The organism is Rhizobium sp. TH135, assembly GCF_002855515.1.
Taxonomy (GTDB): Bacteria; Pseudomonadota; Alphaproteobacteria; order Rhizobiales; family Rhizobiaceae; genus Allorhizobium.
Map to the genome: position 1 here is coordinate 277,663 of NZ_PKRP01000001.1, position 57,671 is coordinate 335,333.

49 protein-coding genes and 1 pseudogene (2 of these 50 only partly in view) are annotated in these 57,671 nt (G+C 61.9%); 26 read left to right on the forward strand and 24 right to left on the reverse strand.

What is annotated here, in order from left to right; all coding sequences use genetic code 11:
• Both C0V73_RS01395 and C0V73_RS01400 read left to right on the forward strand, forming a co-directional pair.
• Nucleotides 1–1,358, forward strand: partial view of an AMP-binding protein gene (locus C0V73_RS01395; RefSeq protein ID WP_102018208.1) — the 3' portion only. The gene continues 379 nt to the left of window position 1, outside the view; only the last 1,358 of its 1,737 coding nucleotides appear in the window; its start codon lies off the left edge, out of view; the stop codon is at nt 1,356–1,358.
• 16 nt (nt 1,359–1,374) lie between these two features.
• A complete protein-coding gene (locus C0V73_RS01400; protein WP_102018209.1) occupies nt 1,375–2,274 on the forward strand; it encodes a bile acid:sodium symporter in 900 nt (299 codons plus the stop codon).
• 252 nt (nt 2,275–2,526) lie between these two features.
• On the opposite strand, the gene C0V73_RS01405 is transcribed toward C0V73_RS01400, so the two are convergent.
• Nucleotides 2,527–7,662 (reverse strand): hypothetical protein, encoded by a 5,136-nt coding sequence (locus C0V73_RS01405; protein WP_102018210.1) that lies wholly within the window; start codon nt 7,660–7,662, stop codon nt 2,527–2,529.
• Nucleotides 7,663–8,260: 598 nt separating this feature from the next.
• Between C0V73_RS01405 and C0V73_RS01410 the strand changes: the two genes are divergently transcribed.
• The 3 genes from C0V73_RS01410 to galE all read left to right on the forward strand — a co-directional run bounded on the left by C0V73_RS01410 (nt 8,261) and on the right by galE (nt 12,618).
• Nucleotides 8,261–10,306: a glycosyl transferase gene (locus C0V73_RS01410; RefSeq protein WP_102018889.1), complete on the forward strand. Its 2,046-nt coding sequence runs from the start codon at nt 8,261–8,263 to the stop codon at nt 10,304–10,306.
• Between the two features lie 151 nt (nt 10,307–10,457).
• Nucleotides 10,458–11,615 carry a UDP-galactopyranose mutase gene (glf, locus tag C0V73_RS01415; RefSeq protein ID WP_102018211.1) on the forward strand — a complete coding sequence of 386 codons (1,158 nt, stop codon included), beginning with the start codon at nt 10,458–10,460 and terminating at the stop codon, nt 11,613–11,615.
• 13 nt (nt 11,616–11,628) lie between these two features.
• The gene (gene galE, locus C0V73_RS01420; RefSeq protein ID WP_102018212.1) at nt 11,629–12,618 is read left to right on the forward strand and encodes a UDP-glucose 4-epimerase GalE; all 990 of its coding nucleotides are present in this window, start codon (nt 11,629–11,631) and stop codon (nt 12,616–12,618) included.
• Between the two features lie 82 nt (nt 12,619–12,700).
• Here galE and C0V73_RS01425 read toward each other — a convergent pair whose 3' ends face one another.
• A complete protein-coding gene (locus tag C0V73_RS01425) occupies nt 12,701–14,323 on the reverse strand; it encodes an ABC-F family ATP-binding cassette domain-containing protein (RefSeq protein WP_102018213.1) in 1,623 nt (540 codons plus the stop codon).
• A gap of 169 nt (nt 14,324–14,492) precedes the next feature.
• Here C0V73_RS01425 and C0V73_RS01430 point away from each other — a divergent pair, with 169 nt between their 5' ends.
• On the forward strand, nt 14,493–14,882 hold the full coding sequence (locus C0V73_RS01430; RefSeq protein ID WP_102018214.1) for a globin: 390 nt from the start codon (nt 14,493–14,495) through the stop codon (nt 14,880–14,882).
• A gap of 5 nt (nt 14,883–14,887) precedes the next feature.
• Nucleotides 14,888–15,253: a DUF423 domain-containing protein gene (locus tag C0V73_RS01435; RefSeq protein WP_102018215.1), complete on the forward strand. Its 366-nt coding sequence runs from the start codon at nt 14,888–14,890 to the stop codon at nt 15,251–15,253.
• Between the two features lie 46 nt (nt 15,254–15,299).
• Here C0V73_RS01435 and C0V73_RS01440 read toward each other — a convergent pair whose 3' ends face one another.
• Both C0V73_RS01440 and C0V73_RS01450 read right to left on the reverse strand, forming a co-directional pair.
• On the reverse strand, nt 15,300–15,686 hold the full coding sequence (locus C0V73_RS01440) for a glyoxalase (RefSeq protein ID WP_102018216.1): 387 nt from the start codon (nt 15,684–15,686) through the stop codon (nt 15,300–15,302).
• Nucleotides 15,687–15,995: 309 nt separating this feature from the next.
• Entirely contained in the window at nt 15,996–16,391 is a 396-nt protein-coding gene (locus C0V73_RS01450) for a DUF2325 domain-containing protein (protein ID WP_102018890.1), read from the reverse strand.
• Nucleotides 16,392–16,683: 292 nt separating this feature from the next.
• On the opposite strand from C0V73_RS01450, the gene C0V73_RS01455 reads away from it, so the two are divergent.
• From C0V73_RS01455 to C0V73_RS01465, 3 genes are all read left to right on the forward strand, one after another.
• Complete coding sequence (locus C0V73_RS01455) at nt 16,684–18,045, forward strand: NAD(P)-dependent oxidoreductase (protein ID WP_102018218.1); 1,362 nt, start codon at nt 16,684–16,686, stop codon at nt 18,043–18,045.
• Between the two features lie 27 nt (nt 18,046–18,072).
• Nucleotides 18,073–19,386, forward strand: coding sequence for an NAD-dependent dihydropyrimidine dehydrogenase subunit PreA (gene preA, locus C0V73_RS01460; RefSeq protein ID WP_102018219.1), 1,314 nt, complete (start codon nt 18,073–18,075; stop codon nt 19,384–19,386).
• A gap of 225 nt (nt 19,387–19,611) precedes the next feature.
• On the forward strand, nt 19,612–22,227 hold the full coding sequence (locus C0V73_RS01465) for an EAL domain-containing protein (RefSeq protein WP_245407846.1): 2,616 nt from the start codon (nt 19,612–19,614) through the stop codon (nt 22,225–22,227).
• A 6-nt stretch (nt 22,228–22,233) separates the two neighbouring features.
• Here C0V73_RS01465 and C0V73_RS01470 read toward each other — a convergent pair whose 3' ends face one another.
• Nucleotides 22,234–22,866, reverse strand: a complete 633-nt coding sequence (locus tag C0V73_RS01470) for an exopolysaccharide biosynthesis protein (protein ID WP_102018221.1) — start codon at nt 22,864–22,866, stop codon at nt 22,234–22,236.
• Between the two features lie 148 nt (nt 22,867–23,014).
• Between C0V73_RS01470 and C0V73_RS01475 the strand changes: the two genes are divergently transcribed.
• On the forward strand, nt 23,015–23,956 hold the full coding sequence (locus tag C0V73_RS01475) for a DMT family transporter (protein WP_102018222.1): 942 nt from the start codon (nt 23,015–23,017) through the stop codon (nt 23,954–23,956).
• On the opposite strand, the gene C0V73_RS01480 is transcribed toward C0V73_RS01475, so the two are convergent.
• Nucleotides 23,946–24,611 carry a TetR family transcriptional regulator C-terminal domain-containing protein gene (locus C0V73_RS01480; RefSeq protein WP_102018223.1) on the reverse strand — a complete coding sequence of 222 codons (666 nt, stop codon included), beginning with the start codon at nt 24,609–24,611 and terminating at the stop codon, nt 23,946–23,948. The genes C0V73_RS01475 and C0V73_RS01480 overlap by 11 nt on opposite strands.
• A gap of 288 nt (nt 24,612–24,899) precedes the next feature.
• Here C0V73_RS01480 and C0V73_RS01485 point away from each other — a divergent pair, with 288 nt between their 5' ends.
• The 4 genes from C0V73_RS01485 to C0V73_RS01505 all read left to right on the forward strand — a co-directional run bounded on the left by C0V73_RS01485 (nt 24,900) and on the right by C0V73_RS01505 (nt 29,023).
• The gene (locus C0V73_RS01485) at nt 24,900–26,153 is read left to right on the forward strand and encodes a Zn-dependent hydrolase (protein WP_102018224.1); all 1,254 of its coding nucleotides are present in this window, start codon (nt 24,900–24,902) and stop codon (nt 26,151–26,153) included.
• Nucleotides 26,150–26,788 (forward strand): DUF559 domain-containing protein, encoded by a 639-nt coding sequence (locus C0V73_RS01490; RefSeq protein WP_245407847.1) that lies wholly within the window; start codon nt 26,150–26,152, stop codon nt 26,786–26,788. The genes C0V73_RS01485 and C0V73_RS01490 overlap by 4 nt, the downstream gene beginning before the upstream one ends.
• Before the next feature lie 310 nt (nt 26,789–27,098).
• On the forward strand, nt 27,099–28,556 hold the full coding sequence (gene hydA / locus C0V73_RS01500; RefSeq protein ID WP_102018227.1) for a dihydropyrimidinase: 1,458 nt from the start codon (nt 27,099–27,101) through the stop codon (nt 28,554–28,556).
• A 2-nt stretch (nt 28,557–28,558) separates the two neighbouring features.
• Entirely contained in the window at nt 28,559–29,023 is a 465-nt protein-coding gene (locus C0V73_RS01505) for a hypothetical protein (protein WP_102018228.1), read from the forward strand.
• 8 nt (nt 29,024–29,031) lie between these two features.
• On the opposite strand, the gene C0V73_RS01510 is transcribed toward C0V73_RS01505, so the two are convergent.
• Entirely contained in the window at nt 29,032–29,445 is a 414-nt protein-coding gene (locus C0V73_RS01510; RefSeq protein ID WP_102018229.1) for a cupin domain-containing protein, read from the reverse strand.
• A 124-nt stretch (nt 29,446–29,569) separates the two neighbouring features.
• Between C0V73_RS01510 and C0V73_RS01515 the strand changes: the two genes are divergently transcribed.
• The 9 genes and pseudogenes from C0V73_RS01515 (at nt 29,570) to C0V73_RS01555 (ending at nt 40,224) form a co-directional block, all read left to right on the forward strand.
• Nucleotides 29,570–30,358 carry an ABC transporter ATP-binding protein gene (locus C0V73_RS01515; protein WP_102018230.1) on the forward strand — a complete coding sequence of 263 codons (789 nt, stop codon included), beginning with the start codon at nt 29,570–29,572 and terminating at the stop codon, nt 30,356–30,358.
• Nucleotides 30,359–30,382: 24 nt separating this feature from the next.
• A complete protein-coding gene (locus tag C0V73_RS01520) occupies nt 30,383–30,718 on the forward strand; it encodes a hypothetical protein (protein ID WP_102018231.1) in 336 nt (111 codons plus the stop codon).
• Complete coding sequence (locus C0V73_RS01525) at nt 30,718–31,605, forward strand: ABC transporter permease (protein ID WP_102018232.1); 888 nt, start codon at nt 30,718–30,720, stop codon at nt 31,603–31,605. The genes C0V73_RS01520 and C0V73_RS01525 overlap by 1 nt, the downstream gene beginning before the upstream one ends.
• Nucleotides 31,602–32,468: an ABC transporter permease gene (locus C0V73_RS01530; RefSeq protein ID WP_102018233.1), complete on the forward strand. Its 867-nt coding sequence runs from the start codon at nt 31,602–31,604 to the stop codon at nt 32,466–32,468. Before C0V73_RS01525 ends, C0V73_RS01530 begins: the two co-directional genes overlap by 4 nt.
• Nucleotides 32,469–32,498: 30 nt before the next feature.
• Entirely contained in the window at nt 32,499–33,491 is a 993-nt protein-coding gene (locus C0V73_RS01535) for an ABC transporter substrate-binding protein (protein WP_102018234.1), read from the forward strand.
• Between the two features lie 319 nt (nt 33,492–33,810).
• Nucleotides 33,811–34,995 (forward strand): efflux RND transporter periplasmic adaptor subunit, encoded by a 1,185-nt coding sequence (locus C0V73_RS01540; RefSeq protein ID WP_102018235.1) that lies wholly within the window; start codon nt 33,811–33,813, stop codon nt 34,993–34,995.
• A 14-nt stretch (nt 34,996–35,009) separates the two neighbouring features.
• A pseudogene (locus tag C0V73_RS01545) lies at nt 35,010–38,375 on the forward strand (efflux RND transporter permease subunit); the annotation flags it as partial.
• Nucleotides 38,376–38,579: 204 nt separating this feature from the next.
• A complete protein-coding gene (locus tag C0V73_RS01550; protein ID WP_245407848.1) occupies nt 38,580–39,242 on the forward strand; it encodes an outer membrane protein in 663 nt (220 codons plus the stop codon).
• 259 nt (nt 39,243–39,501) lie between these two features.
• On the forward strand, nt 39,502–40,224 hold the full coding sequence (locus C0V73_RS01555; RefSeq protein ID WP_102018238.1) for a Crp/Fnr family transcriptional regulator: 723 nt from the start codon (nt 39,502–39,504) through the stop codon (nt 40,222–40,224).
• A gap of 36 nt (nt 40,225–40,260) precedes the next feature.
• Here the strand turns inward: C0V73_RS01555 and ureG are convergent, their stop codons facing one another.
• The 17 genes from ureG to urtA all read right to left on the reverse strand — a co-directional run bounded on the left by ureG (nt 40,261) and on the right by urtA (nt 54,973).
• Nucleotides 40,261–40,872, reverse strand: coding sequence for an urease accessory protein UreG (gene ureG / locus C0V73_RS01560; protein ID WP_102018239.1), 612 nt, complete (start codon nt 40,870–40,872; stop codon nt 40,261–40,263).
• A 28-nt stretch (nt 40,873–40,900) separates the two neighbouring features.
• Nucleotides 40,901–41,578, reverse strand: a complete 678-nt coding sequence (locus C0V73_RS01565; protein ID WP_172450038.1) for an urease accessory UreF family protein — start codon at nt 41,576–41,578, stop codon at nt 40,901–40,903.
• A gap of 1 nt (nt 41,579) precedes the next feature.
• Nucleotides 41,580–42,056, reverse strand: a complete 477-nt coding sequence (gene ureE / locus C0V73_RS01570) for an urease accessory protein UreE (protein ID WP_102018891.1) — start codon at nt 42,054–42,056, stop codon at nt 41,580–41,582.
• A gap of 66 nt (nt 42,057–42,122) precedes the next feature.
• Nucleotides 42,123–43,004: a GGDEF domain-containing protein gene (locus C0V73_RS01575; protein WP_245407849.1), complete on the reverse strand. Its 882-nt coding sequence runs from the start codon at nt 43,002–43,004 to the stop codon at nt 42,123–42,125.
• A gap of 155 nt (nt 43,005–43,159) precedes the next feature.
• Nucleotides 43,160–43,843, reverse strand: coding sequence for a TIGR02117 family protein (locus tag C0V73_RS01580; RefSeq protein WP_102018241.1), 684 nt, complete (start codon nt 43,841–43,843; stop codon nt 43,160–43,162).
• Nucleotides 43,843–45,555 (reverse strand): urease subunit alpha, encoded by a 1,713-nt coding sequence (gene ureC, locus C0V73_RS01585; protein ID WP_102018242.1) that lies wholly within the window; start codon nt 45,553–45,555, stop codon nt 43,843–43,845. Before ureC ends, C0V73_RS01580 begins: the two co-directional genes overlap by 1 nt.
• A 120-nt stretch (nt 45,556–45,675) precedes the next feature.
• Entirely contained in the window at nt 45,676–46,110 is a 435-nt protein-coding gene (locus tag C0V73_RS01590) for a lysozyme inhibitor LprI family protein (protein ID WP_102018243.1), read from the reverse strand.
• A 24-nt stretch (nt 46,111–46,134) separates the two neighbouring features.
• Complete coding sequence (locus C0V73_RS01595) at nt 46,135–46,440, reverse strand: urease subunit beta (RefSeq protein ID WP_102018244.1); 306 nt, start codon at nt 46,438–46,440, stop codon at nt 46,135–46,137.
• Between the two features lie 20 nt (nt 46,441–46,460).
• Nucleotides 46,461–46,715 (reverse strand): DUF1272 domain-containing protein, encoded by a 255-nt coding sequence (locus tag C0V73_RS01600; RefSeq protein WP_102018245.1) that lies wholly within the window; start codon nt 46,713–46,715, stop codon nt 46,461–46,463.
• 10 nt (nt 46,716–46,725) lie between these two features.
• Nucleotides 46,726–47,028 carry an urease subunit gamma gene (locus C0V73_RS01605; protein WP_054148370.1) on the reverse strand — a complete coding sequence of 101 codons (303 nt, stop codon included), beginning with the start codon at nt 47,026–47,028 and terminating at the stop codon, nt 46,726–46,728.
• Between the two features lie 22 nt (nt 47,029–47,050).
• A complete protein-coding gene (locus C0V73_RS01610; RefSeq protein ID WP_102018246.1) occupies nt 47,051–47,869 on the reverse strand; it encodes an urease accessory protein UreD in 819 nt (272 codons plus the stop codon).
• The gene (locus C0V73_RS01615; RefSeq protein ID WP_102018247.1) at nt 47,812–48,939 is read right to left on the reverse strand and encodes a PHB depolymerase family esterase; all 1,128 of its coding nucleotides are present in this window, start codon (nt 48,937–48,939) and stop codon (nt 47,812–47,814) included. The genes C0V73_RS01610 and C0V73_RS01615 overlap by 58 nt, the downstream gene beginning before the upstream one ends.
• 97 nt (nt 48,940–49,036) lie before the next feature.
• Complete coding sequence (urtE, locus tag C0V73_RS01620; protein ID WP_102018248.1) at nt 49,037–49,732, reverse strand: urea ABC transporter ATP-binding subunit UrtE; 696 nt, start codon at nt 49,730–49,732, stop codon at nt 49,037–49,039.
• Between the two features lie 184 nt (nt 49,733–49,916).
• Entirely contained in the window at nt 49,917–50,672 is a 756-nt protein-coding gene (gene urtD, locus C0V73_RS01625; protein ID WP_102018249.1) for an urea ABC transporter ATP-binding protein UrtD, read from the reverse strand.
• A gap of 4 nt (nt 50,673–50,676) precedes the next feature.
• A complete protein-coding gene (gene urtC, locus C0V73_RS01630; RefSeq protein ID WP_102018250.1) occupies nt 50,677–51,846 on the reverse strand; it encodes an urea ABC transporter permease subunit UrtC in 1,170 nt (389 codons plus the stop codon).
• Entirely contained in the window at nt 51,843–53,447 is a 1,605-nt protein-coding gene (gene urtB / locus C0V73_RS01635) for an urea ABC transporter permease subunit UrtB (RefSeq protein ID WP_102018251.1), read from the reverse strand. The genes urtC and urtB overlap by 4 nt, the downstream gene beginning before the upstream one ends.
• A 236-nt stretch (nt 53,448–53,683) precedes the next feature.
• Nucleotides 53,684–54,973 (reverse strand): urea ABC transporter substrate-binding protein, encoded by a 1,290-nt coding sequence (gene urtA / locus C0V73_RS01640; RefSeq protein ID WP_102018252.1) that lies wholly within the window; start codon nt 54,971–54,973, stop codon nt 53,684–53,686.
• A gap of 246 nt (nt 54,974–55,219) precedes the next feature.
• Here urtA and C0V73_RS01645 point away from each other — a divergent pair, with 246 nt between their 5' ends.
• Both C0V73_RS01645 and C0V73_RS01650 read left to right on the forward strand, forming a co-directional pair.
• The gene (locus C0V73_RS01645; protein WP_102018253.1) at nt 55,220–55,795 is read left to right on the forward strand and encodes a biliverdin-producing heme oxygenase; all 576 of its coding nucleotides are present in this window, start codon (nt 55,220–55,222) and stop codon (nt 55,793–55,795) included.
• Nucleotides 55,764–57,671 carry the 5' portion of an HWE histidine kinase domain-containing protein gene (locus C0V73_RS01650; RefSeq protein ID WP_102018254.1) on the forward strand. It continues 648 nt past the right edge of the window, so 1,908 of the gene's 2,556 nt are visible here — the first part of the coding sequence; it begins with the start codon at nt 55,764–55,766; the stop codon falls past the right edge of the window. Before C0V73_RS01645 ends, C0V73_RS01650 begins: the two co-directional genes overlap by 32 nt.

Here is a 57,671-nt window from a genome sequence, read left to right on the forward strand (position 1 = left end):
AGTTCAACGATTCCGGCGCCAAGGCGCTCGTGATCGTCGACATGTTCGCCGACAAGCTGGCCGAGGTCGTGCCGAAGACCGGCATCCAGACCGTGGTGCTGGCAGGCGTGCCTGAATTCTTCCCCAAGCTGCCGGAAGTGATCATCAGAGGCGTCCAGAAGCTCTGGAGCAAGGTTCTGCCGCCTATCCCATCGCTGGGCGTTCCCGTGCTTCGGATCAAGGAAGCGCTTGCCAAGGGCCGCGCGCATGGCGCGGATGTGAAGGCGATGTGGGCAGCATCCGGTCCCGATGACCTCGCGCTGCTGCAATACACGGGCGGAACGACCGGCGTCGCCAAGGGCGCCATGCTGACCCATGGCAATATCCTCACCAATCTCGACCAGGTGCGCGCCGTATCAGGAGGCGTCATGGCCTGTGAGGATCAGGTGCTGACGGCGCTGCCGCTCTACCACATCTTCGCCTTCACGGCGAACCTGATGACCTTCTTCGAACTCGGCGCGCGCAACATTCTGATCCCCTCGCCGCGCCCCGTGCAAAATCTGCAGCGTGCGATCGAGAACTATCCGATCACCTGGATTACCGGGGTCAACACGCTGTTCAACGGGCTGATGAACGAGGAATGGTTCGCGGCCTATCCGCCCAGGAAGTTGCGCGCAGCGATCGCCGGCGGCACGGCCCTGCATGAGGCGGTCGCCACACGCTGGCGGGTGATGACGGGAACGCCGATCGCCGAAGGGTATGGCCTCAGCGAAACATCCCCGCTCGTCAGCTTCAATCCACTCGACGACAGGGCAAAGGCCGGCAGCATCGGCATTCCGGTGCCCGGCTGTGACGTCATCCTGGTGGACGGCGACGGCAAACAGGTCGCCTCAGGCGAACCGGGCGAACTCCTGGTCCGCGGCCGCCAGGTCATGCTCGGCTACTGGCAACGCCCCGAGGAGAGCGCAACCGCCTTGCAGAACGGCTGGTTCGCGACAGGCGACATCGCCGTGATGGACGATCAAGGCTTCCTCAAGATCGTCGACCGCAAGAAGGACCTCGTCCTGGTCTCAGGCTTCAACGTCTATCCCAACGAAGTGGAAGACGCGCTCGCCAAGATGGACGCAGTGCTGGAAGCAGCTGTTGTCGCCATCCCCGACGCCAAGACCGGTGAAGCGGTGCGCGCCTATGTGGTGAAGAACCCTGACCACGAAGGAGACCTGACCGAAGAGGCGATCCGCGCCCACTGCCGGACTGTTCTCAGCGACTACAAGGTTCCCAAATCCATCGTCTTCCGAGACGCCCTGCCGAAGACGCCTATCGGCAAGATCCTGCGCAAGGATCTGAAGGCCGAAGTGCTGGTCGAATTCAAGAAGTGAGCGAGGGCAAAACCACATGTTGACGGAACTTGAAACCACCCTGCTCGGCATCATGATGATGGTGATCATGCTCGGCATGGGCGCCTCGATGACCTGGCGCGACTTCTTCATCGCCTTCCGCAAGCCGAAGGGCATTCTGGTTGGCCTTTTGAGCCAGTACATGATCATGCCATTTCTCGGCTATGCCCTGGCGGTCATCCTCGGCCTTCCCGCTGGAATGGCGGCCGGCCTGATCCTGATCGCCTGCATGCCGGGAGGCACAACCAGCAACATCTTCGCCTATTTCTCCAAGGGCGTGCTGGCGCTGTCGATCATGATGACGACGGTCTCGACCCTGGTTGCCGTCGTCACGGTGCCCTTCCTCCTCAGCTTTTACAGCGGACTGGCAGGCCTTGGCGGCGACTATGTGATCCCGGCCGGCAATGTCGCGCAAGTTCTGGTGGTCCTGCTCGTACCGACCGTGCTCGGCATGTTCCTGCGCAAGATGAATGCAAATGTCGGAGCCACGATCGAGATGATCGGATCGCTGCTCGGCGTTGTCGTCATCCTGTTCCTGATCGGCTCCTGGGTGCCGCGCAATTATCAGATGCTGCTCGACACCCCCTTCCCCGTCTATGTCGCCGCGATCGGGATCGGCCTGACCGGCATGCTGCTCGGCTACTGGCTTGCCCGCGGCCTGCGCCAGGACAGCAACCGCGCCCGCACCATTAGCCTCGAAACCGGCATCCAGAACGGGCCGCTGGCCGCCCTGATCGTGACGCTCTCATTCACCGGCATTCAGCAGCAGGAAGTGCTGTTCATTCCGATCCTCTACAGCCTCTTCATCGTCATCACCTCCTCGATCATCACCGTCTGGTATCGACGTACCGCGACAGAAGAGGCCCTGGCACGAGATGCGGCGAAGGTTCGCGCCTGAAGCAAGGATAGTCCGCAACAGCAATCCAGCGACGCAATTGAAGACGCCGACCCAAGATCTGGGTCGGCGTTTTCTTGTTGCAGCATAGCTCTGCATTGCGAGTGCTACCTCAGCATTGCAAACCTCATGGACGGCGGCTGGCATGGCCCGGAAGCACATCGTTGCAAGCTTAGCTCAAACGAAAAGCCCCGCCGGCAAGGGCGGGGCTCTTCAGCGTGCCTGTGGTTGGGGCGCGAGGCGCGCCCCTTCCTATCAGATCGACTGGTAGGCAGCGACGATGGCCGCAACCTGGTCGGTGTTCATCGCCTGGACCTGAGCCGTGGTAACAGCCTGCAACTGGGCAGTGGTCAGGTTGCCGATGTCGTCGGTCGAGAGACCGGCGATGGCAGAGGTCTTGATCGCTGCGATGTCGTCCGTCGAGAACAGAGCCAGATCCGCGCTTTCCAGGGCGCTGATCGCTGCCGAGCTCAGGGCTGCGACCTGCGTCGAGCTGAGAGCTTCGATCTGACCCGTGGTCATGGCCACCAGCTGATCGGTCGACAGCGAGCCGACAACCTTAGAGCTCAGCGCCGCTACCTGTTCGGTCGAGAAGGACACCAGGCCAGCGGTCGAAAGGCTCGCCGCCTGGGCAGTCGTCAGGGCCGCGATCTGGGTCGTCGAGAGACCGTCGATCTGCGTCGATGTCAGACCACCGATCTGGCTCGAGGTAAGACCTGCGACCTGGCCCGGGGTCAAGCCTGCAAGCTGCGTCGAGGTGAGTTGGGCGAAGTTGCCGGTCGAAAGTGCGGCAATCGTCTTCGTGTTCAGCAAACCGAGTTCAGTCGACGTGAAGGTCGCCATGTCCTCGGTCTCAAGACCGGCAATCGCTGCCGAGCTCAAGGCTGTCAGCTGACCGCTCGAGAGAGCCTCGACCTGAGCGGACGTCAGTGCCGTCACCTGGGCCGAGTTCAAGCTGGACAGGACGCGGGTACCGATCGCTCCAATCTGGCTGGTCGAGAAGGTTGCCAGGTTCTGTGTCGACAGTGCCCCGAGCTGCGCGCTGGTCATGGCGCCAATTTGGCCGGGGGTCAGGCCGCCGATATCATCGGTGGACAGGACCGCGATCTGGGCCGTTGTCAGTGCGGCCATCTGGCTTGTGGTCATGCCGGCGAGCTGTGCAGACCCGAGAGCCGCAAAGTTCGTGGTCGACATGGCGGCCAGAGCCTTCGGGCTGAGGGCTGCGAGATCCGTCGGAGCGAAGGTCGCAATGTCCTCAGTCGTCAGACCGGCGATACCGGCGGAGCTGATCGCTCCGAGCTGAGCCGTCGAGAGATAGTCGAACTGGGCGGATGTCAGTGCCGCGATCTTGTCCGAAGACAGGCTTGCAATACCGCTCGTTGCCAATCCAGGCAGCTGGGCCGAAGTCAGAGCCGCGAGACTGTCGGTCGACAGGGCCGCGATCTGGTTGGACTTCAGGGCAGCGATCTGGGTCGAGTTCAGACCTGCGATCGTTCCGCTGTTGAGCGTCGCAAGCTGGGCAGTCGTCAGCGCGGCCACCTGGCCGGTCGTCAGGCCACTCAGCTGTGCAGAGCCCAGAGTTGCGAACTTGTCGGAGCTGAGAGCCGCAATCGTGCGGGTCTGCAGGACTGCAAGTTCAGCGGAGTCGAGCGTTGCAAGGTCTCCAGTCTCGATGCCGGCCACTGCTGCCGAGCTCAGCTGCGAGAGCTGGGCGGTAGAGAGGGCGGCAAACTGGGCGGTCGTGAGTGCACCGACCTGCGCCGAGGTCAGCGAGCCAAGAGCGCGGCTCGAGATGGCAGCAACCTGACCAGTTCCCAGTCCGGCAATGGCATCCGTCGACAAGCCGCTGATCGCCGCAGAGGAGATCACTGCGATTTCGTCGGTGGTGAATGTCGCGATGTCAGCGGAGGAGAGCGCTGCCAGATCGGCAGAGCTCAGGGCTGCAATCTGACCAGACACCAGCGCTGCCACCTGTGCCGTGCTCAGTGCATCGAGCTGGCCAGAGGAGAGTGCGCCAACCGCCCGGGAATTCAGGGCCGCAACCTGCTCGGTGGAGAGCGAGGCGATGTTGTCGGTGGACAGGGCCTGGATCTGTACAGAGCTGAGGACTGCGACCTGTGTCGATGTCAGTCCGTCGATCTGAGCGGAGCCGAGGGCCGCGAGCTGAGCCGTGGTCAGAGAAGCAACCTGCGCCGTCGTCAGACCGCTCAGCTGCGTGCTGTCCAGCGAAGCGATGTTCTGCGTCGAGAGGGCAGCGATGGCTCGGGAGTTCATGACTGCGAGATCCGCCGAGTCCAGACCGTCGAGGTCTTCGCTCGTCAAACCGGCGACCGCAGCGCTGGTCAGCGATGCCAGCTGCCCAGTGGTGAGAACACCGATCTGGGTAGAGCTGAGGGCAGCCACTGCGTCAGAGCCGAGGGCAGCGATTGCGCGGGTGTTCACCGCAGCGATCTGTTCGGTGGACAGCGAGGCCAGAGCATCGGTCGTCAGTGCCCGGATCTGCGAGCTCGACAGCATGGCCACGATGGCCGTCGTCAATCCGTCGATCTGGGTGCTGACCAGGGTCGCGACCTGGGCAGTGGTCATTGCAGACATCTGGCCGGTGGTCAGGCCCGCAAGCTGCGTCGAGTCGAGTGAAGCGATGTTCGTCGTCGACAGGGCTGCAAGAGCTCTGGAGTTCAGAGCAGCAAGGTCGCTGGAAGCGAAGGTATCGAGGTCGTCGGTGCCGAGGCCGGCAACGGCAGCACTCGAGAGCGCAGCGATCTGGTTCGTCGTGAGTGCGGCGATCTGGCCGGTGGTCATTGCAGCAATCTGGGCAGAGCTCAGAGCACCGAATGCGCGGCTGCTGATGGCAGCGACCTGATCGGTCGAGAGCGAGGCCACTGCGTCAGTCGTCAGAACGCTGACCTGAGCGCTGGACATCAGGCCGACGAGACCGCTGGCAAGACCATCCAGCTGATCGCTATCGAGAATGCCAACCTGAGCGGTCGTCAGCGCCGTAACCTGTGCAGAGGTGAGACCAGAGATCTGTGCCGAGTCGAGCAGGGCAACGTTCTGGGTCGACAGGGCGGCAATTGCGCGGCTGCTCAGGACTGCGATCTCGGAAGAGGTAAGAGTTCCGACTGCAGAGGAGTCAAGGCCGCGGATGGCCGTGGAAGTCAGCTGTGACAGCTGTCCGGTGGAAAGAGCATCGAACTGGGCGGAAGTGAGCGCACCAAGCTGATCGGACTTCAGCGCACTGATGGCACGCGTGGTGATTGCGGCCAGCTGAGCGGTGTCGAGAGAGGCGATTGCAGCGGTCGTCAGTGCAGCGAGCTGGACCGAGGACAGAGAAGCAATCTGGCTGGTGGTGAAGCCGTCGAGCTGAGTGCTGTCGAGCGTACCGATGATGGCTGTCGACAGGGCCGCGATCTGGCCGGAGGTCAGGCCCACGAGCTGGGTCGACGTCAGCGTTGCGAACTTGTCGGTGGTGAGTGCTGCGAGCGAACGAGACTGCAGGGCAGCGATGTCGGCCGAGTCGAAGGTCGCGAGATCTGCAGTTTCGAGTGCGCGGACTGCAGCGGAGCTCAAGGCGCCGATCTGGCTGGTGCTCAATGCAGCGACCTGAGCGGACGTCAGCGCGACAACCTGGCTGCTTTCCAGAGCGGCCACAGCCTTGGAGTTGAGGGCAGCGATTCGGTCGGTCGTCAGGCTGCCGATGACTGCGGAGGTGATGCCGCGGATGGCAGCGGAGCTCAGGCTCGCAAACTCGGCGGTCGTGAAGGTGTTCAGATCGTCGGACGAGAGAGCAGCGAGGTCACTGGAGGACAGAGCTGCGATCTGGGCAGAGCTGAGGGCCTCGATCTGGCCAGTTGTCATGGCATCGAGCTGAGCCGTCGTCAGCGCGCCGACAGCGCGGCTGCTCAACGCAGCTACCTGCCCGGTCGACAGGGATGCCACATTGGCGGTTCCGAGCGCTATCACCTGTGCAGAGCTCAGAGCGGCAACCTGGTTTGTGCTGAGGCCGGTCAGCTGCGCGCTACCGAGAGCGGCAACCTGCTGCGTGGTCAGCGAAGCAACCTGTCCGCTGGACAGAGCGGTCAGCTGACCCGAGGTGAGAACTGCAATGTTGTCAGTCGAGAGTGCAGCAAGGGCACGGGAGTTAAGTGCTGCAAGCTCGGTCGATGTGAAGGTCGCGATATCAGCGGTTTCCAGACCGCGGATCGCGGTGGAGCTGAGGGCAGCAAGCTGCAAGGTCGAGAGACCATCAATCTGAGCGCTGCTGAGTGCGGCGACCTTGGCAGAGGTCAGCGAACCGATAACGCGGCTGCTGAGGCCTGCGATCTGATCGGTCGTCAGCGACGCCAGCGTATCGGAGGACATGGCGCTCATCTGAGCGCTGGTGAGGCCGGCTAACTGGGTCGACGTCAGGCCATCAGCCTGCGCGGAGGTCAGCAAAGCAATCTGCGTGGTGGTCAGAGTGCCGACCTTTGCAGAGGTCAATGCAGCCAGCTGGGTCGAGTCGAGAGAAGCAAATGCGTCGGTCGACAGAGCAGCGAGGCTTTTCGATGCGAGAGCCGCGATCTTGTCGGAGGACAGGCTGTCGATATCGTCGGCGCCGAGGCCTCGGACGGCCGAAGAGGTGAGGACAGCGAGCTGGCTCGTGGTCAGAACACCAACCTGGGTGCTGGAGAGAGCAGAAACCTGTGCGGAAGAGAGAGCTGCAACAGCGCGGCTGTTCAGCGCAACGACCTGTTCCGTGGAGAAGGTCGCAAGATTGTCAGACGACAGAGCCGAAATCTGGCGCGAGGTGAGCGCCGAGATCTGGGTCGAGGTCAGGCCGTCAATCTGCGTGGAGGTCAGATTGGCGATGACGGCTGTCGAGAGAGAGGCGATCTGACCGCTGGTCAGCCCGGAGAGCTGGCCGCTTGTGAGGGCTGCAAAGCTGCCGGTCGAGAGGCCAGCCAGTGCGCGCGTGCTGAGGACCGAGAGTTCAGCGGAGGTCAGCGTCGCGATGTCATCGGTCTGGAGGCCGGCCAGACCCAGGCTGCTGATGGCGTTGAGCTGCGAGGTGGAGAGCGCTTCGAACTGGTCAGAGGTCAGTGCAGCGACCTGCGTGGACGTCAGTGCTCCGAGCTGGCGGCTGTTGAGGCCGGACATCTTGGCGCTATCGATGACTGCGAGCTGGTCAACTGTGAGTCCACGAGCAGCGACGCTCGAGATCGCACCGAGCTGGCTGGAGCTGAGGCCGTCGAAGTCGTCGGTCTGCAACGCGCCGATCTGAGTCGAGGAAAGAGCCGCAACCTGAGCTGTGCTCAGTGCGGCAATGTCGGAGCTCGTGAAGTTGGCGATCGTCGCGGTAGACAGCGTTTTGATCTGGTTGATGCTCAAAGAAGAGATAATCGAAGTCATGTGACGCGCGCCTTCAACGTTTGCGGTTGGCCGTTGCATTCCTTGCCACCGATCGGGGGAGCACAGCCTGTGCATCACCGTCTCGACCCCGGGAGCATAATGCGCCCTAAGTGGCTGATATCCGTCTTCAAGCGTTTGTCTGTTGACGCCCTACAACGGTGTCCTCACGGACGAAAGTCTTTGGAAAACATGGCTCGACCGAGCCTGGCGTTGGAGAGGGCATCATGCAGCAGAGCTGATCTCTGCTTCCCACACCACCTAGGTCCGCATCCCGATCCGGACACGCACCTTGCCTCACCGATTCGTGTACAAACGAATGTGGTGAGACGAGTCTTGCCCAAATGATTAGGCCGCACACTCTAATTTTCTATTAACAGCCTATGCGGGAAGTCACCCATCTATTCTTGTTGGCCAGTTACGTACATGCAACTTTCCTTGGATGCTATCAACAAGACGAAGTGATTTGGCAAGCTTCAAGATGTGAGCGGGCGGCAGAACGCAAGCCCAAAGCAAGCTAGGCCGAATAGGTGTTCCCTAGACGCCTCCGCGCGGGAACGTAACCTGGCCAGCCCCATGGCCGACAACAGATGTGATGTCGATGGTGATACATACAGCATTCGCCCCGGAGCAGAACGCCCAGCTCGCTGCCGCAATGGACAAGGCCAGAAGCCAAAAGCTCTCCCTGATTGAGTTGCTGCAGCTCGCAGAACACTGGGGCGCCTCAGGGCAGTCTGCTCTGGCGGCAGAACTCTACAAGACGTGGACCGCGTTCAACGACCAGAGCCCTCTGCTTCATCTTGCCTTCTTCAATTATTCCGTCGTCCTGAAGGCACTCGGGGATACGGCCGGCGCCATCAATGCTTTGAAGGCAGCCTTGAGGGCGGCCCCGATGATGGGCCAGGCTCACATTAATCTTGGCCGTACCTACGAGGATTGCGGGCTCGGCGCACTGGCGATCCAGCAATGGCGCAGCTACGTCGAGCAGACATCGGAAATCACCCCGGACAAGTCGGTGCATCGACTGATGGCCCTGCAGCATATCGGCCGCGTGATGGAAGGCGCCAGCCTCTATGCGGATGCGGAGACGGCCCTCTGGCAAGCAATCGAGCTGCGCCCCGACAAGCCGGAGGCAGGCCAGCACTGGATTTCGGTCCGCCAGCATCAATGCAAGTGGCCCGTCGTCCAGGCATCCGAATACGTGACCAAGAAGCAGATGCTGGACTCGATCTCGCCGCTTCCCCTCGCCTGTTATTCCGACGATCCGCTCTACCAGATGGCCAAGGCCGCTCGTTACTTTAAGATGCTTGCCGGACGCCCGGATCCTGCTCATCTCAACAGGCCGGAACCACGCAAGAAGGTCGGCACCGGACAGCGGCTGCGCATCGGTTACGTTTCGTCCGACCTGCGTGATCATGCCGTAGGCTTCGCATTGAGCGAAGTTCTGGAACTGCACGACAAGTCGTCGGTCGAAGTCTACGCCTATTACATCGGCGATGCCCGCACCAATGACGCGACACAGAACCGGATGAAGGCTGTGATCGACGTCTGGCGTGATGTCACCGCCATGTCGGACCTTGAGGCCGCCAAGCTGATCATGGCTGATGAGATCGATGTCCTGATCGACGTCAACGGCTACACCAAGCTCGCCCGCACGAAGATCTTCTCCTACCGCCCGGCCCCTGTGATCGTGAACTTCTGCGGCTATCCGGGCACCATGGCGAGCCCCGTGCACCAGTACATTATCGCCGACGAGCAGATCATTCCGCCGGGCAACGAGCTCTACTACACCGAAAAGGTCCTCCACATTCCGTGCAACCAGCCGGTCGACCGCAAGCGTCTGATCGGCCCACGCCCGACGCGCACGGAAGCCGGTCTGCCTGAAGACGCCTTCGTCTTCGCCTGCTTCAACGGCATGCAGAAGATCACCGCCGGCGTCTTCACCCGCTGGATGGCAATCCTGACGGCGACGCCTGGCAGCGTGCTCTGGCTGCTTGGCGGATCGGATGTGGTGAACCAGCGCCTGCGCGAACTGGCGACCTCTGCCGGCGTCGATCCTGCCCGCATCTATTTCGCCCCGAAGGCGGCAAACCCGAACCATCTGGCGCGGATTGCGATCGCCGATCTGTTCCTCGACACCTTCCCCTATGGCGCCCATTCGACGGCATCGGATGCCTTGACCATGGGTCTCCCCGTCCTCACCGTTCCGGGCAAGAGCTTTGCATCGCGTTTCTGCAGCAGCATCGTGAAGTCGGCCGGCGTTCCGGAACTCATCTGCGCCACCCCGGACGAATATGTCCGCAAGGCCGTGGCGCTCGCCAGGGACCCGGCAGCTCTCGCTCATATCCGCAATTCCATCCAGGCCCAGCGCGAGACCTGCGCCCTGCGTGACATTCCACGCCTCGTGCGTCGCCTCGAAGAGCTTTACTGGCAGATGCAGGGTGAGCGCGAACGCGGCGAGACCCCGGTTCCGGACCTCTCCAACATGGAGATGTATTACGAGATCGGCACGGATGTCGTGTTGGCGGAAGTCGAGTTCGAGGACGAGGCCGCCTATCGCAAGCGCTACAAGGACCGGATCGCCGATTGGCATGCCTTCCATCCGGTCCCGCACGACACGCGCCTCTGGCCTGCAAAGCCTGCCTGACCTGGTGAATAAGGGGCCGCCGGAACGGGCGGCCTAGCCTCACCATGAATCGACCGGCGGGTGACCGCCGGTCTTCAACAACAGGGCGAGACGCGGCAGGCTTGAAAGCTGGAACCGCACCGCCCGGGAAAAATCGAGGAACACCCACCGGATGGCACAGGGTCAGAAAATCGGAATTGTCGGCGCAGGTCTGTCCGGCGCCGTCATCGCACGCGAACTGGCAGAAGCAGGCTTCGAGGTCGAAGTCTTCGACACGCGCCCGCATATCGGCGGCAACTGCCACACCGAGCGGGACGCTGACACCGGCGTCATGGTCCATATCTATGGCCCGCACATCTTCCACACCGATGACGCTGAGGTCTGGGACTACGTCAACAGCTACCAGACCTTTCTGCCCTACAAGAACCGGGTGAAAACCACGAGCCAGGGCCAGGTCTATTCCCTGCCGGTCAACCTGCACACGATCAACCAGTTCTTCGGCAAGACCTTCCGCCCGGAAGAGGCGCGCGCCTTCATCGAGGAACAGGCCGAGAAGACCATCACCGACCCGCAGACTTTCGAGGAGCAGGCGCTGCGCTTCGTCGGCCGCGACCTCTACGAGGCCTTCTTCAAGGGCTATACCGAAAAGCAGTGGGGCTGCTCGCCGACCGCCCTGCCGGCCTCGATCCTGAAACGCCTGCCCGTACGCTTCAACTACGACGACAACTACTTCTTCCACAAATTCCAGGGCATGCCGGAAAGCGGCTATACCGACATGATCGAGAAGATCTTCGATCATCCGAAGATCAAGGTGACGCTCGGCCAGCATTTCGACGCACGCGCGCCGCATGACTATGCCCATCTCTTCTATTCCGGCCCGCTCGACGGTTACTTCGGCTATGAATTCGGCCGCCTCGGCTATCGCACGCTCGACTTCGAACGCTTCAGCTATCAGGGCGACTATCAGGGCTGCGCCGTCATGAACTATGGCGATGCATCAGTGCCCTACACGCGCATCACCGAACACAAGCATTTCTCGCCCTGGGAAAGCCACCAGGGTTCGGTCTGCTACCGGGAATTCTCCCGCGCCTGCGGCGAGAACGACATCCCCTACTACCCGATCCGTCTGGTCGAGGAGAAGGCGCAGCTCGCCGACTACGTCGCTCGTGCCAATGAGGAAAAATCCGTCACCTTCGTCGGACGCCTGGCGACCTATCGTTATCTCGACATGGATGTGACGATCCGCGAGGCACTCGACACCGCGCGCCTCTTCCTGGCCAAGTCGAAGGAACAGGCAGCAATGCCGGCCTTCGTGCATGCCCCGCTCTGACGCGAGAATGACCATGACTGCCACCCCCATCCTCGTCGTCGGCGGTGCCGGCTATATCGGCTCGCACACCTGCCTCGCGCTCTCCGAGCGCGGCTATCTGCCCGTGGTCTACGACAACTTCACCTCGGGCCATCCGGAATTCGTCAAATGGGGTCCGGCCGAACAGGGCGACATCAGAGACAAGGCGCGCCTCAGGCAAGTGCTCGCCAAATACCAGCCGAAGGCGGCGATGCATTTCGCCGGCCTGATCGAGGTCGGCCAGTCCTTCAAGGAGCCGGAGCAATTCTACGACGTGAACGTCTCGGGCACGCTCAGCCTCCTGCAGGCCCTCAGTGAAGCCGATATCCGCAACTTCGTCTTCTCCTCGACCTGCGCCACCTACGGCGCGCCGGAATATCTGCCGCTCGACGAAAAGCACGACCAGAAGCCGATCAACCCCTACGGCCGCACCAAGCATATCGTTGAGCAGGCGCTCGGCGACTTGAACCTCTGCGGCCGCATGCGCTCCGTCATGCTGCGCTACTTCAACGCTGCAGGTGCGGATTTCGAGGGCCGGATCGGCGAGTGGCACTCGCCCGAAACCCATGCCATCCCGCTTGCGATCGAAACGGCCCTTGGACGCCGCGAATTCTTCTCGATCTTCGGCGAAGACTACGACACCCGCGACGGCACGTGCATCCGCGACTACATCCACGTCAACGATCTCGCCGATGCCCATGTGCGGGCCGTCGACTATCTGCTGAAAGGCGGCGAGACCATCGCCATAAATCTCGGCACCGGCAACGGCACAACCGTCAAGGAATTGATCACGGCCATTGAGACCGTGTCGGGCCGCCCCATGCCGATCAAGCGGACCGAGCGCCGCCCCGGCGACCCACCGGGCCTCGTCGCAAGCAACACGCTTGCCCGCGAGGTGCTGGGCTGGGATCCCAAGCACGGCATCGACGACATCATCCGCTCCGCCTGGAAGTGGCACTCGACCTTCAACGGCCACTCGACCTGAGCAAACTCCGTTTCCAAACATCAAAAAGCCCGAGGGTCGAAATCGAACCTCGGGCTTTTTACGTGTTCATAGCTGTTGAGCCTTAGCTCCTCAGGCCTGGCGCCTCGTGGCCGGTACGCTCGACATATTCCGTGTAGCCGCCGCCATACTGGAAGACGCCTTCAGGCGTGATCTCAAGCACGCGGTTCGACAGGGCTGCAAGGAAGTGGCGATCGTGGCTGACGAAGAGCATGGTGCCTTCGAACTGCGACAGCGCCTTGATCAGCATTTCCTTGGTGTCGAGGTCGAGGTGGTTGGTGGGCTCGTCGAGGACCAAGAGGTTCGGCGGATCAAATAGCATGATCGCCATGACCAGACGCGCCTTCTCGCCGCCTGAGAGCACGCGCACGCGCTTGTCGATGTCGTCGCCCGAGAAGCCGAAGCACCCGGCAAGCGCCCTAAGCGGCGCCTGACCGGCGCGCGGGAATGTCGTTTCCAGCATTTCAAAGATGGTCATCTCGCCATCGAGCACGTCCATTGCATGCTGGGCGAAATAGCCCATCTTGACGCTGGCGCCGATCGACACCGTGCCCTCGTCCGGCTTCGAATCGCCGGCGACCAGCTTCAGAAGCGTCGATTTGCCGGCCCCGTTGATGCCCATAATGCACCAGCGCTCGCGGCGGCGGACCATGAAGTCGAAGCCATCATAGATGACCTTGTCGCCGTAGCGCTTGGAGATGTTCTTGACGCTGACGACATCCTCGCCCGAGCGCGGCGCCGGCTGGAATTCGAAGGCGACGACCTGGCGGCGCTTCGGCGGCTCGACCCGGTCGATCTTTTCCAGCTTCTTCACCCGGCTCTGCACCTGGGAAGCATGGGATGCGCGCGCCTTGAAACGCTCGATGAACTTGATTTCCTTGGCGAGCATCGCCTGCTGACGCTCGAACTGCGACTGCTGGTGCTTCTCGTTCAAGGCACGCTGCCCCTCATAGAAGACATAGTCGCCGGAATAGCTGTTCAGCTGGCCAGCATCGATCTCGATGATCTTGTTGACGATGCGGTTCATGAACTCACGGTCATGCGAGGTCATCAGCAGCGCGCCCTCGTAGCCTTTCAGGAACTGCTCGAGCCAGATCAGGCTTTCGAGATCGAGATGGTTCGACGGTTCGTCGAGCAGCATCACGTCAGGGCGCATCAGCAGGATGCGGGCGAGCGCCACGCGCATCTTCCAACCACCGGAGAGCGCGCCGACATCGCCGTCCATCATGGCTTCCGAGAAGGAGAGACCGGCCAGCACCTCGCGGGCGCGGCCATCCAAGGCATAGCCGTCGAGCTCCTCGTAACGCGCCTGCACCTCGCCGTAGCGCTCGATGATCGCGTCCATCTCGTCCATACGATCCGGATCGACCATGGCCGCCTCGAGTTCGCGCAGTTCGGCGGCAACTTCGCTGACCGGCCCTGCCCCGTCCATGACCTCGGCCACGGCCGAGCGACCGGACATCTCGCCGACATCCTGGCTGAAATAGCCGATGGACACGCCTTTATCGACGGAGACCTGGCCCTCATCCGGCAGCTCGTGGCCGATGATCATGCGGAAGAGCGAGGTCTTGCCAGCACCATTCGGCCCGACAAGGCCGATCTTCTCACCACGATTGAGGGCGGCCGACGCCTCGATGAAGAGGATGCGGTGGCTGAGCTGCTTGGAGATGTTTTCGATGCGGATCATGGATGGAGCGCCTGCTGGAAATCGGCGCCCTTATGGCATGGTCAGGGCCACATGTCCCCTGCTTTTGTTGCAAGGCGGCATCGCGACTGCGCCGGATTGCCACGCAAGGCGCTGCCCCGTTGCAACACGCCGTCGAAAGCGCGAAAAGACCTCACTCGAGGACGACAGCATGAGCGATGAGACGATTACCCTTTATGAAGCGATCGGTGGCGATGCAACCGTGAAGGCGCTGACGCGCCGCTTCTACGAACTGATGGATACGCTGCCCGAGGCGGCCCACTGCCGTGCTGTCCATCCACCGGATCTCACCGGCAGCGAAGAGAAGTTCTACGACTACCTGACGGGTTATCTGGGCGGCCCGCCTATCTACATGCAGAAGCGCGGACATCCGATGCTCCGGCGTCGCCATTTCGTCGCCGAGATCGGGCCTGTGGAGCGGGACGAATGGTTGCTTTGCTTCCGCCGCGCGCTGGACGAGACGGTCGAGCATCCCAAACTTCGGGAGATCATCTGGCCCCCGATCGAGAAGCTCGCCCACCACATGCAGAACAAGGAGTGAGCCGGATGGCCATCATGCGCGACAACAGATGGGCAGCCGTAGCGGCCGGACTGATCGGAGCAGCAGGCGTCGGCCTTGCGGCTGCAGCAAGTCATGCCGGCGGCGAAGCATTGCTGCGCCCGGCCTCGACCATCTGCCTGGCCCATGCGCCGGCTCTGGTAGCGTTGGCGCTTGCGGGCGACAGGATCCGGTTCGCGGGTCTCGTTGCGTTGGGAATGTCGGTGGGAACGTTGCTGTTTGCCGGCGATCTCGTCGCCCGGCACTTCCTCGGCACCGGACTGTTTCCGATGGCAGCCCCGACAGGTGGCATGACGCTCATCGCATCATGGCTCGTGCTCGCTGTCGGTGCGGTCGTGCCGCCGCGAAGCTGAGGCTCCACTGGAAGTCCAGCGGGCCTCGCTAAGTCAGCGAAAAGACTCAGTGAGCGAGGGCGGCGGAGCCCATGCCTGAGAACATCAGCAGATTGCCGTGCGGGTCACGCACGTGGAAGCGGATGTCTTCACCCTGGGCGTCGGACGGGCGGATCGCCTCGATCCCACGGTCACAGAAATCGCGATAGATCTCGGTCGGCGTATCAGCCCGGAAGAACACCGAGCTGTTCTGGCACTGCATCGGGTCGTCGCTCAGCCAGAAATGCAGCTCCATCCCGCCACGCCGAACGACCAGATAGTCGAGGCAGTCGAGACCGATTTCTTCAAAGCCGAGATATTCGACATAGAAGTTGCGGGTTTCTGAAAAGTTGAGTGAAGGCAGAATAGGCACGGCGTTGAGGATCGTCTTCGCAACCGGTTGCTGAGCGTTCATGCGGAAAGTTCCTCTGCTTCCCGAATGAGAATGGCTGACGAAACGACTACGACCTAGCGTTGGCGTTCCGCTGCCACCTTGGCGCGGGAAATTCGATGATGAGGGCGGGGGCCCGGTTCACTGCTGCGTACATGGTAGCCGATTTGCGTTCGTGCAAGCCCGGCAAAGTGACGATTTCGCAATTCGTCACTTCACTTTCCTGCGAGCGTTGCAAGATTGCCTCGGCAAGCTCCGGAAGGAGCCCCTCGCCGCGCTGTCGTGCAAGCTCGTGAAAAGCACTCATGCCACCCGTTTCGAAACCGTCTCTGCTCATCCGTCCGTATTCCTTTCATTCAGCGTCTGCAGTGCGCGCTCGAGACTGGATTTCGAGCCATTTCGCAGCGGAATGAAAGTCTTACCGAACTTCTTACAACCGCTCTTCACGCGCAGACACGCATCGTGACTGATACAGTCGATAGGGCAGAAGACGCAGTCGACGGAGGGTAGCACCGTGTCGATTCGCGATACCGCTTCCCGTAAACCCCCATCGTGGTGAATAAGTTCCGCACCAAAATTGCTGGCGATCTGCCGCAGATGCGCGACCTGGCAATCCCTCCCGCCGACATAGAGAAAGCTGCGCACTTCTGCTTGCGCCTTCGGCGTCGTTACAACCGAGGAAGCCTCCCCTCCCGGCTTCTTGCCCGCCTGCTTTTTCTTCTTCGCCATGCTGTCCCGTCTCCCAGAAAATCGATCGGAGGCCGCGATGGTCACGCCGCCTGAGGTGAAGCCATACAAAACATGACAATTCGAGTAAAGTATATAGTTGAAGCTCGCACTCATGTTTTTTTCACCGTTCATTCCGCGGCGTATGTCGGCAGGACCAGGGATTGACGAAGGTCAACTATCCAGCATTCTCAGGGGCTGCGGCGCCCAAAATCCAATTTTTTACCGTTTGATAAAAGTTTGAACCTGCGTTACGCTTCCCTGCATCGCTTCGAACATAAAAGAGGGAACTGCGATGCGAAGACTGGAACCAGGCCTCAAGGCCGGGCGGCTTGACGCTGCCGATTATGCGAAGAATTTCTCCGACCTGCATCCCCGCCTCGGCGGCCATGAGGCCCTTGTCGCCTCCGACAGATGTTACTTCTGTCACGACGCGCCCTGCATGACGGCCTGTCCCACCGCCATCGATATCCCGATGTTCATCCGGCAGATATCGACTGGCAATCCGCTCGGCGCCGCCAAGACCATCTTCGACCAGAACATCCTCGGCGGCATGTGCGCCCGCGTCTGTCCGACCGAAACGCTCTGCGAGGAGGCCTGTGTGCGCAACACGGCCGAGGAGCGTCCGGTCGAAATCGGCCGCCTGCAACGCTACGCCACCGACATCGCGATCGAAGAAGGCCGCCAGTTCTATTCCCCGGCCGCCTCTACTGGCAAAACGGTCGGTATCGTTGGCGCAGGTCCTGCCGGTCTTGCAGCAGCCCATCGGCTGGCCATGCACGGCCACCAGGTGACGATCTACGAAGCCCGCGAAAAGGCCGGAGGCCTAAACGAATACGGCATCGCCGCCTACAAGACCCCCAACGACTTCGCCCAGAAGGAAGTCGACTACATCCTCTCGCTCGGCAATATCGACGTGCTGGACGGCCAGGAAATGGGCATGGACTTCAAGCTTGCCGATCTCCAGGCCAAGCACGACGCCGTCTTCATCGGCGCCGGCCTCGGCAACGTCAACGGCCTCAACATCCCAGGCGCCCAGATCAATGGCGTGACGGATGCCGTAGACTTCATCGAAAGGCTGCGCCAGGCGGATGACAAGGCCGACGTGCCGGTCGGTCGCGACGTCGTCGTCATCGGCGGCGGCATGACCGCGATTGACGCTGCCGTGCAAGCCAAGCTGCTCGGCGCCGAGAACGTAACCATCTGCTATCGCCGCGGCAAGGAGCACATGAACGCCTCAGAATTCGAGCAGGATCTGGCGACCTCCAAGGGCGTGCACATCCGCCACTGGCTGCAGCCGAAGGAAGTGGCCCATCACAGTGGCCACTGTTCGGCGATCACGTTCGAATACACCCACCTCGAAAACGGCATAATGAAAGGTACCGGTCACACGACCGAGATCAAGGCTGACCAGATCCTCGTGGCCATCGGCCAGAAGCTCGACGCCCAGGGTCTCGACGGCCTCAAGATCGAAGGTGGCAAGATCGCCATCGACGCCGAAGGCCGGACCTCGCTTCCCGGCGTCTGGGCCGGCGGCGACTGCGCCTTCGGAGGCCAGGACCTGACGGTTTCTGCCGTCGCCATGGGCCGCGATGCGGCCGAAAGCATCAACCGCTCTCTCGCCGTCATGACGGCGGGCGCATCCGCAGTCGCATGACGCACCGCTCTCGAGAGGATTTGAAACATGGCTGATCTTCGCAATAACTTCGTCGGCATCAAGTCGCCCAACCCCTTCTGGCTGGCCTCGGCCCCGCCGACAGACAAGGCCTACAACGTCGAGCGCGCCTTCAAGGCGGGCTGGGGCGGCGTCGTCTGGAAGACGCTCGGCTCGGAGGGCCCACCGGTCGTCAACGTCAATGGACCGCGCTACGGCGCGATCTGGGGCGCTGACCGCCGCCTCCTCGGCTTGAACAACATCGAGTTGATCACCGACCGTCCGCTCCAGATCAACCTGCAGGAGATGAAGCAGGTCAAGATGAACTGGCCGGACCGGGCGCTCGTCGCCTCGATCATGGTCCCTTGCGTCGAGGAGGAGTGGAAGGCGATCCTGCCGCTGGTCGAAGAAACCGGCGCTGACGGCATCGAGCTCAACTTCGGCTGTCCGCACGGCATGTCCGAGCGCGGCATGGGCGCCGCCGTCGGCCAGGTGCCGGAATACATCGAAATGGTCGTGCGCTGGTGCAAGCAATACACCCGCATGCCCGTAATCACCAAGCTCACGCCGAACATCGCCGACATCCGCAAGCCGGCGCGTGCGGCCAAGGCCGGCGGCACCGATGCCGTCTCGCTGATCAACACGATCAACTCGATCGTCTCTGTTGATCTCGACAACTTTGCCCCCTCGCCCACCGTCGGCGGCAAGGGCACCCACGGCGGCTATTGCGGCCCGGCAGTGAAGCCGATCGCGCTCAACATGGTCGCCGAGATCGCCCGTGATCCGGAAACCTACGGCCTGCCGATCTCCGGCATCGGCGGCGTCACCACTTGGCGCGATGCAGCCGAGTTCCTGGTGCTCGGTGCCGGCAACGTTCAGGTCTGCACGGCCGCCATGACCTATGGCTTCAAGATCGTCCAGGAAATGATTTCGGGCCTCAATGACTGGATGGATGCCAAGGGTCATCGCAGCCTCGACGACATCTGCGGCCGCGCGGTGCCCAACGTCACCGACTGGCAGTATCTCAACCTCAACTACATCGCCAAGGCGCATATCGATCAGGACGCCTGCATCAAATGCGGTCGCTGCCACATCGCCTGCGAGGATACGTCCCACCAGGCGATCACCAGCATGGTCGATGGCGTCAGGCATTTCGAGGTGATGGAAGACGAATGCGTCGGCTGCAATCTCTGCGTCAACGTCTGTCCCGTCGAGAACTGCATCACCATGGTCGAACTGCCGACCGGCGCCCTCGACCAGCGCACCGGCCGTCCTGTCGATCCGAACTACGCCAACTGGACGACCCATCCGAACAATCCGATGGCCGTTCAGGCAGCAGAATAACGTCTGGCAAGCAAATCCGGCCCGGAAACGGGCCGGATACCTTGGCGCCCAATAAATCTCCAACATATCGTCAATCGATTCAGAAATTGTTCAGCGCTATACTCCACGATCGCCTCCGTCGGCCGAGAGCCAGGCAGACCAGGCAAGGAGACCATGGCTAGCAAGAAAAAGAGTACAGATGGCGTTTCTTCTCTGAGGTCGCGCCTTCAGATTCTGATTCCCAGCGTGATCGTCCTGACAGGCATCGCATTATCGGCGTTCTATGCAGACCTGCAGCAGCAGCGCCTGAGCCGCGAAGCAGCCCGCAACACGGTCGAAGAGAGCCTCGGCCTGATCCGCACGAAGCTCGAAGCCAACATCAATGCCAACATCAAACTTCTGCAGGGCATGGTAGCCGTCATCGGCACCGAACCCCACGTGACGCAGCCGCGATTTGAATCGCTGGCGACGAAACTGATGGCAATCCCTTCACAGATCACCAACATTGCAGCCGCACCCAACCTCATAACCACCTTCGTGTACCCCTATGAGGAGAACAAGGGCATCATTGGCCGCTGGGTGCTGCCACCTCCGAACGGCGAGGCCGCCGCCCGGCAATTGCGCGAAGAGGGCAAGACCATCATTCGGGGTCCGCGCCCCCTCAACAACGGCGACATGGGGTTGATCATTACGCTCCCGGTCACCATGACCAACGACGTCGGCCAGAGCGTCTTCTGGGGTGGCCTTGCAGGCATCGTTGATGTCGCCCGCCTTTATGACGACAGCGGACTGCGCTCACCGGACCTGCCTCTTTCGATCGCCATCACCAATCAGAACGAAACCACATCCTCGGTGATCTACGGCGATGGCCATATTCTGAAAGACGATCCCGTCTCGATGGTGGTTAATTTCGGGACCCAGCAATGGCTTCTCTCGGCGATCCCGAAGGAGGGCTGGCACGGCGTCAGCAGTCAGAACGTCCCCATTCGCTCCATGATCTTCGCGATGGCCGCTTTGATGGCGGGAATCGTCATCTGGGTAGCCAAACTCATGCGCGAACGGCAGCGCAATTATGCCGCCTTGCGCCAGCGCGAAGAACAATTGTCCGCAATGTCGAACCGCTTGGGCCTCGCACTGGAGGCCTCGAACATCGGCATCTGGGAACTCGACTTTGCCACCGGAAATATCCGGTGGGACGAGCGCATGTATCAACTCTACGGGCTCCCGCCCGACGTCGACGCCTGCTACGAGGTCTGGAAATCGCGTGTCCATCCCGATGATATCGGCCCTTCGGACGAAGCGCTTGATGATGCGATTGCCTCAGACAAGACCTACGAGACCCAGTTCCGCATTTTCCGCGACAATGGCGAAATCCGCCATATACGCGCTGTCGGTACGATTTTCCGGGATCCGGACGGGAAGATCAGCGTGCTTGGCGTCAACTGGGATGTCAGCGCTGACGTAACCCTGCAGGAGCAACTGGGCCGCGCCCAGAAAGAGACCGCACAGCGGAACGAGGAGCTGGAATCGGCGCGGCAGCGGATGGAGTACAACTCCCTGCATGACGCCCTGACCGGACTGCCCAACCGCCGCTATCTTGACCAGCGTCTCGAAGAACTCGTCCAGGAAAGCAACGCGTCCGGTGAGCGCCTGACTGTGCTCCACATGGACCTCGACCGCTTCAAGGAAATCAACGACACGCTCGGCCATGGTGCCGGCGACGCCATCCTGCGCCATGTGGCACACGAACTGCGAAACCTGGTCAAGCCCGGAGATTTCGTCGCCCGCATCGGCGGCGACGAATTCCTGATCGCCTGCAAAGGCTGCATCCTGCAAGAGGATCATGATGTCGTCGGGCGCAAACTCATCACCGCTGTCAACACGCCGATTGTCTACGAGGGCCATGAGTGCCGCGTGGGAGCCTCCATCGGCATCGCCGACAAGACCGAGCGCGGTGTGTCGTCAGAGCAATTGCTGGTGAATGCCGACATCGCCCTCTACGAGGCCAAGCGACGCGGCCGCAATCGCGTTGAACGCTTCAACGACCAGCTTCGCGCCCGCACCATCAACATCAAGCATACGGCCGACGCCATTCTGCGCTCGCTCGGAGATGACGACTTCATTGCCTGGTACCAGCCGCAATTCGATGCCCGCACGCTCGCAATCAACGGTGTGGAAGCGCTGGCCCGTTGGCGTCACCCCAAGAAGGGCATTCTGCCGCCCGCTGCCTTCCTCGAAATTGCCGAAAGCCTGAACGTCGTCGCCCAGATCGATGCGAGCATCCTCGACCAGGCACTGTTTCAGCTGGCCCGCTGGCGCGCCGCAAATCTCGATATCGAGCATGTTTCGGTCAACATTTCCGCCCAGCGCCTGTTCGACGATCGCCTCATCGGCCATCTGGACACGCTGTCGCTGAAGCCGGGCAGCCTGTCCTTCGAACTGCTCGAATCGATTTCCTTCGATGACAAGGTGGACGCCGTCGCTGAAAGCCTGGAGCGCATCCGCGCCCATGGCATCTCCGTCGAAATCGACGACTTCGGCACCGGCTATGCCTCGATCCTCTCCTTGATCAAGCTCTCGCCAAGCCGCCTGAAGATCGACAGGCAGCTGGTGGCTCCGATCGTCAACAACCCCGCCCAGCGCCGCCTGATCAGCTCGATCGTCGATATCGGCCGGTCCTTCGGCGTCGGCATTGTCGCGGAAGGCGTCGAGACCATGGAACATGCCGCGATCCTGCGGGATCTCGGCTGCCATACGCTGCAGGGCTACGCCCTTGCCCGGCCGATGAGCGCCGACGCATTGATGGATTTCGCGCGCAAACACGCAGGCGAACGCGAAACCCTCTGGCAGCGGACGGCCTGAAGAGCGTCAGCCCAGTAGGCTGTTTCCGGCAGCGTAAGCCGCCCAGGCAAGACCGCCGAAATAGAGAAGCGTCAGCACCACCAGCAGATGCCCTGCCAGCACCACGCCACCGTCGCGCTGCGAAATGCCCGTTGAGAGCAGGAGGATCGCGACACCGGGTAGCGTGTTGGAAAACGGAATGAAGCTCAAGGGCATCATCAACAGCACGCCGGCAAAAGTCAGCACGAGGCCGTTGATCCGGCTGACAACACCGCCCGTCGTCAAAGCCAGCAGACGTGGACGCACATAGCGGTCGACCTTGCGCAGGATCGTCAGTCCACGCTCCAGCACCGGCACGAGCTTGCTGCGCTCGAGCTTGCGATCCGCAAGCTTGGACGGCAGCCAGGGGAATCGATTGAATGTGACGGCAATGCCGATCAACACGATCCCGGCGCCGAACACGGTCGAGACACCCGGGATGGAAACCGGCACGAGAAACGGCAGGGACAGGAGACCGCAGAGCAGCAAAAGCCCGCTTTCGCCCATCTTCTCAAGGATCTGGCGGAGCGTGATATGCTCCGCGTCCATGGAACGGATCACGTCCTCCAGCACAGCACTTGTGCTCTTGTCCGTGTCGGTGAAGCCGATCATCGTTGTCATCAGGTCCGCTTTCGATTAACTGCCGTGGCAAGATCTGTGAAGGGCCATGCCGAGCGGCACGACCACCCGCCGCAGATGAAGGAGAATACCGGCCCGGTCAAGTCTCGCCCCCTAAGGACGGTCGAGGTCGGTCCTCATAAGGCAGATCATGACAGACCAAGCAGAGCCCGCCGCGTCCCCCGTCAATCGCCACACGATCCACGCCACGGGGCGCGAGAAGCTGAAGGCGCATGCGGCCATGCTGCTCTTTGCCGCCCTGATCGCGGGATCCTTCTCCTTCGGCGGCATGGCGGCCCAGCATCTGGAGGCTGGCCCCCTCACCCTCTGGCGCTACCTGATGACAATGGTGGTCATGGGCATCATGACCTTCGGCATCCTGCGCATCCCCTTCACCAAGCCCCGCCGCGTCTGGCGCTACGCGCTGCTGGGCGGCCTGATCGCCATCTACATGCTGACCATGTTTGCAGCGCTCGAATTCACGAGCCCGGTACAGACGGGCGCGGTCTTTACCCTGATGCCGCTGATATCAGCCGGATTTGCGCTCATCTTCATCGGTCAGAAGACGCGTCCCGACGTGCTGGCTGCCCTGGTGATCGCCGCCCTTGGCGCGATCTGGGTGATCTTTCGTGCCGATATCGGCGCCATCCTCTCCTTCGATGTCGGTCGCGGAGAACTCATCTATTTCGTCGGCGTGATCTGCCACGGCGCTTATGTGCCGCTCATCCGGCGATTCGGCCTGGGCGAAAACCCGGTCGCCTTCGGCTTCTGGGTTGTGGTCTTTACCATCCCCTGGCTACTGCCGACCGGCGCGATCCCGCTTGCCGAAACGGACTTCGTCAACCTGCCCGGCACCGTCTGGGCAACCATCGCCTATCTCTCGATCGTGACGACCGCGATCACCTTCATGCTGCTGCAATACGCATCCATGCGCCTGCCGGCTCCCAAGGTGCTCGGCTACGGCTACCTGACGCCGACATTCATCATCCTGCTGGAAGGCCTGCTCGGCCACGGCTGGGCAAGCCCCGCCGTCTTTATCGGCGCTCTGGTCACGGCGGCCGGGCTGCTGGTAATGGGCCTGCTCAGGGACTGACGACAGAACTGCTTGCCGGCTTGACGATCAGGCCGCTGACGAAGAGACCTTCGAGGAAACGCGCCGCCTCTTCGAAGCGGTCCGCCCCGTCGCGGCCGCTTCCGAGCACAGCCTTCACCTGTACGTCGAAATCCGCATAGTGCTGGGTGGTCGACCAGATCGAGAAGATCATGTGATGTGGATCGCAATCGCGCACCTTGCCAGAAGCGATCCAGGCCCGGATGACCTCAGCCTTCTCGTCGACAAGTTCCTTGAGCGGGCCATCAAGCACGCCCGCGATATGCGGCGCCCCCTGCAGGATCTCGTTGGCAAAGAGCCGACTTTCGCGCGGAAACTCCCGCGCCATCTCCAGCTTGCGCCGGATATAGGAGCGGATCTCCTCCTCCGGATCACCATCGGCATCGAATGCCTGCAAGGGCTCGAGCCAGTTCTCCAGCACCCGGTCGATCAGCGCCCGGTGCATGGCCTCCTTCGTGCGGAAATAATAGAGCAGGTTCGGCTTCGACATGCCTGCGACCTCGGCGATCTGGTCGATCGTCGAGCCATGAAATCCCCGCTGCGAGAACACCTCCAGCGCCGCCTCCAGGATGAGCTCCTCCTTCTCCTCCTGGATCCGCGTCCGCCTCTGGGTTTGCGCCGCTCTCGGTATCGCCATCTTAGAGTTGTTCCCTGCCTAAGATACTGAACTCACTCAGCAATATTGAAGCCCAAAATCTGGGCATCTGCTTTAATTTTTGTCGCAGAATTTTGCCGATTTCGTCTTGAGTGCCGTGATGGAAGTTGTAATGTTTTACCAGTCGGTCAAATTATTGGACAGATGTCAAATAAAGGCAACTGCCGATACGACAGCGGAAAAGACAAAGACAAGCCGCTGTCGCTGACCCCGGGAACATGGGGAACGGGCGGAAGATCCGGATCCCCGAAAAACAGGTGAGGATCTGCAATGACGGCGCAACCCGGCACGAACCTTCGCGTGAACGGCGATCGGCTGTGGGACATGCTCATGGACATGGCGAAGATTGGCCCCGGCGTGGCGGGTGGCAACAATCGTCAGACCCTGACCGACGAGGATGCCGAAGGCCGCCGCCTCTTCCAGCGCTGGTGCGAGGATGCGGGGCTCACCATGGGCGTCGACACCATGGGCAACATGTTCATGACCCGCGCCGGCACCGATCCGGATGCGCTGCCCGTCTATATCGGCAGCCACCTCGACACCCAGCCGACCGGCGGCAAATATGACGGCGTGCTCGGCGTGCTCGCCGGTCTGGAAGTCGTGCGCTCAATGAACGACCTCAACATCAAGACCAAACACCCCATCGTCGTCACCAACTGGACCAATGAGGAAGGCGCCCGCTTTGCGCCTGCCATGCTCGCCTCCGGCGTCTTTGCCGGCATACTGACCCAGGATTACGCCTATGGCCGCAAGGACATGGACGGCAAGACCTTTGGCGATGAGCTGAAGCGCATCGGCTGGGTCGGCGACGAAAAGGTCGGCGCCCGAAAGATGCATGCCTATTTCGAATACCACATCGAGCAGGGCCCGATCCTCGAAGCCGAGGAAAAGCAGATCGGCGTGGTCACACACTGTCAGGGCCTGTGGTGGCTTGAATTCACGCTCACCGGGCGAGAAGCCCATACCGGCTCGACCCCGATGAACCTGCGCGTCAATGCCGGCCTTGCAATGGCCCGAATCATGGAAATGGTCCAGGAAGTGGCGATGAGCGAACAGCCCGGCGCCGTCGGCGGTGTCGGCCAGGTCAAGTTCTCGCCCAATTCCCGCAACGTCCTGCCGGGCACTGTTGTCTTCACCGTCGACATCCGCACGCCCGAGCAGGCAAAGCTTGACCGCATGCGGGCCACGATCGAAGCCAAGGCCGCCGAGATCTGTTCAGCGCTCGGCGTCGGCTGTGCGGTGGAGGCCGTCGGCCATTTCGATCCGGTGACCTTCGACGAAAAACTCGTCGCCTCCGTCCGCAAGGCCGCCGAAGACTTAGGTTATTCCCACATGAACATCATCTCCGGCGCCGGCCACGACGCCTGTTGGGCCGCCAAGGTGGCGCCCGCAACCATGATCATGTGCCCCTGCGTCGGCGGCTTGAGCCACAACGAGGCGGAGGAGATTTCCAAGGAATGGGCGTCTGCGGGCTGCGACGTGCTGCTGCGGGCTGTGCTGGAGACGGCGGAGATTGTCGGGTGACACGCTCGCTTCGCGCCCCCTCATCCGGTCCTTCGGACCACCTTCTCCCCGCTGGGGATAAAAGGGAGCGCGTTGCCACGTCTGAGCTGACCATTGACCTCATGCCCCGCCGGGTCGCATCATGGAACGCATTGAACGCAAGACGACAGCGTGACCTCTTCTCCCCAGCGGGGAGAAGGTGGCGCGTAGCGCCGGATGAGGGGGGCCGAACGGCCATGACACACCCGCAAGATCCGACAAAACGGCTGCCCGGAAAAACAGTCCAGGCCCGCAGCCTGCGCAGCAACGACACTGAAGCCGAATACCGTCTCTGGGGAGACATCCGCAATCGTCAGCTGAATGGATACAAGTTCAGCCGCCAGATCCCCATCGGTGTCTATATCATCGACTTCATCTGCCGCGAACAGCGCCTTGTCGTCGAACTGGACGGCAGCCAGCATGCCGAGAACGCGCAAGACGAACGTCGAACCGAATGGCTCAATCGACAGGGGTATTCGGTCCTGAGGTTCTGGAACGCCGAGGTCCTGCAGGAGCGCAGCGCCGTCCTCGATACAATTCTCGCCGTTCTGCAGGGCCGGATTGTCGAGCGCTGCGACGCGATCCGTTTCTCGCCAGCGACAAGGGCAGACCGGTGACCGTCATGCTATTTCAGCCTTCGCTTCGCGCCCCCTCATCCGGTCCTTCGGACCACCTTCTCCCCGCTGGGGAGAAGAAGGAGCGTGCGGAGACCTCGCAGCAGAAGTCTGGCCTCATCATTTTCCGAGCCGCAGCACTCACCGTTGGGGACGCGCAACGCCAGCGTGACCTCTTCTCCCCAGCGGGGAGAAGGTGGCGCGTAGCGCCGGATGAGGGGGCGCCGGAGGCGAACGCAGCGCACTGGGCAGACAAGCCTGCCCGAGAGTTCGTGAGCACGAACATCAAAAAAACGACACGGGGAGAGAGCATATGACCACCACAGTCATCAAGGGCGGCACGATCGTCACCGCCGATCTGACCTACAAGGCCGACGTCAAGATCGAGGGCGGCGTGATCGTCGAGATCGGGCCGAACCTCTCAGGCGACACCGTGCTCGACGCAGCCGGCTGTTACGTCATGCCCGGCGGCATCGACCCGCATGTGCATCTCGAAATGCCCTTCATGGGCACGTATTCCGCCGACGACTTCGAAAGCGGCACCCGCGCCGGCCTCTCCGGCGGCACGACCATGGTTGTCGATTTTTGTCTGCCGGGCCCGGATCAGTCGCTGCTCGAAGCCTTGCAGATGTGGGACAACAAGACCTCCCGCGCCACGGCTGACTATTCCTTCCACATGGCGATCACCGGCTGGAACGAGCGCGTCTTCGACGAAATGAAGATTGTCGTGCAGGATCGCGGCATCAACACCTTCAAGCACTTCATGGCCTACAAGGGCGCGCTGATGGTGAACGATGACGAGATGTTCGCCTCCTTCCAGCGCTGCGCCGAACTCGGCGCGCTGCCGATGGTGCATGCCGAGAACGGCGACGTCGTCGCTTCGATGACCGCGAAACTGCTCGCCGAGGGCAATAACGGTCCGGAGGCCCATGCCTATTCCCGTCCGCCTGAAGTCGAAGGCGAAGCGACCAACCGTGCAATCATGCTGGCCGACATGGCCGGCGTTCCGCTCTATGTCGTGCACACCTCCTGCGAACAGGCACATGAAGCCATCCGCCGCGCACGCCAAAAGGGCATGCGCGTCTATGGCGAGCCGCTGATCCAGCATCTGACGCTCGACGAAAGCGAATATTTCAACAAGGACTGGGACCACGCCGCCCGCCGCGTCATGTCGCCCCCCTTCCGCAACAAGCAGCATCAGGACTCACTCTGGGCCGGCCTGCAGTCGGGTTCGCTCTCGGTCGTCGCCACCGACCACTGCGCCTTCACCAGCGAGCAGAAGCGCTTCGGCGTCGGCAACTTCGCCAAGATCCCGAACGGCACCGGCGGGCTTGAAGACCGCATGCCGATGCTCTGGACCTATGGCGTGGCGACCGGTCGCCTGACGATGAACGAATTCGTCGCAGTGACCTCAACCAACATCGCCAAGATCCTCAACATCTACCCGAAGAAGGGCGCCGTCCTCGTCGGCGCCGATGCCGACCTTGTGGTCTGGGATCCCAAGCGCTCCAAGACCATCTCCGCCAAGACCCAGCAATCGTCGATCGACTACAATGTCTTCGAGGGCAAGGAAGTGACCGGCCTGCCGCGCTACACGCTGACCCGCGGCTATGTCGCGATCGAGGAAGGCGCGGTGAAGACCCGCGAGGGCCACGGCAAGTTCGTCAAGCGCGAGCCCTTCCCCGCCGTTTCCAAGGCGCTGTCGACCTGGAAGGAACTGGTCGCCCCGCGCAAGGTGGAACGCACGGGCATTCCGGCGACGGGGGTGTGAGCGTGAGGCCAGCGAAGAAGGCATGGCTGCTGAGGAGTGCCCGCTTCGGCGCTGGCTATGCGGCGGCCGTGTTTGTCGGCGTCATGGGCATCTGGGCAACATTTGAAGTGACAGATGCGTTCACTTACGGCCGCCTGCCGCGCTTCATGCTCTTTCCGGGTTCGATCCTGCCGGTACTTCGGCTGACCCTGGAGATCCTGCCGGTTGCCTTGTTGCTTGCTGCCCCCTTCACCTTGCTGGCGACCTGGGTGCTGCTGCGAATGCGTTGGAACCGCTGGTGGCATTTCGCTATCGCGGGTGCCGCCTGCCCCCTCTCCGGCATCGCCCTTTTGCAACTGGCAACCTGGGGCCGCTTCTTTAACCAGAACGAAGCCTCGTTGGCCATGTCGCTAGTCCCGACTGGCATGATTTGCGCGATCATCTACTGGCTGATCGCTTTCCCGAGAATGGAGAGCCTGGCCAGATGAACCCGACGTCACACCTCAACCAGCCCATCCAGTTCCGGCAGCAACACGACGCTCTCCTGCTCGTTCGGATCGGTGCGCGCTATGATCGCCGTGCAGGGCGCGTTCGACAGGTTCGCCGGCAGATGCGGTACGCCGGCCGGGATGTAGAACAGCTCGCCAGCATGCACGATCACATGGTTCTCCAGCCGGTCGCCGTACCAGGTATGCGCCTGGCCGGAGAGCATGTAGATCGCGGTCTCGTGGCTCTCGTGCAGATGCGCCTTGGCGCGTGCACCGGGCGGCATGGTCAGCACATGCATGCAGATACCCTTGGCGCCCACGGTCTCGGCGGCAATGCCCTCGAAATAACTCAGTCCCTGCTTGCCCTCATAGGTGTGGCCGGGCTTCACGATCCGGCAGGTGGGCTTTGCTGATGCGTCCATTGTCCCGTCCTCTTTTCACCGGCGGCAGGCCCGCCTCTCCCGGCTCGCTGCTCCCGAGCGGCCGCATGTCAAAAGAATGCAAGAGGCAGACTGCCTTTGCAACAAACCCGATTGGTCCTAGCGCATGAATGCACCCTACTCCGTCGTCTCGGCCAGGAACCTGAGCCTCACCTTCGAGACCAATGACGGCCCCGTCCACGCCCTGTCGAATGTCGATCTCGAGGTGAAGAAGGGCGATTTCGTCTCCTTCATCGGACCCTCCGGCTGCGGCAAGACCACCTTCCTGCGCGTCATTGCCGACCTTGAAAAGCACACCGCCGGCGAGATCACCGTCAACGGCATGACACCGGAAGAGGCCCGCAAGGCGCGCTCCTACGGCTATGTCTTCCAGGCCGCCGCCCTCTATCCCTGGCGCACGATCGAGAACAACATCGCACTGCCGCTCGAAATCATGGGCTACAGTGCCGACGAGAAGAAGAAGCGCATCGAGCAGACGCTGGAGTTGGTCAACCTCTCGGGCTTTGCCAAGAAATATCCCTGGCAGCTGTCAGGCGGCATGCAGCAACGCGCCTCGATCGCCCGCGCGCTCGCCTTCGACGCCGATCTTCTGCTGATGGACGAGCCCTTCGGCGCGCTCGACGAAATCGTCCGCGATCACCTGAATTCGGAGCTTCTGAAGCTCTGGGATCGCACCAATAAGACGATCTGCTTCGTTACCCATTCAATCCCCGAGGCTGTCTACCTCTCGACCAAGATCGTCGTCATGAGCCCGCGCCCGGGCCGGGTGACTGACATCATCGAGTCGACGCTGCCCAAGGAACGCCCGCTCGACATCCGCGAGACGCCGGAATTCCTGGAAATCGCGCATCGGGTGCGCGAGGGTCTGAAGGCGGGGCATAGCTATGAGGAATAGTTCCGTGATTAAGGGGATTACCCCATGAACCCCACCTTCCTCCTCTGGCTCGGGGCTGCCATGGCGACCTTCCTCGGTGCCGCAACCGTCTCCCGCGCCTATGTCGACAACGGCAAGCTCTGGGTGCTGCTCGCATCGCTCGCCCTCTACTGCCTCGGCAATCTGATGATGGTGAAGCTGATGCGCGAGGGGGGCTTGGGGCTGGCCATATCCGCCTCGGCCATCGCCCAACTGGTCCTGATCAACGTGATCGCCTTCTTCCTGTTTGGCGAACGACTGAGCGCCATCCAGTCGGCGGGCGTCGCCCTTGGTGTCGTCTCCATGGCCCTCATGCTCTATCCCGCAAAAGGAGGTGCCTGATGAAGGCGGCCCCTTCCCCCTTCCGTGACCGCGTCCTGCCGGTCCTGACGGTCCTCTTGGCGATCCTCGTCATATGGCATGTCTTCGTCGTCTATCTGAATGCGCCCTTCGTCCGCGATCAGGCCGCCCGCGCCAATGAAGAGATCACCTTCTCCCAGGTCGTCGAGCGGACCTTCGCCCAGGAACGGCCGATCCTGCCGGCCCCGCACCAGATCGTCGCCGAACTCTGGGAGACCGTGTTCAACAAGGCCATCACCTCCAAGCGCAGCCTTGTCTACCATGCCTGGATCACGCTCTCGGCGACGCTGGCCGGCTTTGCCATGGGCACCGTGCTTGGCATCGTGCTCGCCATCGCCATCGTCCATAACAGGGCCATGGACAAGTCGCTGATGCCCTGGGTCATCGCCTCCCAGACGATCCCGATCCTTGCCATTGCGCCGATGATCATCGTGGTCCTGAACTCGATCGGCATCTCCGGATTGATGCCCAAGGCCCTGATATCGACCTATCTTTCCTTCTTCCCGATCGTCGTCGGCATGGTGAAGGGCCTGCGCAGCCCCGATATCCTGCTGCTTGACCTGATGCATACCTATAATGCCAGCCCCTCCCAGACCTTCTGGAAGCTGCGCTGGCCGGCCTCGATGCCTTATCTCTTCACCTCGTTGAAGGTCGCGATCGCGATCTCGCTCGTCGGTGCGATCGTCGGTGAATTGCCGACAGGCGCCGTCGCCGGTCTCGGCGCCCGCCTGCTCTCGGGCTCCTACTATGGCCAGACCATCCAGATCTGGGCCGCCCTCTTCATGGCGGCGGGGCTGGCTGCCCTCCTAGTATCAATCGTCGGCATGGCCCATACACGGGTGCTCGCACGCATGGGGGTCAAGCCATGAACGGTTACCTCGTCTTCGCCCTCGTCTTCTGGCTCGGCGCCTGGGGTCTGAACCAGTGGCTGGTGGCACAGCGCCCCAAGGATGTCTCGACCAAGCGCGCCATCGGCCTTGCCGTGCCGCTGATCTTCGGCGTAACCCTGCTCGTGATCTGGGAATGCATGGTGCGCGGCTTCGAGATCCCCTCGATCCTTTTGCCGGCACCCTCGATGATCTGGGCGCGGATCCTCACCTCCACCCATATCCTCTGGGCGGATTTCCAGCAGACCTTCCTGAAGTCTGTCATCACCGGTTATGTCGCCGGCTGCGGCCTCGGCTTCCTCGTTGCCATCCTGATCGACCGCTCGCCCTTCCTGCAAAAGGGCCTGCTGCCGATCGGCAACTTCGTCTCGGCGCTGCCCGTCGTCGGCATCGCGCCGATCATGGTCATGTGGTTCGGCTTCGACTGGCAGTCCAAGGTCGCGGTCGTCGTCATCATGACCTTCTTCCCGATGCTGGTGAACACGGTCCAGGGCTTGGCCGCCGCCAGTCACATGGAGCGCGACCTGATGCACACCTATGCCGCTTCCTGGTGGCAGACGCTGGTGCGGCTCAGACTTCCCGCCGCCTGGCCTTTCATCTTCAATGCGCTGAAGATCAATTCCACCCTCGCGCTCATCGGTGCGATCGTGGCAGAGTTCTTCGGCACCCCGATTGTCGGCATGGGCTTCCGTATCTCGACCGAGGTTGGACGCTCGAATGTCGACATGGTCTGGGCCGAGATTGCGGTTGCCGCACTCGCCGGCTCGGTCTTCTACGGATTGGTGGCACTGGCAGAACGCCGGGTCACCTTCTGGCATCCGTCCGTCCGTGGTGGACGGTCGTGAACTGAACCAACAAAAAAAGAGGGAACTGAAATGACAATCAAACTCGCATCCCTGCTGCTGGCTGCCGCGGTCTCCTTGACCGCCATGCAGGCCGCCGCTGCCGACAAGGTGACGCTGCAGCTGAAGTGGGTAACCCAGGCCCAGTTCGCGGGCTATTACGTCGCGAAAGACAAGGGCTTCTACGAAGAAGAAGGCCTCGACGTTGAAATCAAGCCGGGCGGCCCAGACATCGCACCTCCGCAGGTTCTGGCCGGTGGCGGCGCAGATGTCATCGTCGACTGGATGCCGTCGGCTCTGGCCACCCGCGAAAAGGGCGTTCCGCTGGTCAACATCGCCCAGCCCTTCAAGTCCTCGGGCATGATGCTGACCTGCCTCAAGGAAACCGGCATCACCAAGCCGGAAGACTTCAAGGGCAAGACGCTCGGCGTCTGGTTCTTCGGCAACGAATATCCCTTCCTGTCCTGGATGAGCACGCTCGGTATCAAGACCGACGGTTCGGAAGGCGGCGTGACTGTTCTCAAGCAGGGCTTCAACGTCGACCCGCTTCTCCAGAAGCAGGCAGCCTGCATCTCGACCATGACCTACAACGAGTACTGGCAGGTCATCGATGCCGGCATCAAGGCGGAAGACCTCGTGACCTTCAAGTATGAAGACGAAGGTGTGGCGACCCTCGAAGACGGTCTCTACGTCCTCGAAGACAAGCTCGCCGACCCGGCCTTCAAGGAAAAGATGGTCAAGTTCGTCCGCGCTTCGATGAAGGGTTGGAAATATGCCGAAGCCAATTCGGACGAAGCTGCTGAAATCGTGCTCGAGAACGACGCCTCCGGCGCCCAGACCGAAGCCCATCAGAAGCGCATGATGAGCGAAGTCGCCAAGCTGACTGCTGGCTCTAACGGCACGCTCGACAAGGCCGACTATGACCGCACGGTCAAGACCCTGCTCGGCGGCGGTTCGGATCCGGTGATCACCAAGGAGCCGGCCGGTGCCTTCACGACCGAGATCACTGACGCGGCCCTGAAATAGTCTTGGCGGACCACAGCGAATAAAGGACACGGGGAACAATCCCCGTGTCTATTTGTAGGTTTTACTGATCATTTTCTGTCGCCGGGACTGGCAAATCGGCAACACCATCGTTCTATATTGAACTATTTTCACAAGCGCATCGCAAATGGCCGTTAAGCCTCTTGCAAGGGGTTTTGCGATCCCCCACCTCTTCATCTGGGTTCAGATGCCGAAAAGTTGAAAACAGCGTATGAGTGTCGTTAACGACGCTGTGAGCCGATCCGGCTGACAAGACGTAATGCTTTCAAAACTGGTCTTATCATTCTCTGGGAAGGGTCTCATGTTTCGAAACGCGAGCGCGAAGTCCGTGCTGATGGTTGCCACTCTGTCGCTGGCGGCCTCGGTCGCAATTGCCCAGGAACAGCCGGCGGCACCAGCGCAGAACCTCCCGGCCATTATCGTCACAGCGGCTGAGAGCCGTGACCTCGTCGACAGGGTCGTCTCCACCGGCACATTGCGCGCCGAGGAAGAGGTGCAGATCCAGCCTCAGGTCGAGGGTCTGCAGATCCAGTCCCTGAACGCCGATGTCGGCGACACCGTGCAGGCCGACGCGGTGGTCGCGAAGCTGAGCGAAGACACACTCCTGCTTCAGCGCAGCCAGTATCTCGCCAACCGCGCAAAGGCGGAAGCCGCCCTTGCCCAGTATCAGGCGCAGTTGGTGGAAGCCGAAGCGAGCCTCAACGACGCCCAGCGTCAGTTTGAACGTGCAACGCGTCTGGTCTCATCAGGTTCCGTCTCCACCTCACAAAAAGAGCAGGCCGAAACGTCGCTCGCCAGCGCGACCGCCCGGGTCGAGACCGCCCGCCAGGCGATCACCGTCGCTGAAGCCGACATCAAGGTCGTCGACACGCAGATTGCCGATACCGATCTCCGCCTTGCCCGCACCGACATCAAGTCGCCGGTCACAGGCACCATTTCGGTGCGCAACGCCCGGATCGGCGCCATCGCAACCGGCGCCGGCCAGCCGCTCTTCACGGTCATCCGCGACGGGCAGATCGAACTGGTGGCGGATGTCCCGGAAAATGATATCCTGCGCCTCAAGCAGGGCCAGAAGGCAGCCGTGACGATTGCTGGCAGCACGCAACCCCTCACAGGGTCTGTGCGCCTCATCTCCCCGGTCGTCGATCCGGTCACCCGTCTGGGCGCGGTTCATATCGCACTCGACGACGATCTGGCCGCCCGGTCGGGCATGTATGGCAGCGCCGCGATCATTGTCAGCGAAGCAAAGGGGATCGCCTTGCCGCTGTCTGCGATCACCACCGAAGGCGGCAAGACGACGGTGCGCAAGGTTCTAGACGGAACCGTGCAGATGGTCGAGATCAAGACGGGCATCCAGGACGGGTCCTACATTCAGGTGACCGAAGGCCTCGATGAAGGCGACAAGGTCGTCGCAAAGGCGGGCGTGTTTGTCCGCGACGGGGACAAGATCAACCCCGTGGAAGACACCAGCAGCGTTTCCAACTGAAGGGCGACGACGCCATGAATTTCTCTGCATGGTCCATCCGCAATCCGATTGCGCCGATCCTGGCCTTCTTCCTCCTGATGGTCGTCGGCATCCAGTCGTTTTATGCGTTGCCGATCACCCGGTTTCCGAACATCGACGTTCCCCTGGTGGCGATCACCGTCGGCCAGAGCGGCGCCTCCCCGGCTGAACTCGAAAGCCAGGTGACGAAGGAAGTCGAAGACGCGGTGGCCTCGATCACCGGCGTGGACGAAATCAATTCGACCGTCACGGACGGCCAGTCCCAGACTGTCGTCATGTTCCGCATGGAAGTCCCGACCGAACAGGCGGTGCAGGACGTCAAGGACGCGATCGACCAGATCCGCGGCGACCTGCCGGCCTCCGTCGATGAACCCATCGTCACCAAGGTCGACGTCGAAGGTCAGGCGATCCAGAGCTTCGCCGTCTCCTCGCCCAACATGAATCTCGCCGAGCTGTCCTGGTTCGTCGACGACACCGTCAAGCGCGCCCTCCAGGGCCAGCCCGGCATCGGCCGTGTCGACCGTTACGGCGGCGCTGATCGCGAAGTTCGCGTCGAGCTCGATCCCAACCGTCTCGATGCACTGGGCGTCACGGCATCCGACATTTCGAGCCAGCTCAAGGGCACCAATGTCGACCTCGGCTCCGGTCGTGGTCAGGTGGCGGGTGCTGAGCAGTCGATCCGCACCCTGGGCGACAACCGCGATGTCGAAAGCCTCGCCAATTCGACGATCGCCCTCCCCGGCGGACGCTTCGTCAAGCTGTCCGAAATCGGTCGTGTCACCGACACCTATGAAGAGCCCAAGTCCTTCGCGCGCCACGACGGTAAGCCCGTCGTCTCCTTCGCCGTCTTCCGCGCCAAGGGTGCGAGCGAAGTGACGGTTGCCGAAACCGTCGCGGAAAGCCTTGCCACGGTGCGTGCCGAGAACCCCGACGTCCAGATCGAGATGATCGACGACTCGGTCTACTTCACCTACGGCAACTACGAAGCGGCAATGCACACCCTCGTCGAGGGCGCGATCCTCGCGGTCATCGTGGTGCTTCTCTTCCTGCGCAACTGGCGCGCGACGCTGATCTCGGCAGTCGCCTTGCCGCTTTCGGCGATCCCGACCTTCTGGGTCATGGACCTGATGGGCTTCTCGCTGAACCTCGTCTCGTTCCTGGCGCTGACGCTGGCGACCGGTATTCTCGTCGACGACGCGATCGTCGAGGTGGAAAACATCGCCCGACACATCAAGATGGGCAAGACACCCTACCGGGCAGCGATCGAAGCCGCCGACGAAATCGGTCTGGCCGTCATCGCGACGACCTTCACGATCATCGCGGTCTTCGTGCCGGTGTCCTTCATGCCCGGCATTCCGGGCCAGTACTTCATCCAGTTCGGCCTGACGGTGGCCTTCTCCGTCTTCTTCTCGCTGCTTGTAGCGCGTCTCATCACGCCGATGATGGCCGCCTACCTGATGCGGGCAGAAGACGCGATGGACGACCATCACGACAACGACAGCCTGCCGCTCAAGATGTACACCCGCATCGTCCGGGCAACGACCGGCGGCTGGGCACCGCAGTTCCTGCGGAACTGGGGTGAGCGGGTCGAGCGCCAGAGCGAAAAGTCGGAAACCCCGGCCGGCAAGTTCGTGCATTTCATGTTCGCCCGCGTCGGCTTTGGCTGGGTATCCCGTCTGCTGACGCTTGCCGCCGCCATCCTTTTCCTGATCGGCTCGATCGTCCTCCTGTCGGGCGTTCCCGGCAGCTTCATTCCGCCGGAAGATGCAGGCCGTATCGTGCTCTCCGTCGAGCTGCCACCAAACGCCACTCTCGAAGAAACCGAGCGCAAGACGGATGCGATCTATGCTGCGATCCAGGATGTGCCAGACGTCGCCAGCATCTTCATCCTCGGCGGTTCCTCGCCGCGCGGCGATTTGGAACTGCGCCGCGCCAGCGTCACGATGAACCTCGATCGCATCGATCATTCGCTGGCCAAGACCCTCGTCAACAAGGGTCTAGGCGGCCTGCCTTTGATCGGCGAATACCTGCCGAAGCTGCCCGAAAACGGTCGTGTGCGCCCTCAGTGGGACGTCGAGGAAGAGGTTTTCGCCAAGCTCGCCTCGATCCCAGACATCCGCATCACCAAGCTCAATGACCGTGGCGAACGCGACATCACCTTCAACTTCCTGTCGAAGAACGAGGAAGAGCTGAACCAGGCAGTCGGCATCCTCGAGGCCAAGCTGCGCCAGGTGCCGGAACTCGCCAATGTCAGCGCCGACGGCGCCCTGCCCCGTCCGGAACTGCAGATCCGCCCGCGTGCGGATGAAGCAGCCCGCCTTGGGATCACCGCTCAGCAGATTGCCCAGACGGTTCGCGTTGCCACCATCGGTGACGTCGATGCCGCGCTACCGAAGATCTCGCTCGATAACCGGCAGATCCCGATCCGCGTCCAGGCGTCGACCGATTTGCGCACCGATCTGGCTGCCATTCGCTCCCTTAAGGTGCGCACCGCAAGTGGTGCGACGGTTCCGCTCTCGAGCGTCGCCGATATCGACTACGCGGAAGGCGTCTCGTCCATCAAGCGCAACGACCGCAACCGCGTCGTTTCGATCGGTGCCGGCCTGCCGCAGGGCGTCGCACTCGACACCGCGACCAACGCCTTCCGCGATACCGTGGCAAGCGCCGAGATCCCGGAAAGCGTGCGACTGGCTGAAAGCGGTGACGCCAAGATCCAGGCCGAGATGCAGCAAAGCTTCGTCAACGCCATGATCCTCGGCCTGCTCCTGGTGCTGACGGTGCTGATCCTGCTCTTCAAGGACGTGATCCAGCCCTTCACCATCCTGTTCTCGCTGCCGCTCGCGATCGGCGGCGTGGCAGTCGCGCTGATCCTGACGAACAACGCGCTCTCCATGCCCGTACTGATCGGCATCCTGATGCTGATGGGCATCGTGACGAAGAACGCCATCCTTCTGGTCGACTTCGCCATCGAAATGCGGCGTCAGGGCATGCATCGCCTCGAAGCCATGGTGGAGGCCGGCCGCAAGCGCGCCCGTCCGATCATCATGACCTCGATCGCCATGTCGGCGGGCATGTTGCCCTCGGCGCTGGGCGTTGGCGAAGGCGGCTCGTTCCGCGCACCGATGGCAATCGCCGTCATCGGCGGCATCATCGTCTCGACGGTGCTGAGCCTTGTGGTCGTGCCGGCCTTCTTCCTGATCCTCGACGACGTCTCCCGCCTGCTCGGCTGGATCTTCAGCCGCTTCGTCGGCAAGAAGGAAGAAGAGGAAGAGCCGCTCACACCGGAGGTTCTGTCCTTCCTCGCCCGCAAGAACGTGGCCGCGCTTGAAGCCGTTGAAAAGCGGATCTCCGCTGTCGAACGCAGCCAGCCGGTAAGCCGCAAGAACGACGGCAACGGCAACGTCATCAACCTTCCGCCGCTCGCAGCGGAATGATCAGACAAGACCGGCCGCCGCAGATCGGCGGCCGGTCTTGAGTGCCCTAGGCACCGCACATCCTCAAGTCACGCACAAGCCCGATGATGCAACCTCTAAGCATTATTATTATTGCGGATTATGAGGATTGCCTTGAGACCTTTCATCACGATCACCTTTTCCCTGCTCGCCGGCACAGCATCGGCTGGCGGTGCCATCAGCACGCCGGCGGCCTATCCCGTCGCCGCTCACGTCGAAACCGCGCCCTATGACTGGAGCGGTCGTTACGCAGGCATTGCCGGCGGCTACGGCTGGATGGACGGCTACTTCGAGCCTCCGGCGGGATACCCGCCGACTGAAGACCCGCTCAACGGCACGGTCCTCGGGGCCTTTGCCGGCGTCAGCGCGCAGTTCGACAACAACCTGGTTCTCGGCATCGATGGCGACGTCGAATACAACATTCAGGATGTGACTGTGACGGCGCAGTTCGGCACCTTCACCGGCGGCGCGGACTGGCAGGGCTCCGCCCGCCTGCGCCTCGGCTATGCCTTCGATCGCCTGCTTATCTATACGACCGCCGGCTGGGCGGCCACGCATCTGGAAGCGGAGTATATCGGCGTGTCCACCACGACCGCGAGCTTCCACGGATACACGCTCGGCGCCGGCATGGACCATGCAGTCACGGACCGGATCTTCGGCCGTATCGATTATCGCTACAACGACTTCGGTACCGGCGAACTGGACTTCGGCGCAGCCTCGATCGGTGCCGACCTCACCCAGCACACCGTCAGATTCGGTCTCGGCGTGAAGTTCTAATCCCCAGCCACAAAACAACGGCTCTCCATAAGCGGGCGCTTCGGCAACGGAGTGCCCGCAGTCACGTCGTCGAACTGCATTCGACAATCGTCATATGCCCATGGGGCTTTGATCGAAATCAATCCGAACTTGCTGCCACCGCGATAATGTGAATCGACTGGGAAGGGCAAAGATATCGGGACCTGCAGGAGATGCGCCGGTCCGATGCGGGGCCTTAACCCAATTCGGGTGAAAGCAGATGCGACGATTGCAGCGCTGCATGCCTGGACACCGTGATGGATGGGGAGCCGTGAAAACCGTGAACAAGATGCTGAGACTGAACTCGCGAGACAAGAATACGCTCCTGCGGACGTCCTTCTTGTCACAACTCGGCCCAACGGCCATGGCCTCGATGATGGAGATCGCCAATATCTCCAACTTCGAAGCCCGAGACGTGCTGTTCCGCGAGGGAGAGCCCGCCGATTGCTTTTACAGCGTACTCAGCGGCTATGTGCGGCTCTACCGCCTGAACAAGGACGGCCGCGAGGCCGACATCCGCATCTGCGGTCCGGGAGACACCTTCGCCGAATGCCTGCTCGCTCTCGGCGACAAGTATCTCTACAACGCCCAGGCCGCTGAGACGGCGACGCTTGCCCGCTTCGATCTGCAGCGTGTCCGAGCGCTCGCCGAACACGAAAAAGATGTGGCGAAATCGATCATCCGCTGCCTGTCTGACCATCTGCGCGCGACGATGGATTGCATCGCCAATGACCGTCTGCAGACCGCCCCCCAGCGCGTGGCTCATTATCTTCTGACCCATTGCGAAACCGAGGGCGGCCCGGCCGCGATCCGCCTGCCCTTCCAAAAGAGCCTGCTGGCCGGCAAGCTCGGCCTGGCACCCGAGGCGCTCTCGCGTGCCTTCTCGACGCTACGCCGCGTCGGCGTCATCGTCCGTGGACGGACGATCCATATCAGCGACGTGAGCGCGCTCAAGCAGATCTGAGCGCGTCTCGTCCCAGATCTGTCTGCCGCCTCCTGCTCAGAGCCCCCCACTCTCCTGCAGGAAGCTGACGATCCGGTCGACGCCAGCACCACGTTTCAAGTCCGTGAAAACGAAGGGCCGCTCGGAGCGCATGCGGCCCGCATCCCGCTCCATGACGTCGAGATCGACACCGACATGCGGCGCAAGATCGGTCTTGTTGATGACAAGCAGATCCGACCGCGTGATCCCCGGCCCGCCTTTGCGCGGGATTTCCTCGCCCTGGCAGACCGAAATCACATAAAGGGTGATATCGGCGAGGTCAGGCGAGAAAGTCGCTGCCAGATTGTCGCCACCCGACTCGATGAAGACGATGTCGAGGTCCGGGATCCGGGCATTGAGATCGGCAATGGCCTTGAGGTTGATCGAGGCATCCTCGCGGATCGCCGTATGCGGACAGCCACCCGTCTCCACGCCCACTACGCGATCCGAAGTCAGAGCCTGCATGCGGATCAACGCATCGGCATCCTCGCGCGTGTAGATGTCATTGGTGACGACCGCGACGGAATAGTCGTCGCGCATTGCCTTGCAGAGCTTCTCCGTCAGCGCCGTCTTGCCGGATCCAACCGGTCCGCCGATACCGACGCGAAGGGGACCATTCTTCGATTTCATGATGTTCGTCCTGTGTGAGCGCTTTCGCTTAGGATTGGAAAAGTCGGGAATACTGGATCTCGTGGCGCATGCTGAGCGTATCCGCAATGATCGTCGCCGATCCAAGATCGTCGAGACCGAGCCGCGCATAGGAGGAAGCCGCATTGAGGATCGGCGCCTCCGATACGGCCAGGATCGAGACACCGCGGGTCTGGCCGATCACGCCGAGGCGGATAGCGACCGAGACATAGTGCGAGACCTGCGCATGCAGAAAGGCTGCGATCGCATCGACCCTGTCGACGCCATGCGCCGCCGCCACGGCACCGACGGCGACACTATAGGGCACAGCCCCGGACAGCGCATCGATCACCGGATGCGGCCAGGCAGAAGCAGCCTGAACGAAGGCCTCGCCGAGGCGGGTAATCTCTGCATATCGCTCTGCCGATCCGGCAAGTGCCGTCGCGAGCGACACGATCTCATCTAGCGCCTGGCCCTCACTCTGCAGCCGATGCGCCTCGCCAAGCAGGACTGCATCATTGCGCATCCCGCCATCGCCAAGCAGCACCAAAAGCCAGGCCTCGAGGTCAGCACCACCCGCCACATGACCTTCGACGACGGCACTCTCCAGGCCGGCAGAATAGGAAAACCCGCCGATGGGGAAAGCCGGCGAAAGCCAGGCCATCAGCCGGAGCAGCGCCTGGCGGGCGGCAAGACCGTCTGCCGCCATCTCAGCCATGGCCATGTCCGGCCTCGTGATGGCCACCGTGACCGCCATGCGCATGGTAGGCCCCGCGCACCGGCTGGAACGGCTCGACGACATCAGTGACCTCGGCGCCGAGACCGATCAGCATCTCGCGGATGACGTGATCGCGCTGGATCAGGATGCGGCCGGTTTCGATCTGAGCAGCGAGATGCCGGTTGCCGAGATGCCAGGCGAGCTCGATCAGGTGCTGTTCGTCACGTGGACGGATCTCGAACAGCCGCTCCTCGGCCGCCTGGATCTCGATCGTCGTGCCATCATCAAGCACAAGCCTGTCGCCGTGGTGGAAAAGGACCGGCTCCTTGAGGTCGAGCATGACCATATCACCATTGTCGAGATGCAGGAGCTTGCGTCGCAGATGTCGCCCGTCATGGGGAAGCACAACGGTGCCTTCCGGCGCATCGGCGACCGAACCGGCAGGTTTGAAGGATGTCGCGCGCTGCATGAAAACTCCCGGCATGACTGTTTTTTGAACCATGCACAGGAATGAGGCATACGGCAAGATCGTTCTTCAGCCTCGCCGTCCGATCGCGGCGAAAAGTCGAGCATCATCAGGAGCATGCTCGGCCAGCACGGGATCGCCGACCGACAGCGATTGCTCGTGGAAAACCCTGTTGCGACCGCTATCCTTGGCAAGGTAAAGCGCCTTATCCGCCCAGGCATAGACGATTTCCGGCCGCTTGCCGGGTTCAAATTCTGCGACACCAGCCGAGATGGTCACACAGAGTTGAGCCTGATGGTAACTCGCGCTTATCTCGGCCACCCTCAGGCGTGCCTGCTCGACCAGCGCCAGACGCTCCGCAAACGTGCCACCTTTCAGGATCACCCCAAATTCCTCCCCGCCCAGACGGGCGACGAGGTGCCGATCGCAAAACACCTCTTTCAACACTGATGAGATCGCCTGGATCACCCGGTCGCCGGCCTGGTGTCCGAAGCGATCATTGATCGACTTGAACCGGTCGATATCGATGATTGCGAGCGAAGCATCCTCCTCCACGGCAGCCAGGGCTTCGTTGAACGCCCGCCGGTTCGCAAGCCCCGACAGCGTGTCTGTCCGGCTCAAGCGTTCGAACTCTGTGCGCGACAGCATGAGGTCACGGATGACATGCCCAGCGACGAAGGCGAGAGCGCCCGACAAGACGCCACCAAACAGCCAGGAGAAGGCCACCATCAGCCTGACCGTCTCCTCAAACGGGATCGCCACGAGATCAAGCGCATAGAGGAACGGCAAGGCGGCCAGCCCGGCAAGACAGCTGATGATGACGGAGCGGAAGCTGACCCGGAGAGCAAAGCTCCAGATCCCACCAGGCCTGTCAAAGCCCTTGAGATCGATCTGCTGCCACGGCCGTTTGCCGATGAGAATCACCGCCTGCTCCTTCATGAACATGCTCATGGCTTAGGCTGCGTCGGTTGGCCTAATCCTAATAGAATCACTCAAATGCGATCGATCTCGGGATTGAAGGAGGAACCACCTAAAAAGGACGAGCGAAACCCAATCACGGAATTGGGAGCTCAACCGCAACGGCCAACGAAGGCCACTCCGCACCCTCAGGCGCCGTGATGCAGATCGATGGAAAGGTCCAGCATTTGCGGCAAAGGCGTCCACCAGCCGGTCCGGACCCCGGAGCTGCGCAGCATGGACGCCGTCCAGGTGTTGCAGCCGACAAACGCGTTGAATGATCCTTCCGCCTCGAAAAAGGCATCGTCAAACCCGTAAACCGCCCCAGGGATCGGCACAGGTTCCCCATTCTCCCGAACGAAGCTTGCGCGGATCGCAGCAATCATCCGGCTGCGGCCCTCACCCGTGACATCAAGAGGACGAACCGCCGGATGCGACCGATCGATCGCGCCTGCAACCGAGGCATGCAGCACCGAACGATCTATCGTCAGCGCCCGCAACACCGGCAGCGGTCGAATATCACCCCAGGTCGGCGTCTCGATATAGAAGGATCGACCGCCCCAGCCGATGATCAGATACTCGATGCCGGGCATATCGATCGGCAGCCCCGCCGGAATGAGATCGGCGAAAGCCGCCCGTACCTCGTCATCGAGCGGCAGCGCGATATCCGTATGGATCGGATTGGCGAGAAGCAGGATCTGACTGCCGGAACCAAAGGAGGCCGCAGCCGGCGACGTCAGCGGGCGAGGCACGAGAGTGCCGAGAGCCAGTGAAACAAGCAAAGCGGCCAGGAGGCCGCCCAGCCATTTCGCCAGTCGAGCAGCTCTGCCCATCAGAACAGGAAATATCGTTGCGCCATCGGGAGCTTCGTCGCCGGCTCGCAGGTCAGCAATTCGCCATCGGCGCGCACTTCATAAGTCTCCGGATCCACTTCCACATGCGGCGTCAAGTCGTTGTGGATCATCGACTTCTTCGAAATGCCGCCACGGGTGTTCTTGACCGCCACGAGCTGCTTCGCGACGCCGAGACGGTTGCCGAGGCCGGCATCGAGCGCGGCCTGGCTGACGAAGGTCACCGACGTATTGGTGCGCGCCTTGCCATAGGCACCGAACATCGGGCGGTAATGCACCGGCTGCGGCGTCGGGATCGAGGCGTTCGGATCGCCCATCGGGGCGGCGGCAATCATGCCCCCCATCAGGATCATATCAGGCTTTACGCCAAAGAAGGCCGGGTTCCAGATGACGAGATCGGCGCGCTTGCCGACTTCGACCGATCCGATCTCATGGGACACCCCATGCGCGATCGCCGGGTTGATCGTGTATTTCGCGATATAGCGCTTGGCGCGCATATTGTCATTGTCGCCGGTCTCCGACGGCAGGGCACCGCGCTGGCGCTTCATCTTGTCAGCCGTCTGCCAGGTGCGGATGATCACTTCGCCGACGCGGCCCATGGCCTGGCTGTCGGACGAGATGATCGAGAAAGCACCGATATCGTGCAGGATATCTTCCGCCGCGATCGTTTCCTTGCGGATGCGGCTTTCGGCAAAGGCGATATCCTCAGGGATCGACGACGACAGGTGATGGCAGACCATCAGCATATCGAGATGCTCGGCAATCGTGTTCACGGTATAGGGCCGCGTCGGATTGGTCGACGACGGGATGACGTTCATCTGGCCGCAGATCTTGATGATATCTGGTGCATGGCCGCCGCCCGCCCCTTCCGTATGGAAGGCATGGATGGTGCGGCCACGGATGGCGTTGACGGTGTCCTCGACGAAGCCGCTTTCGTTCAGCGTATCCGTATGGATCATCACCTGCACATCGTATTGATCGGCAACCGACAGGCAGCAGTCGATGGCAGCAGGCGTCGTGCCCCAGTCCTCATGCAGCTTGAGCGAGGTAGCGCCGCCGAGCACCATTTCCTCGAGCGCGCCGGGCAGCGAAGCATTGCCCTTGCCGGCAAAGGCGAGGTTCATCGGGAAGGCATCGGCGGCCTCGATCATGCGGGCGATATGCCAGGGACCCGGTGTGCAGGTCGTGGCAAGCGTACCATGCGCCGGCCCCGTGCCGCCGCCCAGCATGCAGGTGAGGCCCGACATCAGCGCCTCCTCAATCTGCTGCGGGCAGATGAAGTGAATATGCGCATCCATGCCGCCGGCAGTGACGATCTTGCCTTCGCCCGCAATCGCTTCGGTGCCGGGACCGACGATGATGTTGACGCCGGGCTGCGTATCCGGATTGCCGGCCTTGCCGATCGCAACGATGCGACCGTCCTTGAGGCCGATATCGGCCTTCACGATACCCCAGTGATCGAGGATCAGCGCATTGGTGATGACGGTATCGACGGCGCCGTTCGCCCGCGTCACCTGGCTCTGGCCCATGCCGTCGCGGATGACCTTGCCGCCACCGAACTTCACCTCTTCGCCATAGGTGGTGAAATCCTTCTCCACCTCGATGAACAGTTCCGTATCGGCAAGACGCACCTTGTCGCCTGTGGTCGGGCCGAACATCGAGGCATAGGCGGCGCGGGACATCTTGAAGGACATGGGTCTCAGGCTCCTTGGGAGAGGGCGGTTGTCTTTGGAAGGGCGCGGATGAGAGACCGCGTCATGCTGGCACGATCGATGCCGACTCGGTCTCGCAGGTTTGCGTCTCGGTTCAAACAGTCAGTTGGCATAGACCGACCCCAGGCTCTTCAGTTCTTCCGTACGGCGCGTCGTCAACTCGGCGAGGCAGGACGAGACGATCAGCGGCTGCATCGAACCGCCCTCGACCGAATAGCCCTCGACGTCGCAGGCCGCGTCTCGATAGGCGAGCCAGGCACGTTGGGAAGCAAGCAGCCGCTTGGCAGCCCCGTTATTGTCGGAGGCTGGCGACGCCTTGTCCCAGGCGAGCATGGCTGCACGCGTCTCCGCCCATTGCGCATTCATCGCGGCATCGGCTTTTCGGTAGTCATCAGCCGCGCACTGGTTCATGTCGGCCTGGGTCTGGGCATTGCTGCAGTCGACGGGGCGCACGTCCTCGCTCGATGCCGGCGCGTCCTTGAGCAAGACGCAGCCACAGAGCATCAGGATCATGCTCCAGTTCATCGCTCGCCCCATGGCCACGCCCCTGATCGCTGCATGTCAGAGGCCACCCATGACCTGCTGGCGGAAACCATAGACTTCGCGCTTGCCGGAGAGAGGGATCAGCGTGACCTGCCGTGTCTGCCCCGGCTCGAAGCGCACGGCAGTCCCTGCCGGAATGTCCAGGCGCATGCCACGCGCCTGTTCGCGCTCGAAGATCAGCCCGGCATTGGTCTCGTAGAAATGATAGTGGCTGCCGACCTGCACCGGCCGGTCGCCGCTGTTGGAGACTTCGATCGTCACGGTCGGATGGCCGGCATTCAGTTCGATTTCGCCAGGCGCGGCAATGATTTCACCGGGGATCATCGATCTCTCCTTGAGCAGGTTCAGGCAGCGCGCGAAGGCTGGCAGCCCTCGGCCTTGAGGATGCGTTTGGTAGAAGCCGGATTATTGGCGAGCTTTCCGGCAGGCCGGATCGGCCGACGCACCAGTTCACCGCCGCAATTCGGGCAGATGCCGGCAAGCGTGGTTTCGGCGCAATCGGCGCAATAGGTGCATTCGAAGCTGCAGATCATCGCCAGGCTTTCCGGCGGCAGATCCTTGTCGCAGCACTCGCAATTGGGTCGAAGTTCCAGCGCCATGTCCAGGTCCTCAGCGGATGGGTTCGTGCACGGTCACGAGCTTCGTGCCATCGGGGAAGGTCGCTTCGATCTGTACGTCGTGGATCATCTCGGCAATGCCCTCCATTACCTGGTCGCGGGTGATGACATGGGCGCCCGCCTCCATCAGATCCGCCACCATTCGGCCGTCACGCGCACCTTCGACGACGAAGTCGGTGATCAGCGCAATCGCTTCTGGATAGTTGAGCTTCACGCCCCGTTCCAGCCGACGACGGGCGACCATGGCGGCCATCGCGATCAGCAGTTTGTCCTTTTCCCGCGGCGTCAGATTCATGCGTGCTCCAATGGCGTGATCGTCAGAGATTCCAGACTTTTGGCACAGACGCGCCCCCGCGCAAGGCCGAAATGACGGGCAACAGGATTTTTCTCAAGGCAAAGCCGTCAGGGGCGGCCACACGGGCAACAAGCTTGCCTTGCCAATGACTTACGCCGCCCATTTCTTCACCGATCTGCTCACGAATTGGGCGGATCAGCGCTTCGGCACGCGGGCTGACGAGGATCACCGTGGCAAAGGCAACACGCCCGGCCAACACCGCCGGAGATGCCACGAGGCCGGCGACATCCCCACCGAGCTTCAGCTCTTCGGCATGAAGAAGCTGGCCTCCACGGCGGATCCGCCAGCGGTCGCGAACCAAACCGGCATTCATCGCCTCGCCCATGGCCTTGCGGCCGAGCAGGATTGCCTCGACGGCCAAAAATTCGGCGTCCTCGGCGAGGTCGGCCTCCAACCGGCGCGTGAGCGATGCGTTGTCGAAGAGAATGCTTTCCTGCGGCAGCCAGTGCATGCGGGCGCCCTCGCCCACCTCGATGCGTGTGGTGATTTGGCCAGTGCCGGCAGAAGCCTTGTAGATCTTTTCGCAGGCCTGCGTGGTTGCGGTTAGGAAGCAACCGGGACCGGCCCTGAAACTCCAGTCAAACTGGTCACCACCGGTGATACCGCCGGCGGTGTTGATAATAACGGCCTCAAGCTCGTCGCTGAAGGTCTCGGGCAGGCGGATCTTCGCCGCCCCTTCCTGATAAAGTTCGGCGATGCGCGTGCGCCCGCCGAGCGACTTCGTCACAAGTCGTCCGACACCAACGGCGCGTTGCTGTCTGGTTTGCTGGATGGGCTGCACCTTGTCCCCTGCCCGCCATCGCTGATCGCGGCGGTTTTCTGTTTGTCGCTGCAGGCAGCGTCGACCGCGACTGTCGCAATCATCTCGCCGCCCGAGGCCTTGAAGAATTCCCACATTCTGTCGGTCGCATCAACCTCGCGGATCGCCTTGTCGCCATTGGAGGCAAGGCGGAAGCGGACCGTGCGGGCTGGCCAGGCGTGGTCGGCGCTGGCAATCACATAGGAGACGACACTGGTGCCCGCACGGCAACCGGCGTAGGTCGCCACGTCGGCATTTTCGCCTGTCTCAAGCGAGGCTCGTGTCTCGCAGCCATTCAGCTCGGCCCAGCGGTTGAGCGCCACTTCGCCGCCGTAGCGCCAATAGGCCCGGCCACCGCCTTCGAACGGATTGACGTGATCCTTCTTGCCGGAAAACGCGATGATCGACACCGGACGACTCGGCTGGCAGCTTTCCCGCCGCGGCTGCCAGACACCGTTTTCCTCGACCGGAGTACCGGCGCGCAGGCCCATGACAAAGCCGGCGGCGGCAAAATCGCCGAAGCCGTTGCAGATGTATTGCGACAGCATCCGCCCGCCGCCGGAATAGCCGGAGGCGTAAACCTTGGTGGCGTCGATGCAGAGCTTATCCTTGGCAAGCTTCAGAAGCTCACGAATGGCGGCGGATTCATCTGCTCCCTCACCCGCGGTGACACCGGGCACGTTCCAGGCATGGGTGTTCGGCAATTCGCCCTTCAGGCTGCCAGCGAGCGCCATGACCACGAAGCCCTCGCGCTCGGCAACCTCGTTCCAGTGGCTGCGGCCGAGCTGAACCTTGGGATTGCTGTTCGATCCATGGAAATCGAGAACCAGCGGAACCTTCTTCTTGCCCGTATAGCTCGACGGAATGACATAGACCGCCTCGCGCTCCACGCCACCGGACTGGAAAGTGAGGCGATATTGGCCGGGCTCGATCGGGCTGCCGCAAGTGGCAGCCTGTGCGGCAGCGGTCGAGATACCAAAGAGAAAGAGCCCCGCGACCACGCGCAGTACGCCGCGTGCCCGCACGTGTGGGAATACCGTGCTGGTCGTCATGGATGTGCCTTCTGTTCGCAGATGCGCGTTTAATACCACGCGTGTCCCCAGCATCAACCCGACTTCGCTAATAAATCATCAACCCTGTCTTGCAAAATCACACGGTCAGATGACGCCGCGCTTCCGGCGTATCGAGCGTCTCGGCCGCCCCCTGATGCACGATCTCGCCGCGATCCATGATGTAAACGTGATCGGCGAGCTCCCGGCAAAAATCGAGATATTGCTCGACGAGCAGGATCGCCATGCCGGTCGTGTCGCGCAGATAACGGATCGCCCGGCCGATATCCTTGATGATCGACGGCTGGATGCCCTCGGTCGGCTCATCCAGCACCAGGATCTTCGGCCGCGTCACCATGGCCCGCCCGATCGCCAGTTGCTGCTGCTGCCCACCGGACAAGTCGCCGCCGCGCCGCGACAGCATCGTGTCCAAGACCGGGAAGAGCGCGAAGATATCATCCGGGATGAAGCGGTCCTTGCGGTCGAGCGGCGCATAGCCGGTCTCGAGGTTTTCCCGGACGGTCAAAAGCGGAAAGATCTCGCGGCCCTGCGGCACATAGCCGACGCCGGTCCGCGCCCGGTTGAACGGCGCCATGCCGTTGAGCTTTTGGCCGTTGAAGGTGATCGTGCCCGCCGACACCGCATGCTGGCCGGTAATCGCCCGCAGAAGCGAGGACTTGCCGACCCCGTTGCGCCCTAGCACGCAGGTTATCTTGCCCATCTCGGCATTGATGGACACGCCGCGCAGCGCCTGGGCGGCACCGTAGTGGAGATTGACGTTTTCGACTGTCAGCATGGCAATTCTCTTTTCATCTCTAAGTCGCCCCTCATCCGGCTGCCGCCACCTTCTCCCCGCAAGCGGGGGAGAAGATCCCGTGCCGCTGCCCTCCGAGCCGCTGAGGTCTCGGCGGGCAGGTCCCCTCTCCCCGCTTGCGGGGAGAGGGGAAGGGTGAGGGGCAAAAGCGCCCGAGCACCCATCCTCACCGCCCCAGATAATTCTCGATGACCTTCTGGTCGTTCGAGACGAAATCGATCGAGCCCTCGGCTAGCACTGACCCTTCCGCCAGACACGTCACCTTGACGCCGAGATCGCGGATGAAGCCCATGTCGTGTTCGACGACGACGACAGAGCGGGTCTTGGCGATTTCCTTGAGCAGAATGGCGGTCTCCGCCGTCTCCGCATCGGTCATACCGGCGACCGGCTCGTCGACGAGCAGAAGCTTCGGCTCCTGAGCGAGCAGCATGCCGATTTCCAGCCACTGCTTCTGGCCGTGGGAGAGATTGGCGGCCAGCTCGTCCTTGCGATGGGTCAGACGAACTGTCTCGAGGATCTCCTCGATGCGCGCCTTGTCTTCGGACGACAGGCTGTAGAACAGCGTGGCAAAGACACCGCGCTTGCGGTTCAGCGCCAGTTCCAGATTGTTCCAGACCGTATGGCTTTCGAACACCGTCGGCTTCTGGAATTTTCGGCCGATCCCAAGCTGGGCGATCTCGGCCTCGTCCTTCTTGGTGAGGTCGATCTTGCCGCCGTCGAAGAACACCTCGCCGCTGTCGGGCCGGGTCTTGCCGGTGATGATGTCCATCATCGTCGTCTTGCCGGCGCCGTTCGGGCCGATGATCGCCCGAAGCTCGCCAGGCTCGACAATGAAGGACAAGGAATTGAGAGCCTTGAAGCCGTCGAAGGAAACGGAGACGCCGTTGAGATAGAGCAGGCTTGAAGTGGTTTGGTCGCTCATCACATCACTCCGCAGCCACGGGGGCCGATTGGGGTTTCACGTCGCTATTGGCCGCATCCTTGTCCGCTTCACGGGCATAGTCCTTACGCTTGGCAAGATAGGCCTGGACGGTGCCGACGATGCCCTTGGGCAGGAACAGCGTGACGAAGATGAAGAGACCGCCCAGCGCAAACAGCCAGAGATCGGGGAAGGCACCGGTGAAATAGCTCTTGCCGACATTGACGAGGATCGCGCCGATGATCGGCCCGATCAGCGTGCCGCGCCCGCCGACGGCCGTCCAGACGACCACTTCGATGGAGTTCGCAGGCGCGAACTCACCCGGATTGATGATGCCGACCTGCGGCACGAAGAGCGCGCCGGCAATGCCCGCCATCATCGCCGAGACGACGAAGGTGAAAAGCTTGATGTTCTCGACCCGGTAGCCGAGGAAGCGCACGCGGCTTTCAGCATCGCGGACGCCGACCAGCACCTTGCCGAATTTCGACCGGGTGATGCCGGACGCGATGATCAGGCAGAGCGCCAGGAAGATCGCCGAGAGCGCAAAGAGCACGGCGCGTGTGCCATCCGCCTGGACGGAGAAGCCGAGGATCTCCTTGTAGTCGGTGAGACCATTATTGCCGCCGAAGCCCATGTCATTGCGGAAGAAGGCGAGCATCAGCGCATAGGTCATCGCCTGGGTGATGATCGAGAGATAAACGCCGTTGACGCGGGACCGGAAAGCAAACCAGCCGAAGACGAAAGCCAGCAGGCCGGGCACGATCAGCACCATCGCCATGGCGACGGGGAACATGTCCATGCCATGCCAGAACCACGGCAGTTCCTTCCAGTTCAGGAAGACCATGAAGTCCGGCAGGATTGGATCGCCATAGACGCCACGGGAGCCGATCTGGCGCATCAGATACATGCCCATCGCATAGCCGCCGAGCGCGAAGAAGGCGCCGTGGCCGAGCGAGAGGATGCCGCAGTACCCCCAGACGAGATCGAGTGCGAGCGCCAGCAGCGCATAGCAGAGATACTTGCCGAGCAGCGACATGACATAGGTCGGTACATGCAGAGCGCTATCGGGCGGGGTGAGCAGGTTGAGCGCCGGAATGAGCAATGCGAAGGCGATGAGGATGCCAGCGGCAATGAGGATCTTGCCTTCGAGTGCGCGCAGAATGAAGCCGGTAATCATGCTTCCACCGCCCTTCCCTTGAGCGCGAACAGGCCGCGCGGTCGTTTCTGGATGAAGAGGATGATCAGGACGAGCACGAGGATCTTGCCGAGCACGGCGCCGACCGAGGGTTCGAGGAACTTGTTGAGGATGCCGAGCGACAAGGCGCCAACCAGAGTGCCCCAGAGATTGCCGACGCCACCGAAGACCACGACCATGAAACTGTCGATGATATAGGCCTGGCCGAGGTTCGGAGAGACGTTGTCGATCTGGCTGAGTGCCACCCCGGCAATGCCGGCAATGCCCGAGCCGAGCGCAAAGGTGAAGGCATCGACCCAGGGGGTGCGGATGCCCATGGACGAGGCCATGCGGCGGTTTTGGGTGACGGCACGCATCTGCAGGCCGAAGGCGGACTTCTTCATCAGCGCGAGCAGCGCAAAGAAGATGGTGAGCGAGAAGAGCACGATCCACATGCGGTTCCAGGTGATCGTCATGCCGCCCAGCGCAAACGAGCCGGACATCCAGGACGGGTTGCCGACTTCCTGGTTGGTGGGTCCGAAGATCGTGCGGATCGTCTGCTGGAGGATGAGGGAAATGCCCCAGGTGGCGAGCAGCGTCTCAAGCGGCCGGCCATAGAGGAAGCGAATGACGCCGCGCTCGATCACGAGGCCGATCGCGGCCGTGACCAGGAAGGCAACCGGAAGCGCGATGGCCAGCGACCAGTCGAAGAGATCGGGATAGCTGGTGCGGATGACCTGCTGCGCCATGAAGGTGGAATAGGCGCCGATCATCACCATCTCGCCATGCGCCATGTTGATGATGCCCATGACGCCGAAGGTGATGGCAAGACCGATGGCCGCCAGCAGCAGTACAGAGCCGAGCGAAATGCCGTACCAGACATTCTGCGCGCCATCCCAGAACAGCAACTGCCCCTCAAGGCCGGTAATCGCCGCGTCGAGATCGGGTTTCAGGCTTTCGTCGATGGTGGAGGAAACCGACATCAGGATGCCGATCGCCTCCCGCCCGCCGAGTGAGGCGACGGTGTCGATGGCGGCACGCTTTTCGTCGGCGGAACGGTCGGACGCAAGCACCGAAACGGCGCGTGCTTCTTCCATGCGCGCCTTGACTTCCCGGTCTTGTTCGGTGGCGAGGGCAGCCTCGACAAGGTCGAGGTTCTCGGCGCTCGGCGATTGGAGCACCGCCTGTGCGGCCGCGAGCCGGACACTGCGATCCGGGCTGAGCAGCGTCAAGCCGCCCAGCGCCGAGCGGATGGCGCGGCGCAGGCTATTGTTGACCTTGACCTTGGTGAAGGCGCCCTTCGGCTCCTCCCCAACAGTCTCGCCCGTCAGCGGATCGATGGCCGCAAGGTTGCTGCCGGCAGGCTTGGTGATGAACACCTGACTGTCCGACTTGCGGACATAGAGATCACCCTCTGCAAAAGCTTCGAGCGCCGGCACGACCCGGGGATCGGCGGTGGCCGCGATCTGCCCGAGCAATTCTTCGGCCTGCTTGAAATTGGCTTTTCCGAGAGCGTTGATGAGATCTTTGGGATCGCTCTGCGCGAAGGAAGGCGCGGCGAAGGAAAGGAATAGGAAGGCGAGTGTGATGAAACGGATAAGCATTCTGTTGTCCCCCGGTTGGCGGGGCGGCGGAGCTCGAAAAGCCCCTCATCCGCCTGCCGGCACCTCCTCCCCGCGAACGGGCAGAAGGGGTAGTTCCGCTATGGGCGGTTTGCGAACACCCTCCCCTTGAGGGGGAGGGTCGAACCGAAGGTTCGGGGTGGGGTGATACCAACGACAAGCCCCACCCATCGCTGAGCGATGACCTCCCCCTGAAGGGGGAGGTAGGAGAAAGCTGATCAGCTACCCTTGCCCCCGCACTTGCCGGTGGCGACGTTGAAGTTGCCGCACTCCATCGGCTTGCGCCAATCGGAGATCAGATCCTTGGAGTCGGGCAGGTAATCCGACCATTCGTCACCGACGACAGACGGGGTCTGCTGGACGATTTCGAACTGGCCGTCGGCCTGGATTTCACCGATCAGCACCGGCTTGGTGATGTGGTGGTTCGGCATGACGGTCGAGGTGCCGCCAGACAGGTTCGGAACGGCAACGCCGATGATGCTATCGAGAACCGCGTCGGTCTCGGTCGTGCCGGCAGCTTCGACGGCAGCAACCCAGGCCTGGAAGCCGATATAGGCCGCTTCCATCGGGTCGTTGGTCACGCGCTTGTCGTTCTTGGTGAAGGCATGCCAGGTCTTGATGAACTCGGCATTGACGGGTGCGTCTACGGACTGGAAGTAGTTCCAGGCAGCCAGATGGCCGACCAGCGGAGCCGTGTCGAGGCCGGCGAGCTCTTCTTCACCGACGGAGAAGGCGACGACCGGAATGTCTTCGGCCTTGATGCCCTGGTTGCCCAGTTCCTTGTAGAAGGGAACGTTCGCGTCACCGTTGATGGTGGAGACAACGGCGGTCTTCTTGCCTTCCGAGCCGAACTTCTTGATGTCGGAGACGATGGTCTGCCAGTCGGAATGACCGAACGGCGTGTAGTTGATCATGATGTCTTCTTCGGCAACGCCCTTCGACATCAGATAGGCTTTGAGGATCTTGTTGGTCGTCTGCGGATAGACGTAGTCGGTGCCGGCAAGAACCCAACGCTCGACGCCTTCGTTTTCGGCCAGGTAATCGACGGCCGGGATGGCCTGCTGGTTCGGAGCAGCACCGGTGTAGAAGATGTTGCGCGAGGATTCTTCACCCTCGTACTGGACCGGGTAGAAGAGGATCGAGTTCAGCTCTTCGAAAACGGGCAGAACGGACTTGCGCGAGGACGAGGTCCAGCAACCGAAGACGGCCGCAACCTTGTCCTTCTCGATCAGCTCGCGCGCCTTTTCGGCAAACAGCGGCCAGTCGGAGGCCGGGTCAACGACGACGGCTTCGAGCTTCTTGCCGAGAACGCCACCCTTCTTGTTCTGCTCTTCGACTAGCATCAGCATGGCGTCTTTCAGCGTCGTTTCAGAGATCGCCATCGTGCCGGACAGCGAATGCAGAACGCCGATCTTGATCGTGTCTTCCTGGGCGAAGGCGCCGTGGAAGGCCGTCGTCGACAGCATGGCGCCGAGCAGCGCGCCTGTCAGTTTCATCTTCATGGACATTGTTGTGATCCCCTCTTCTTGGTCGCAACCGGTCGGTTAATGAGTGTTAACCGTTGCTGAAGGGGACTATCCGATGCCGCAGTGCAAAACCGTATACGTCGTTTGACGTAGGTCGGGGGGTAAAAGTGGGAACAGGACGGCGTCCGGGCACGTTCGGCCCTCCATCGTCTTTGCCCGATACGATGACGGCTTGTTCGGCGCCGTGGCGACATCGTATATAAGGGACGACCGAACAAAGGAATTGCCATGCTGTTGCCACCCCGTCGAGACGCCCTGAAACAGGCGACATCAAGTGCCCATGCCGCACTTGATGAGATGGTGGGCGGCTTCGCAACGGTCGCCGACTACCGCCGCTACCTTCAGGGTATCGCCGCCTTTCGGTTGCCCGTGGAGGCCTGGCTTTCCACAAACGCGTTGCCTCAAGCTTTTTCCGACTGGCAACCCGGCCTCGTCCACGAGGAACTGAAGGCCGACCTGTCCGACCTCGACACGCCGGAACCTCTGGTTGACCGCCCGTTTTCTCCGCCGGAGGGCGAAGGCGTAATCGGCCTCCTCTATGTGCTGGAAGGCTCATCGCTCGGCGCCCGACTTCTCGCGAAGCGGGCCGAGGCGCTTGGTTTCTCCGCCGATTTCGGCGCCCGACATCTTTTTTCTCAGGCACGGAACTTTTCGAACTGGCGTGCGTTTTCGGAGCGTATGGAGAACGTGCGTGGATACGACGCCCGCGCAGCCGCGCACTGGGCAAACACCGCTTTCGACTATGCCCGTGATGCTTTCGAAAGCGCTATGAATGTTGACCACGCCTGCCGTCGATCTAACTAATTGCGATCGCGAGCCGATCCATATTCCCGGATCCATTCAGCCGCACGGCTGTCTTCTCGCCTGCGATTTACCGATCACGACGATCCGTCGCCACTCGGCCAATGCGTCAGAGATGCTGGGCGGGCCCCGCCGCCTCGATGGAATTTCGGTTGTCGAACTTCTGGGCGAAGACGTCACGCATGACATCCGCAATGCGATCGCAGCGGCACCGGATGCGAGCCGCCCGGCTGTCATTGCCCACCTGCTTTTGCCGAACGGCCGATATTTCGATGTCGCCGTGCATCGCCAGAAGCAGGGCGCCATCCTGGAATTCGAGCCGTCCCTGAGACGGACCCAGCCTCTTCAGCTCGCACGTGAGATGATCGGTCGGATCAAGGACATCAATGACATCGACCTCCTGATCACTGCATCCGCGAAACTCGTTCGCACCGTGCTCGGCTACGACCGCGTCATGATCTACCGCTTCGAGGACGATGGTTCTGGCAAGGTCGCAAGCGAGGCCAAGCGCCACGACCTTGAGAGCTTCCTCGGCCAGTACTTTCCCGCGACCGACATCCCGCGTCAGGCCCGGATCCTCTACATGCAGAACCCGATCCGCGTCATTTCGGACGCGCGCGGACTGCGGGTGAACCTGGTGCCCGAGGCAGAAGAGCAAGCCTCACCGCTCGACCTCTCCTTTGCCCACCTGCGCAGCGTCTCGCCCATCCATTGCGAATACCTGCGCAACATGGGTGTTTCCGCCTCCATGTCGATCTCGGTGATTGTCGACGACCGCTTGTGGGGCTTGATCGCCTGCCATCACTACGCGCCGAAGACACTGACCATGTCGGAGCGGATCGCGGCCGAAATGTTCGGCGAGTTCTTTTCGCTGCATCTTCTGGCGCTGAAGCAGAAGCGCAAGCTCGACATCGCAAATGAAGCGCGTCGATCGCTGGACCGCTTCCTGCAGGCCGCGTCGCACCACGTTGACCTCGATGACATCCTGATGGCAGCCCTGCCCGAGTTCCAGACACTCTTTGCCTGCGATGGCGTGGGCATGTGGATGAACGGGCGCTGGACTGCGATCGGCGCTGCCCCACCGCCGGGGCGCGAAGTGGATCTTGCACACTTCATACGAGATGTCGCCGACGGCCGGATCTGGTCGACGAAGACACTCTCGCATGATTATCCGCCGGCAGCCGACTATTTCGAAGACGTATCCGGCGTCATGGCGGTTCCGCTGTCGCAGATCCCGCGCGATTACCTCTTCTTCTTCCGCAAGGAACGCCTGCAAACGCTGAACTGGGCGGGCAATCCGGAAAAGACCTATGAGACAGGCCCTCTCGGCGATCGATTGACGCCACGCAAGAGCTTCGCCCTGTGGAAGGAAACCGTTCAGCGGCAGGCGACACCATGGCGCGATTCCGACCTTGAGATCGCCGAAGCGATCCGGTCGGCAACCGTCGAGATCGTGCTGCGCCACAACGAGCTGATGGAAGAAGAACGCAGCAAGTCGGACGTGCGTCAGCGCATGCTGAACGAGGAACTGAACCACCGCGTGAAGAACATTCTGGCGGTCATCAAGTCGCTCGTCACCTGGCCGTCACAGGATCAGGTTCCGATCGACGACTATATCGGCTCGCTGCGTGGTCGCATTCATGCACTCTCGCATGCCCATGACCAGTTGACCCGCGGTGGCGGTGGCGGCACGCTCGGTGACCTGCTCGAGGCGGAACTCCTGCCCTATCGCGCCGGTCGAAGCTCGATCAACATTGGCGGCCCTGCGGCCACGCTGGATGCCCGCGCCCATGCTGTGGCAGCGCTCGTGATCCACGAACTCTGCACCAATGCTGCCAAGTACGGTGCGCTTTCGCGCGATGGCGGGGCCCTCGATGTG

Bases quoted from the DNA above. Each gene is read 5' to 3' on its own strand.
- C0V73_RS01400 (WP_102018209.1), top strand. From the start codon at position 1,375: ATGTTGACGGAACTTGAAACCACCCTGCTCGGCATCATGATGATGGTG.
- C0V73_RS01405 (WP_102018210.1), bottom strand. From the start codon at position 7,662: ATGACTTCGATTATCTCTTCTTTGAGCATCAACCAGATCAAAACGCTG.
- C0V73_RS01410 (WP_102018889.1), top strand. From the start codon at position 8,261: ATGGTGATACATACAGCATTCGCCCCGGAGCAGAACGCCCAGCTCGCT.
- glf (WP_102018211.1), top strand. From the start codon at position 10,458: ATGGCACAGGGTCAGAAAATCGGAATTGTCGGCGCAGGTCTGTCCGGC.
- galE (WP_102018212.1), top strand. From the start codon at position 11,629: ATGACTGCCACCCCCATCCTCGTCGTCGGCGGTGCCGGCTATATCGGC.
- C0V73_RS01425 (WP_102018213.1), bottom strand. From the start codon at position 14,323: ATGATCCGCATCGAAAACATCTCCAAGCAGCTCAGCCACCGCATCCTC.
- C0V73_RS01430 (WP_102018214.1), top strand. From the start codon at position 14,493: ATGAGCGATGAGACGATTACCCTTTATGAAGCGATCGGTGGCGATGCA.
- C0V73_RS01435 (WP_102018215.1), top strand. From the start codon at position 14,888: ATGGCCATCATGCGCGACAACAGATGGGCAGCCGTAGCGGCCGGACTG.
- C0V73_RS01440 (WP_102018216.1), bottom strand. From the start codon at position 15,686: ATGAACGCTCAGCAACCGGTTGCGAAGACGATCCTCAACGCCGTGCCT.
- C0V73_RS01450 (WP_102018890.1), bottom strand. From the start codon at position 16,391: ATGGCGAAGAAGAAAAAGCAGGCGGGCAAGAAGCCGGGAGGGGAGGCT.
- C0V73_RS01455 (WP_102018218.1), top strand. From the start codon at position 16,684: ATGCGAAGACTGGAACCAGGCCTCAAGGCCGGGCGGCTTGACGCTGCC.
- preA (WP_102018219.1), top strand. From the start codon at position 18,073: ATGGCTGATCTTCGCAATAACTTCGTCGGCATCAAGTCGCCCAACCCC.
- C0V73_RS01470 (WP_102018221.1), bottom strand. From the start codon at position 22,866: ATGACAACGATGATCGGCTTCACCGACACGGACAAGAGCACAAGTGCT.
- C0V73_RS01475 (WP_102018222.1), top strand. From the start codon at position 23,015: ATGACAGACCAAGCAGAGCCCGCCGCGTCCCCCGTCAATCGCCACACG.
- C0V73_RS01480 (WP_102018223.1), bottom strand. From the start codon at position 24,611: ATGGCGATACCGAGAGCGGCGCAAACCCAGAGGCGGACGCGGATCCAG.
- C0V73_RS01485 (WP_102018224.1), top strand. From the start codon at position 24,900: ATGACGGCGCAACCCGGCACGAACCTTCGCGTGAACGGCGATCGGCTG.
- hydA (WP_102018227.1), top strand. From the start codon at position 27,099: ATGACCACCACAGTCATCAAGGGCGGCACGATCGTCACCGCCGATCTG.
- C0V73_RS01510 (WP_102018229.1), bottom strand. From the start codon at position 29,445: ATGGACGCATCAGCAAAGCCCACCTGCCGGATCGTGAAGCCCGGCCAC.
- C0V73_RS01515 (WP_102018230.1), top strand. From the start codon at position 29,570: ATGAATGCACCCTACTCCGTCGTCTCGGCCAGGAACCTGAGCCTCACC.
- C0V73_RS01520 (WP_102018231.1), top strand. From the start codon at position 30,383: ATGAACCCCACCTTCCTCCTCTGGCTCGGGGCTGCCATGGCGACCTTC.
- C0V73_RS01525 (WP_102018232.1), top strand. From the start codon at position 30,718: ATGAAGGCGGCCCCTTCCCCCTTCCGTGACCGCGTCCTGCCGGTCCTG.
- C0V73_RS01530 (WP_102018233.1), top strand. From the start codon at position 31,602: ATGAACGGTTACCTCGTCTTCGCCCTCGTCTTCTGGCTCGGCGCCTGG.
- C0V73_RS01535 (WP_102018234.1), top strand. From the start codon at position 32,499: ATGACAATCAAACTCGCATCCCTGCTGCTGGCTGCCGCGGTCTCCTTG.
- C0V73_RS01540 (WP_102018235.1), top strand. From the start codon at position 33,811: ATGTTTCGAAACGCGAGCGCGAAGTCCGTGCTGATGGTTGCCACTCTG.
- C0V73_RS01555 (WP_102018238.1), top strand. From the start codon at position 39,502: ATGCCTGGACACCGTGATGGATGGGGAGCCGTGAAAACCGTGAACAAG.
- ureG (WP_102018239.1), bottom strand. From the start codon at position 40,872: ATGAAATCGAAGAATGGTCCCCTTCGCGTCGGTATCGGCGGACCGGTT.
- C0V73_RS01565 (WP_172450038.1), bottom strand. From the start codon at position 41,578: ATGGCGGCAGACGGTCTTGCCGCCCGCCAGGCGCTGCTCCGGCTGATG.
- ureE (WP_102018891.1), bottom strand. From the start codon at position 42,056: ATGCAGCGCGCGACATCCTTCAAACCTGCCGGTTCGGTCGCCGATGCG.
- C0V73_RS01575 (WP_245407849.1), bottom strand. From the start codon at position 43,004: ATGAGCATGTTCATGAAGGAGCAGGCGGTGATTCTCATCGGCAAACGG.
- C0V73_RS01580 (WP_102018241.1), bottom strand. From the start codon at position 43,843: ATGGGCAGAGCTGCTCGACTGGCGAAATGGCTGGGCGGCCTCCTGGCC.
- ureC (WP_102018242.1), bottom strand. From the start codon at position 45,555: ATGTCCTTCAAGATGTCCCGCGCCGCCTATGCCTCGATGTTCGGCCCG.
- C0V73_RS01590 (WP_102018243.1), bottom strand. From the start codon at position 46,110: ATGGGGCGAGCGATGAACTGGAGCATGATCCTGATGCTCTGTGGCTGC.
- C0V73_RS01595 (WP_102018244.1), bottom strand. From the start codon at position 46,440: ATGATCCCCGGTGAAATCATTGCCGCGCCTGGCGAAATCGAACTGAAT.
- C0V73_RS01600 (WP_102018245.1), bottom strand. From the start codon at position 46,715: ATGGCGCTGGAACTTCGACCCAATTGCGAGTGCTGCGACAAGGATCTG.
- C0V73_RS01605 (WP_054148370.1), bottom strand. From the start codon at position 47,028: ATGAATCTGACGCCGCGGGAAAAGGACAAACTGCTGATCGCGATGGCC.
- C0V73_RS01615 (WP_102018247.1), bottom strand. From the start codon at position 48,939: ATGACGACCAGCACGGTATTCCCACACGTGCGGGCACGCGGCGTACTG.
- urtE (WP_102018248.1), bottom strand. From the start codon at position 49,732: ATGCTGACAGTCGAAAACGTCAATCTCCACTACGGTGCCGCCCAGGCG.
- urtD (WP_102018249.1), bottom strand. From the start codon at position 50,672: ATGAGCGACCAAACCACTTCAAGCCTGCTCTATCTCAACGGCGTCTCC.
- urtC (WP_102018250.1), bottom strand. From the start codon at position 51,846: ATGATTACCGGCTTCATTCTGCGCGCACTCGAAGGCAAGATCCTCATT.
- urtB (WP_102018251.1), bottom strand. From the start codon at position 53,447: ATGCTTATCCGTTTCATCACACTCGCCTTCCTATTCCTTTCCTTCGCC.
- urtA (WP_102018252.1), bottom strand. From the start codon at position 54,973: ATGTCCATGAAGATGAAACTGACAGGCGCGCTGCTCGGCGCCATGCTG.
- C0V73_RS01645 (WP_102018253.1), top strand. From the start codon at position 55,220: ATGCTGTTGCCACCCCGTCGAGACGCCCTGAAACAGGCGACATCAAGT.